The sequence below is a fragment of the Comamonas koreensis genome, assembly GCF_021026195.1.
Lineage (GTDB): Bacteria > Pseudomonadota > Gammaproteobacteria > Burkholderiales > Burkholderiaceae_C > Comamonas > Comamonas koreensis.
The window spans coordinates 190326-247353 of record NZ_JAJNCT010000025.1; the positions used below are offsets into that span (position 1 = coordinate 190326).

At 62.7% G+C, this 57028-nt stretch carries 52 protein-coding genes (1 of these 52 running past the window's edge); 42 read left to right on the top strand and 10 right to left on the bottom strand.

Translation table 11 applies throughout. From position 1 onward, the window contains the following. The coding region (locus LPW39_RS18810) for a Wzt carbohydrate-binding domain-containing protein (RefSeq protein WP_230778644.1) at positions 1-367 on the top strand (367 nt) is incomplete at its 5' end. Beyond that, positions 364-3210 (top strand): class I SAM-dependent methyltransferase, encoded by a 2847-nt coding sequence (locus LPW39_RS18815; protein ID WP_230778645.1) that lies wholly within the window; start codon positions 364-366, stop codon positions 3208-3210. The genes LPW39_RS18810 and LPW39_RS18815, both read left to right, overlap by 4 nt. Positions 3211-3286: 76 nt before the next feature. Here the strand turns inward: LPW39_RS18815 and lysM are convergent, their stop codons facing one another. Next, the gene (lysM, locus tag LPW39_RS18820) at positions 3287-3757 is read right to left on the bottom strand and encodes a peptidoglycan-binding protein LysM (RefSeq protein ID WP_230778646.1); all 471 of its coding nucleotides are present in this window, start codon (positions 3755-3757) and stop codon (positions 3287-3289) included. Between the two features lie 176 nt (positions 3758-3933). Here lysM and LPW39_RS18825 point away from each other — a divergent pair, with 176 nt between their 5' ends. The 23 genes from LPW39_RS18825 to LPW39_RS18935 all read left to right on the top strand — a co-directional run bounded on the left by LPW39_RS18825 (position 3934) and on the right by LPW39_RS18935 (position 26716). After that, positions 3934-4707 carry a type III pantothenate kinase gene (locus LPW39_RS18825; RefSeq protein WP_230778761.1) on the top strand — a complete coding sequence of 258 codons (774 nt, stop codon included), beginning with the start codon at positions 3934-3936 and terminating at the stop codon, positions 4705-4707. A gap of 113 nt (positions 4708-4820) precedes the next feature. After that, positions 4821-5876, top strand: a complete 1056-nt coding sequence (gene rfbB, locus LPW39_RS18830) for a dTDP-glucose 4,6-dehydratase (RefSeq protein WP_230778647.1) — start codon at positions 4821-4823, stop codon at positions 5874-5876. Between the two features lie 57 nt (positions 5877-5933). Beyond that, on the top strand, positions 5934-6827 hold the full coding sequence (rfbD, locus tag LPW39_RS18835) for a dTDP-4-dehydrorhamnose reductase (protein WP_230778649.1): 894 nt from the start codon (positions 5934-5936) through the stop codon (positions 6825-6827). A 2-nt stretch (positions 6828-6829) separates the two neighbouring features. Beyond that, a complete protein-coding gene (gene rfbA / locus LPW39_RS18840) occupies positions 6830-7720 on the top strand; it encodes a glucose-1-phosphate thymidylyltransferase RfbA (RefSeq protein WP_230778651.1) in 891 nt (296 codons plus the stop codon). A gap of 4 nt (positions 7721-7724) precedes the next feature. Beyond that, positions 7725-8273, top strand: coding sequence for a dTDP-4-dehydrorhamnose 3,5-epimerase (gene rfbC, locus LPW39_RS18845; RefSeq protein WP_230778655.1), 549 nt, complete (start codon positions 7725-7727; stop codon positions 8271-8273). Between the two features lie 109 nt (positions 8274-8382). After that, positions 8383-10119 carry a type II secretion system ATPase GspE gene (gene gspE / locus LPW39_RS18850; protein ID WP_230778656.1) on the top strand — a complete coding sequence of 579 codons (1737 nt, stop codon included), beginning with the start codon at positions 8383-8385 and terminating at the stop codon, positions 10117-10119. Beyond that, the gene (locus LPW39_RS18855) at positions 10112-11386 is read left to right on the top strand and encodes a type II secretion system F family protein (protein WP_230778658.1); all 1275 of its coding nucleotides are present in this window, start codon (positions 10112-10114) and stop codon (positions 11384-11386) included. Before gspE ends, LPW39_RS18855 begins: the two co-directional genes overlap by 8 nt. Positions 11387-11413: 27 nt before the next feature. Next, on the top strand, positions 11414-11845 hold the full coding sequence (gspG, locus tag LPW39_RS18860; protein WP_230778660.1) for a type II secretion system major pseudopilin GspG: 432 nt from the start codon (positions 11414-11416) through the stop codon (positions 11843-11845). Between the two features lie 40 nt (positions 11846-11885). Beyond that, positions 11886-12383: a GspH/FimT family pseudopilin gene (locus LPW39_RS18865; RefSeq protein WP_230778661.1), complete on the top strand. Its 498-nt coding sequence runs from the start codon at positions 11886-11888 to the stop codon at positions 12381-12383. After that, positions 12380-12820, top strand: coding sequence for a type IV pilus modification PilV family protein (locus LPW39_RS18870; RefSeq protein ID WP_269075880.1), 441 nt, complete (start codon positions 12380-12382; stop codon positions 12818-12820). Before LPW39_RS18865 ends, LPW39_RS18870 begins: the two co-directional genes overlap by 4 nt. Then, positions 12817-13533, top strand: a complete 717-nt coding sequence (locus LPW39_RS18875) for a prepilin-type N-terminal cleavage/methylation domain-containing protein (protein WP_230778663.1) — start codon at positions 12817-12819, stop codon at positions 13531-13533. Before LPW39_RS18870 ends, LPW39_RS18875 begins: the two co-directional genes overlap by 4 nt. A 50-nt stretch (positions 13534-13583) precedes the next feature. Continuing rightward, complete coding sequence (locus LPW39_RS18880) at positions 13584-14396, top strand: type II secretion system minor pseudopilin (RefSeq protein WP_230778664.1); 813 nt, start codon at positions 13584-13586, stop codon at positions 14394-14396. Positions 14397-14414: 18 nt separating this feature from the next. Then, the gene (locus LPW39_RS18885) at positions 14415-15752 is read left to right on the top strand and encodes a PilN domain-containing protein (protein ID WP_230778665.1); all 1338 of its coding nucleotides are present in this window, start codon (positions 14415-14417) and stop codon (positions 15750-15752) included. Then, the gene (gene gspM / locus LPW39_RS18890) at positions 15749-16315 is read left to right on the top strand and encodes a type II secretion system protein GspM (RefSeq protein WP_230778666.1); all 567 of its coding nucleotides are present in this window, start codon (positions 15749-15751) and stop codon (positions 16313-16315) included. Before LPW39_RS18885 ends, gspM begins: the two co-directional genes overlap by 4 nt. Next, positions 16312-16950: a hypothetical protein gene (locus LPW39_RS18895; protein ID WP_230778668.1), complete on the top strand. Its 639-nt coding sequence runs from the start codon at positions 16312-16314 to the stop codon at positions 16948-16950. Before gspM ends, LPW39_RS18895 begins: the two co-directional genes overlap by 4 nt. Positions 16951-16993: 43 nt before the next feature. After that, positions 16994-19432, top strand: a complete 2439-nt coding sequence (gene gspD / locus LPW39_RS18900; RefSeq protein ID WP_230778669.1) for a type II secretion system secretin GspD — start codon at positions 16994-16996, stop codon at positions 19430-19432. A gap of 29 nt (positions 19433-19461) precedes the next feature. Further along, positions 19462-19878, top strand: a complete 417-nt coding sequence (locus tag LPW39_RS18905) for a hypothetical protein (protein WP_230778673.1) — start codon at positions 19462-19464, stop codon at positions 19876-19878. 178 nt (positions 19879-20056) lie between these two features. Next, positions 20057-21580, top strand: a complete 1524-nt coding sequence (locus LPW39_RS18910; protein WP_230778675.1) for a cell surface protein — start codon at positions 20057-20059, stop codon at positions 21578-21580. A 166-nt stretch (positions 21581-21746) separates the two neighbouring features. Beyond that, complete coding sequence (locus LPW39_RS18915; protein ID WP_230778676.1) at positions 21747-22643, top strand: peptidylprolyl isomerase; 897 nt, start codon at positions 21747-21749, stop codon at positions 22641-22643. 89 nt (positions 22644-22732) lie between these two features. Further along, positions 22733-23533, top strand: a complete 801-nt coding sequence (locus LPW39_RS18920; protein ID WP_407928875.1) for an ABC transporter permease — start codon at positions 22733-22735, stop codon at positions 23531-23533. A gap of 11 nt (positions 23534-23544) precedes the next feature. Further along, positions 23545-24852 (top strand): ABC transporter ATP-binding protein, encoded by a 1308-nt coding sequence (locus LPW39_RS18925; RefSeq protein WP_230778678.1) that lies wholly within the window; start codon positions 23545-23547, stop codon positions 24850-24852. Between the two features lie 86 nt (positions 24853-24938). Then, the gene (locus LPW39_RS18930; protein ID WP_230778679.1) at positions 24939-25835 is read left to right on the top strand and encodes a class I SAM-dependent methyltransferase; all 897 of its coding nucleotides are present in this window, start codon (positions 24939-24941) and stop codon (positions 25833-25835) included. Next, positions 25832-26716, top strand: a complete 885-nt coding sequence (locus LPW39_RS18935) for a class I SAM-dependent methyltransferase (protein WP_407928876.1) — start codon at positions 25832-25834, stop codon at positions 26714-26716. Before LPW39_RS18930 ends, LPW39_RS18935 begins: the two co-directional genes overlap by 4 nt. A gap of 42 nt (positions 26717-26758) precedes the next feature. Here the strand turns inward: LPW39_RS18935 and LPW39_RS18940 are convergent, their stop codons facing one another. Continuing rightward, complete coding sequence (locus LPW39_RS18940) at positions 26759-28798, bottom strand: glycosyltransferase family 2 protein (protein ID WP_230778680.1); 2040 nt, start codon at positions 28796-28798, stop codon at positions 26759-26761. Positions 28799-28860: 62 nt separating this feature from the next. Continuing rightward, positions 28861-32559, bottom strand: a complete 3699-nt coding sequence (locus tag LPW39_RS18945; protein ID WP_230778681.1) for a methyltransferase domain-containing protein — start codon at positions 32557-32559, stop codon at positions 28861-28863. 93 nt (positions 32560-32652) lie between these two features. On the opposite strand from LPW39_RS18945, the gene LPW39_RS18950 reads away from it, so the two are divergent. From LPW39_RS18950 to LPW39_RS19010, 13 genes are all read left to right on the top strand, one after another. Beyond that, on the top strand, positions 32653-33546 hold the full coding sequence (locus tag LPW39_RS18950; protein ID WP_230778684.1) for a glycosyltransferase family 2 protein: 894 nt from the start codon (positions 32653-32655) through the stop codon (positions 33544-33546). A gap of 62 nt (positions 33547-33608) precedes the next feature. Then, complete coding sequence (locus LPW39_RS18955) at positions 33609-34400, top strand: glycosyltransferase family protein (protein ID WP_230778686.1); 792 nt, start codon at positions 33609-33611, stop codon at positions 34398-34400. Next, positions 34400-35500, top strand: a complete 1101-nt coding sequence (locus LPW39_RS18960) for a glycosyltransferase family 4 protein (protein WP_230778688.1) — start codon at positions 34400-34402, stop codon at positions 35498-35500. The genes LPW39_RS18955 and LPW39_RS18960 overlap by 1 nt, the downstream gene beginning before the upstream one ends. Before the next feature lie 73 nt (positions 35501-35573). Next, a complete protein-coding gene (gene argB / locus LPW39_RS18965; protein WP_116926370.1) occupies positions 35574-36467 on the top strand; it encodes an acetylglutamate kinase in 894 nt (297 codons plus the stop codon). A 200-nt stretch (positions 36468-36667) separates the two neighbouring features. After that, positions 36668-37348, top strand: a complete 681-nt coding sequence (gene slmA / locus LPW39_RS18970; RefSeq protein WP_230778691.1) for a nucleoid occlusion factor SlmA — start codon at positions 36668-36670, stop codon at positions 37346-37348. 172 nt (positions 37349-37520) lie between these two features. Beyond that, complete coding sequence (locus tag LPW39_RS18975) at positions 37521-38261, top strand: TetR/AcrR family transcriptional regulator (protein ID WP_230778694.1); 741 nt, start codon at positions 37521-37523, stop codon at positions 38259-38261. A 27-nt stretch (positions 38262-38288) separates the two neighbouring features. Next, the gene (locus LPW39_RS18980) at positions 38289-40091 is read left to right on the top strand and encodes an acyl-CoA dehydrogenase C-terminal domain-containing protein (protein ID WP_230778695.1); all 1803 of its coding nucleotides are present in this window, start codon (positions 38289-38291) and stop codon (positions 40089-40091) included. 39 nt (positions 40092-40130) lie between these two features. After that, a complete protein-coding gene (locus LPW39_RS18985; RefSeq protein WP_394680553.1) occupies positions 40131-40580 on the top strand; it encodes a DUF2147 domain-containing protein in 450 nt (149 codons plus the stop codon). Positions 40581-40648: 68 nt separating this feature from the next. Continuing rightward, positions 40649-43057, top strand: a complete 2409-nt coding sequence (locus tag LPW39_RS18990) for a 3-hydroxyacyl-CoA dehydrogenase/enoyl-CoA hydratase family protein (protein WP_230778696.1) — start codon at positions 40649-40651, stop codon at positions 43055-43057. Between the two features lie 8 nt (positions 43058-43065). Continuing rightward, complete coding sequence (locus LPW39_RS18995) at positions 43066-43512, top strand: endonuclease domain-containing protein (protein ID WP_230778697.1); 447 nt, start codon at positions 43066-43068, stop codon at positions 43510-43512. A gap of 5 nt (positions 43513-43517) precedes the next feature. Then, a complete protein-coding gene (locus tag LPW39_RS19000; RefSeq protein WP_133855760.1) occupies positions 43518-44717 on the top strand; it encodes an acetyl-CoA C-acyltransferase in 1200 nt (399 codons plus the stop codon). Between the two features lie 164 nt (positions 44718-44881). Next, entirely contained in the window at positions 44882-45724 is an 843-nt protein-coding gene (locus tag LPW39_RS19005; RefSeq protein WP_230778698.1) for a thioesterase family protein, read from the top strand. Between the two features lie 93 nt (positions 45725-45817). After that, on the top strand, positions 45818-46600 hold the full coding sequence (locus tag LPW39_RS19010) for an enoyl-CoA hydratase (RefSeq protein ID WP_230778699.1): 783 nt from the start codon (positions 45818-45820) through the stop codon (positions 46598-46600). Positions 46601-46607: 7 nt separating this feature from the next. Here the strand turns inward: LPW39_RS19010 and LPW39_RS19015 are convergent, their stop codons facing one another. The 3 genes from LPW39_RS19015 to LPW39_RS19025 are packed head-to-tail and all read right to left on the bottom strand — an operon-like array spanning position 46608 to position 48915. After that, a complete protein-coding gene (locus LPW39_RS19015; protein WP_230778701.1) occupies positions 46608-47420 on the bottom strand; it encodes a ChbG/HpnK family deacetylase in 813 nt (270 codons plus the stop codon). Between the two features lie 5 nt (positions 47421-47425). After that, positions 47426-47842, bottom strand: coding sequence for a GtrA family protein (locus LPW39_RS19020; protein ID WP_230778770.1), 417 nt, complete (start codon positions 47840-47842; stop codon positions 47426-47428). A 5-nt stretch (positions 47843-47847) separates the two neighbouring features. Then, positions 47848-48915 (bottom strand): glycosyltransferase family 2 protein, encoded by a 1068-nt coding sequence (locus LPW39_RS19025; protein WP_230778703.1) that lies wholly within the window; start codon positions 48913-48915, stop codon positions 47848-47850. A 153-nt stretch (positions 48916-49068) separates the two neighbouring features. Between LPW39_RS19025 and LPW39_RS19030 the strand changes: the two genes are divergently transcribed. Then, positions 49069-49530 (top strand): thioesterase family protein, encoded by a 462-nt coding sequence (locus LPW39_RS19030; protein WP_230778773.1) that lies wholly within the window; start codon positions 49069-49071, stop codon positions 49528-49530. A 171-nt stretch (positions 49531-49701) separates the two neighbouring features. Further along, a complete protein-coding gene (locus LPW39_RS19035; RefSeq protein WP_230778706.1) occupies positions 49702-50322 on the top strand; it encodes a bactofilin family protein in 621 nt (206 codons plus the stop codon). Positions 50323-50421: 99 nt separating this feature from the next. Here the strand turns inward: LPW39_RS19035 and LPW39_RS19040 are convergent, their stop codons facing one another. Next, positions 50422-50835, bottom strand: coding sequence for an acyl-CoA thioesterase (locus LPW39_RS19040; protein ID WP_133855753.1), 414 nt, complete (start codon positions 50833-50835; stop codon positions 50422-50424). A 41-nt stretch (positions 50836-50876) separates the two neighbouring features. Here LPW39_RS19040 and LPW39_RS19045 point away from each other — a divergent pair, with 41 nt between their 5' ends. Next, the gene (locus LPW39_RS19045; RefSeq protein ID WP_230778708.1) at positions 50877-52703 is read left to right on the top strand and encodes an ABCB family ABC transporter ATP-binding protein/permease; all 1827 of its coding nucleotides are present in this window, start codon (positions 50877-50879) and stop codon (positions 52701-52703) included. Positions 52704-52716: 13 nt separating this feature from the next. On the opposite strand, the gene LPW39_RS19050 is transcribed toward LPW39_RS19045, so the two are convergent. The 3 genes from LPW39_RS19050 to exaC form a co-directional block, all read right to left on the bottom strand. Then, complete coding sequence (locus LPW39_RS19050) at positions 52717-53154, bottom strand: polyhydroxyalkanoate granule-associated phasin (RefSeq protein WP_230778709.1); 438 nt, start codon at positions 53152-53154, stop codon at positions 52717-52719. Between the two features lie 171 nt (positions 53155-53325). Then, positions 53326-53727 carry a DUF779 domain-containing protein gene (locus tag LPW39_RS19055; protein ID WP_230778710.1) on the bottom strand — a complete coding sequence of 134 codons (402 nt, stop codon included), beginning with the start codon at positions 53725-53727 and terminating at the stop codon, positions 53326-53328. A 136-nt stretch (positions 53728-53863) separates the two neighbouring features. Beyond that, positions 53864-55384 carry an acetaldehyde dehydrogenase ExaC gene (exaC, locus tag LPW39_RS19060; protein ID WP_230778711.1) on the bottom strand — a complete coding sequence of 507 codons (1521 nt, stop codon included), beginning with the start codon at positions 55382-55384 and terminating at the stop codon, positions 53864-53866. A 296-nt stretch (positions 55385-55680) separates the two neighbouring features. Here exaC and LPW39_RS19065 point away from each other — a divergent pair, with 296 nt between their 5' ends. Next, positions 55681-57028, top strand: the 5' portion of a protein-coding gene (locus tag LPW39_RS19065; RefSeq protein WP_230778712.1) for a sigma-54-dependent Fis family transcriptional regulator. 635 nt of this gene lie beyond the right edge of the window; the window shows 1348 of its 1983 coding nt (coding positions 1-1348); it begins with the start codon at positions 55681-55683; its stop codon lies off the right edge, out of view.

Consider the following 57028-nt stretch of genomic DNA (forward strand, 5'->3'; position numbering starts at 1 on the left):
GGCGCAGTGCCACCAGCCGCTGCAGTCCCCCATCGTCGGCTTTGTGGTCAAGGACCGCACCGGCCAGGCCGTGTTTGGTGACAACAGCTATTTGAGCTATCTGGGCCAGCCCGTGGCCTGTGCCAGCGGCCAGGTCCTGCAGGCCGAGTTCAGTTTTGACATGCCCCGCATGCCGGTGGGCCATTACGCGATCGACGTCGCGCTGGCCGATGGCTCGCAGCACGACCATGTGCAGCAGCACTGGATCCAGGATGCGCTGCACTTCAAGTCCGAGTCCACGAACATGGCCACCGGTCTGCTTGGCATTCCGATGCGGTCCATCGTGCTGCAGGCCGGACAGGCGCAACAGGAAATCTCTTCCCCATGAACCGTATGACAGACCTCCAAGGGCAGGCACGCGCCGACTATGACTGGCTGCACCCCGCCGCCTTGATGGAACCCTACCATCTGACCCACCCTGCGCCCTGGGCGGGGCATATCCCGTTTGCCGCCTGGCTGATGGCGGTGGCGCAGCCGCACAGCTTGGTAGAGCTTGGGGCTTATTCGGGCATCTCCTACCTGGCTTTTTGCCAGGCGATTGTCCAGCAAGGCTTGTTGACGCGCACCTATGCGGTCGACACCTGGGAGGGTGATGCGCATGCCGGCGCCTACGGCGAGGGCATTTATGCCAGCCTGCGCCAGGCCCATGACCCGCACTACACCCAGTTCTCGACCTTGATGCGCATGCGTTTTGACGAAGCCTTGCCCAGCTTTGCCGATGGCAGTGTCGATGTGCTGCATATTGATGGCCTGCATACCTACGAGGCGGTGCGCCATGATTTCGAGACCTGGCTGCCCAAGCTGAGCGAGCGCGGTGTGGTGTTGTTCCACGACAGCAATGTGCACCGTGATGACTTTGGCGTGCACCAGCTCTGGGCGGAGCTAGAGGGGCGTTACCCGAGCCTGCACTTTCCGCACAGCAATGGCCTGGGCGTACTGCTGGTGGGCGCGCAGCAGCCTGCGTTGCTGCGCCGGCTGTGTGACCGCAGTGATGCGGCCTTCCAACGTGATGTCTGCCGGGTGTTTGCCGCGCTGGGAGCACGGCTGGAGGCCAAGGCCGAGATGATGGCGCTGCAGCATGCGCTGGGTAACCAGCAGCAGCAGATACAGTCGCTGGAGGCGGCGGGCCAGCAGCGCCACAGCTGGATTGAAAAGCTCGATGGCGATATCCGCAGCCTGGAGCTGGAGCGCGAGCAGCTGCGTGCGCATTTGGAGGGCTCCCAGGCCCAGGCCCAGCACAGCCAGAATGCGCTGGAGCAAGCCCAGGCGCAGGCCCAGTGGCTGACGGCGCGCCAGCAGCAGCAAGACATCAAGCTGCTGGCCCTGCAGCAGGATGTGGCCCAAAAACAGTGGCAGATCGAGCAGCAGACCCAGCAGATGCAGGCGCTGGCACGCCAGTTGTCGCCGCTGTGGCGCATCACTGATTTGCTGCGCAAAGGCAAGAGGGCGGTTTTCAGGATCAAGCAAAAGCTGGCGCCTTATGAACCAGCCGGTGTACGCAAGGTGCGCCACGCGCTGCGCCGCAGGATGCGGCAGGCAAGTGGCACGCCAATGCCGGCGGTAGCGTTGCTGCCCGGCAGCAACCGCCATTACGGCATTTTGGCAACGGCCCACACGCAGTTTGTCGCGCATGCGCTGGCCCAGGCGCTGCGCAAGGCGGGCTTCGAGGTGAGCCTGTTCCAGGATGTGCCGCCCGAAGGCTTTGGGCTCGACATGTACATCGTGGTCTGCCCACAGATGTTCAAGCAACTGCCGCCGGGCGAAAAGCGCATCGTGTTCCAGATGGAGCAAAGCGTCAGCCCGCGCTGGTTCACCGACGACTACCTGGCCATCTTGGAGAATTCGCTGTCCGCCTGGGACTATGCGCCGGCCAACCTGGCCTTTTTGGAGACCAAGGGCATTCGTTACCCGCATACCTTTCTGGTGCCGATTGGCGGGGTGGCGGGTTACTCGCAGCTGTTGCAGGAATGCGGTGAGCCGGCATTGCCGGCGCTGGAACCCAGCTGCGATGTGCTGTTCTACGGCGATGTGAATGCGCCGCGCCGGCAGGAGATGCTGCAGGCTTTGCAGCGCCAGTTCTCGGTGCGCATCGAAGGCAATCTGTTTGGCGATGCCTTGCGACAGGCCGTGCGCCAGGCGCGTGTGGTCGTCAATATCCACTACTACGAAGGCGCCTTGCTGGAAACCACCCGGGTGTACGAATGCCTGAGCCTGGGTACACCGGTGGTCACTGAAAGCAGTGCCGATATCCACCAGCACAGCGCCTTGCTGAACAACCCTGCACTGAGGGTGACGCCAGTGGGCGATGCCCAGGCCATGGTGCAGGCGGTGCAGGAGATGCTGCAGCAGCAAGCGCAGGCGCCTGCGCAGGTGCAACAAGGGCTGGCAGACGAGATCGCCCGCAGCGGCCAGCAGTTTGAGTTCATGGTGCTGCGCGCGCTGTATGCGCTGGGCCGCATAGATACAGCACAGTGGGAGGCCCTGACAGTGGCGCAACCACTGCCAGGCAGCTGCATGGTGTTGAGCATGCCCGAGACGGTGCGCCGCCGTGCGCATTTCGTCGAGCAGACCTTGCCGGGTCTGCAGAGGGAGGTGAGCGTGTTTGATGGCGTGCGCTACAGCCCGGGCTGGCTGGGCTGTGCGATGAGCTACCAGTACCTGGCGCGCAAGGCCTTACAGACCGGTGCGACGCAGCTGGAGATCATGGAAGACGATGTCGAGATGCCACCCGACTATGCCCAGCGCCGCGCTCGGGTGGATGGCTGGCTGGCCGCACATGAGGGCGAGTGGGACATCTTTGCCGGCCTGATTGCCAAGATCCACCCAGGCACCCAGGTGCTGGAGGTGCTGGAGCAGAACGGCGAAACCTTTGTGGTGCTGGACCGCATGACCAGCATGGTGCACAACATCTACGCCCAGCCCGCGCTGGAGGCGTTGTCGCAGTGGGATTCCTCCATCCGCGACCCGCACACCAACACCATCGACAGCTACCTGCAGGGCCGCGCGCAGATGCGGGTCGTCACCACCTTGCCTTTCCTGGTGGCCCATACCACCGATATGGATTCCTCGCTCTGGGGCATCAACAACCACGAATACCTGGCCGTCATCTACAAGGCGGAGCAGGATTTGCGGCAGCTGGTGGATCGTTTCAAGCAGGCACAAAGCCGTTAAGCCCCAAGCCCGGATGGAAAAAATCCCGCACCGGCCGAGCCGTGTGCGGGATTTTCGATGCAGGGCTGGGCCGGGATTACAGCGCAGGAATGCGCAGCTTCTGGCCGGGGTAGATCTTGTTGGGATCGCTCAGCATCGGCTTGTTGGCTTCGAAGATGGTCATGTACTTGTTGGCATCACCGTACATCTTCTTGGAGATACCCGACAGCGTGTCGCCCGAGACCACATCGTAGTACTTGGCTTCGGGCTCGGGATTGGTGACGCTCATCTGGTTATCAACGTCGCTGACGCTGGAGACATTGCCGCAGCACAGCGTGACTTTTTCCTTGGCGGCTTGGGTGGGGGCCACACCGGTGACGGTGACCTTGCCGGCATCAAAGGCCACCTTCACATCGGACACGCCCAGGTTCTGCGTGCCAATGTATTTTTCGATGGCCGCACCTGCCGCCGCGTTCAGGTCTTGTGGTGCGCTGGCGGTGGCAGCTGCCGCTTCTTTGCCGCCAAACAATTTTTCACCGGCTTCCTTGATAAAACTGAACAGTCCCATGGTGACTCCTAGAGGGTTGGTTACAGGAACTGCCCAATATATAGGGGTTTGGGAACGCGATGAAGTCAGACGATGTCGCTTGAAAATAATTCACAGTGGCGCCGGGATGACTCTTGAACCTCAGGTTGTTGCACCTGCAACAAGGCGGGCGGACAAAAAGGCCGATAATGCCGCCCATGCATTTTCTGGCCATCGACGTAGGGAACACGCGCCTCAAGTGGGCGATGTATGACGCAGCACAACCTGGCGCCGCTGTGCTGGCCCATGGGGTGGAGTTTTTGGACAACATCGAGCGCCTGGCTGAGGGCAGCTGGGCCGAGCTGCCGGAGCCGCAACACATGCTCGGCTGCGTGGTGGCGGGCGATGTGGTGCGCCGCCGCGTGCAGGCGCAGATGGACATCTGGGATCTGGCACCCAACTGGGTGGTGTCCTCCAACGCCGAGGCGGGCCTGACCAATGGCTACGACCACCCCAGCCGCCTGGGCACGGACCGCTGGGTGGCCATGGTGGGCGCCTGGCACCATGTGCTGGCCCAGGGGCGCCAGCGCCCGGTGGTCGTGGTCATGGTGGGCACGGCGGTCACTGTCGAAGCCATTGATGCCGATGGCAAGTTTCTGGGGGGCTTGATCCTGCCGGGCCACGGCATCATGCTCAAGGCACTGGAATCGGGCACCGCCGGTCTGCATGTGCCGACGGGAGAGGTACGGCCTTTTCCCACCAACACCAGCGATGCGCTGACCAGCGGCGGCACCTATGCGATTGCCGGTGCGGTCGAGCGCATGGTGCAGCATGTGATTGCCCACTGCGGGCAGGAGCCCGCCTGCGTCATGACAGGCGGTGCGGGCTGGAAAATGATGCCAAGCATGACGCGGCCTTTCGAGCTGGTCGAAAACCTGATCTTTGACGGCCTGCTGCATATCGCCCACAGCCGTTTTGGTTCGAAAGCCTGACACTTATCCACATGCCGTTACAGCGATAGTCCCCGGATTGGCCAAGGCCCGGCGGTGCGGCGGAAGGGCAATGCGATAATGGACGGTTATTTGTTGAACTACCTGTACTGACCATGATTCTCGTCACCGGAGGCGCCGGCTTTATCGGCTCGAATTTTGTGTTGGACTGGCTGGCGGGTTCTGATGAGCCGGTGGTCAATCTCGACAAGCTGACCTACGCGGGCAATCTGCATAACTTGGCCAGCCTGCAGGGCGACAGCCGCCACCATTTTGTCCATGGCGATATCGGTGACCGCGCACTGCTCGACCGCCTGCTGGCCGAGCACCAGCCGCGTGCCATCGTGCACTTTGCGGCCGAGAGCCATGTGGACCGCTCGATCCATGGCCCCGAGGATTTCATCCAGACCAATGTGGTGGGTACCCTGCGCCTGCTGGAGGCCGCACGTGCCTACTGGAGTGGCCTGGAAGGCGAGCGCAAGACCGGTTTCCGCTTTCTGCACGTATCGACCGATGAGGTCTACGGCAGCCTGGAGAAGGACGACCCGGCCTTCACAGAAACCCATAACTTCGAGCCCAACAGCCCCTACAGCGCCAGCAAGGCGGCTAGCGACCACCTGGTGCGTGCCTGGTTCCACACCTATGGCCTGCCGGTGCTGACCACCAACTGCTCGAACAACTACGGCCCCTACCACTTCCCCGAGAAGCTGATCCCGCTGATGATCGTCAACGCGCTGGCGGGCAAAAACCTGCCGGTGTATGGCGACGGCATGCAGATCCGTGACTGGCTTTATGTCAAGGACCACTGCAGCGCCATCCGCCGTGTGCTGGAAGCGGGCCGTCTGGGCGAGACCTACAACGTGGGCGGCTGGAACGAGATGCCCAATATCGAGATCGTCAAGCATGTCTGCAGCCTGCTCGACGCGCAACGCCCACGCGCCGATGGCCAGTCCTATGCCGAGCAGATCAGCTATGTGAAGGACCGCCCCGGCCATGACCGCCGCTATGCGATCGATGCACGCAAGCTGGAGAAGGAGCTGGGCTGGAAGCCGGCAGAAACCTTTGACAGCGGCATCCGCAAGACCGTGCAGTGGTACCTGGACCACCAGGACTGGGTGGCCCAGGTGCAGTCGGGTGACTACAAGGACTGGGTCAGCAAACAGTACGCCTGACGGCGGGACGGAGGCGTACCGGGCAACTGCGTGCCGGGCGCCTTACAGGACGATGCGATGAAAATACTGTTGTTGGGCAAGAACGGCCAGGTCGGTTGGGAACTGCAACGCAGCCTGCTGCCACTGGGCGAAGTGGTGGCGCTGGACCGCGTCAGCGATCCGCACTGCGGTGACCTGCTGCGCCCCGGGGCACTGGCCGAGACCGTGCGGGCGCTGGCGCCCGATGTGATCGTCAACGCGGCTGCCTATACCGCTGTGGACAAGGCCGAGAGCGAGTCCGAGGCCGCCCGTACCATCAATGCCGAGGCGGTGGGCGTGCTGGCGCGCGAGGCCCAGGCGCTGGGCGCCTGGCTGGTGCATTACAGCACCGACTATGTCTTCGATGGCGGTGGCGACCAGCCCTGGCAAGAGGACCAGGCCACCGGCCCGCTGTCGGTCTACGGCCAGACCAAGCTCGAAGGCGAGCAACAGATCGCCGCCAGCGGCGTGAAGCATCTGATCTTTCGCACCAGCTGGGTGTATGCAGCGCGTGGCGGCAACTTTGCCAAGACCATGCTGCGCCTGGCGCAGGAGCGCGACAAGCTGGCTGTCATCGACGACCAGTGGGGGGCGCCCACCGGTGCCGACCTGATCGCCGATGTGACCGCGCATGCGCTGCGCACCGCCCTGGCATCGGGTGACGACCTGAGCGGCATCTACCACCTGGTGGCGGGCGGTGAAACCACCTGGAACCGCTATGCCCGCTTTGTGCTGGAGACGGCGCGCAAGATCAACCCGGCGCTGAATTTGACCGCGCAGGAAGTGCAGGCGGTCGACACCTCGGCCTTCCCCACACCAGCGCGCCGCCCCCACAATTCCCGTTTGAACACCGATAAATTGCAGCAGCGCTTTGCGCTGGATTTGCCTGATTGGCAGACCGGCGTGCAACGCATGCTGCAGGAGATTCTCTGAACATGACAGTGCAAGCACGCAAAGGCATCATTTTGGCGGGCGGCTCCGGCACCCGCCTGCACCCGGCCACCCTGGCAGTCAGCAAGCAGCTGCTGCCGGTGTACGACAAGCCGATGATCTACTACCCGCTGACCACCTTGATGCTGGCGGGGATCAAGGAGATCCTGATCATCAGCACGCCGCAGGACACGCCGCGCTTCGAGCAGCTGCTGGGCGATGGCAGCCAGTGGGGCATCCACCTGGAATACGCGGTGCAGCCCAGCCCCGATGGGCTGGCGCAGGCCTTTTTGATTGGCGAGGACTTCCTGGCCGGTGCACCGAGTGCGCTGGTGCTGGGCGACAACATCTTCTATGGCCATGATTTCCACAAGCTGCTGGCCAGCGCGATGCAGCGCGATACGGGTGCCAGCGTCTTTGCCTACCATGTGACCGACCCCGAGCGCTATGGCGTGGCCGACTTTGACAAGCAGGGCAAAGTGCTGTCGCTGGAAGAAAAGCCAGCCAAGCCCAAGAGCAACTATGCAGTGACCGGCCTGTATTTCTACGACAGCCAGGTGGTGGAACTGGCCAAGAGCCTCAAGCCATCGCCGCGCGGCGAGCTGGAGATCACCGATCTGAACCGCCTGTACCTGGAAAAAGGTCAGCTGAGCGTGGAGATCATGGGCCGGGGCTATGCCTGGCTGGATACCGGCACGCATGACAGCCTGCTGGATGCGGGGCAGTTCATTGCCACCCTGGAAAGCCGCCAGGGCCTGAAGATTGCCTGCCCCGAAGAGATCGCCTGGCGCAGCGGTTATATCGGCGACGAACAACTGGCTGCATTGGCCAAGCCTTTGGCCAAGAACGGCTACGGCCAGTACCTGCAGCGCCTGCTGCAGGAACCCAAGGAGTAAGGCCATGCAAGCCATCGATACGGCCCTGCCCGGTGTCAAGATCATCGAGCCCAAGGTGTTTGGCGACGCGCGCGGCTTTTTCTACGAAAGCTTCAACCAGCGGGCTTTTGATGCCGCAGTGGGGCAGCACTATGACTTTGTGCAGGACAACCATAGCAAGAGCAGCCGGGGGGTATTGCGTGGCCTGCATTACCAGCTGGAGCAGGCGCAGGGTAAGCTGGTGCGGGTGGTGCAAGGCCGGGTGATTGATGTGGCGGTCGATATCCGCAAAAGCTCGGCGACTTTCGGCCACTGGGTGGCCGTCGAGCTGAGCGAAGACAACCAGCGCCAACTGTGGGTGCCGCCCGGTTTTGCACATGGATTTGTAGTGGTCAGTGATACCGCCGAGTTTCTATACAAAACAACAGATTACTACGCGCCGGCCCACGAACGCTGCATTATCTGGAATGATGCACAGTTGTCGATTGACTGGCAGTTGAATGGTCTGGAGCCGCAACTGTCGGCCAAGGACCAGCAGGGCAAAGCTTTTGCCGAGGCCGAGGTTTTTGCCTGAGTTTGCTTTTCCTCCCATTTGTCTCCCATGCCTGACGCCTACACTGGGTGCCCTAAAGGCTAAGGGGATGAACACTACGCCTGCCTTAGGCTTTTGAGACCATAGACGCATGAGCACCAGCACTATTGACGATTTCAGCGACGCAGCCCTGGCTATTGAGTCCGGGCGCCGCCCTTTGCTGGGTGAGATGCTGGTGCAGGGCGGCAAGCTGTCGCCGCGCGACCTGGAGCGTGCGCTGCAGGCGCAGCAGGAGATGGGCAGCCTCATCGGTCAGGTGCTGGTGCAGCTGGGTTTGGTCTCCGAGCTGGACCTGATGCACACCTTGGCCACCCAGCTGCAGATTCCTTTTACCTTGGGTACGGATTTCCCGGCTGAGGCGATCAGCGTGCCGGGCCTGATGCCCGAGTTCCAGCAGTCGCAGCATGTCTTCCCGCTGCAGCTGCAAGATGGTGTGCTGGATGTGGCGATGGCTTCGCCCCAGGATCCGTTTGTCATCAAGGCCCTGCAGATGTCGACCGGGCTGCAGATTCGCCCGCACCTGGCGCTGCAGGCCGATATTGAAAAAGCGCTGCAGGAGCCTGAGCCCGAAGCCGAAGAAGACGACGGCGATGACATGTTTGGCGATGGCTCCGATGTGGGCGATTTTGTCGAGCATCTGAAGGACCTGGCCAGCGAGGCGCCGGTGATCCGTCTGGTCAACAGCATCATTGGCAAGGTGACCGATCTGCGCGCCTCAGATATCCACCTGGAGCCTTTTGACGATGGCCTGCATGTGCGCTACCGCGTCGACGGCGTGATCCACCCCGGTGAGCTGGTGCCGCCGCGCCTGTCGGCGGCCGTGGGCTCACGCGTCAAGCTGATGGCGCATCTGGATATTGCCGAGCGCCGCCTGCCGCAGGACGGCCGCATCAAGACCCGCGTCAAGGGTCGCGAGCTCGACCTGCGTGTCTCCACCGTGCCCACCGTGCATGGCGAGAGCATCGTGATGCGTGTGCTGGATCGCGCCAGCGTGCGGCTGCAGCTCGAAACCATGGGCTTTGCCAAGGACACGCTGTCCAAGTTCAACGACCTGTTGGCCCGCCCACACGGTATTTTGCTGGTGACCGGGCCCACGGGTTCGGGCAAGACCACGACCCTGTATGCAGCGCTGTCCAAGATTGACGCGCTCGAGAACAAGATCATCACGGTGGAAGACCCGGTCGAGTACCAGCTCGAAGGGATCAACCAGATCCAGGTGCATGCCCAGATCAACCTGACCTTTGCCAACGCGCTGCGCTCCATCCTGCGCCAGGATCCGGACATCATCATGATTGGTGAAATGCGCGATGGCGAAACTGCGCAGATCGCGGTGCAGTCCGCGCTGACGGGTCACTTGGTGCTATCGACCCTGCACACCAACACCGCCGCCGGTGCCATCACCCGTATGCAGGATATGGGGGTGGAGAGCTACCTGATCACCTCCTCGGTCAACGGGGTGCTGGCCCAACGTCTGGTGCGTACCTTGTGCGGCAACTGCAAGGAGGCGTATGAGCCTGGCGAGGAGGTGCGCAAGCGCTCCGGCCTGGCACGCTTCAGCGAGGTGGGCCAGCCCATCTACCGTGCGGTGGGCTGCAACGCCTGCCGCCAGACTGGCTACAAGGGCCGTACCGGCATCCATGAGCTTTTCGTGCTCGATGAGCCGATGCGCAATGCCATCAATGCGGGCAAGGATTCGAACGAGCTGTTCAACCTGGCGGCCAAATCCGGCATGCTGAGTCTGCACGAGGATGGCCTGCGCAAGGTGGCCGCCGGCATGACCACGTTGGACGAAGTCGCCCGCGTCACCCAGGACCAGATCGATGGCTGATTTTGCCTGGCACGCGATCAACGCTGCGGGCGAGCAGGTTCGCGGCACTTTCCAAGCGCCCAATGCGGCGGCGGTGCAAAAGCACCTGCGCGCGCAAAAGCTCACGCCGGTGCGCATTGTGGATGCGGCAGATGCTGCCGCGCTGATGCCGGCCAGCGCCAAGGCTGCAGGCGCCAAGCCGGCTGCTGCCAGTGCCATTGGCAAGGCCAAGGCACCCAAGTCGCAAAAGGGCCCCGCCAAGGCAGCCGATGTGCTGGCGATGACATCGGAGCTGTCGATCATGCTCAAGGCCGGTCTGGCGCTGGACAACGCGCTGCGCGTGCTGATCGACATGGCCTTCAAGGACAGCATGCGCGAGCTGCTGACCGGCGTGCTCGAAGCCGTCAAGGGCGGGGTGCCGCTGTCCAAGGCGCTGATGGTGCACCAGGAGCTGTTTGGCGATTTCTACATCAACATGGTGCGCTCGGGCGAGGCCAGCGGCCAGATGTCAGCCGTGTTGCAGCGCTTGGTGGAGCATCTGGAGCGCCAGCGCGCGCTCAAGGAAAGCGTGGTCTCGGCCACCATCTACCCGATGATTCTGGTGGCGGTCGCGATTCTGTCGCTGATCGCGATGCTGGGCTTTGTGGTGCCGCAGTTCGAGAAACTGTTCACCGACATGGGTGATGCCCTGCCCACGCCGACCAAGATCGTGATGACCATGGGCCAGGTGTTCCGCAAGAACGGCTGGGTGGTGTTGCTCGGTGGTGCCGCCGTGGTTTATGTGATGCGCAGCTGGTTGCGTTCGCCCAAGGGCCGGTTGTGGTGGCAGGGTGTGTTGCTGCGCATGCCGATTCTGGGGCGCCTGGCGCTCAAGTACCAGCTGACCTTGTATTCGCGCTCGCTGGGCACCTTGCTGGGCAATGGTGTGCCGTTGCTGACGGCACTGCATATTGCGACCGATACGGTCAGCAACCGCCTGATCCAGGCGGAGCTGGCCAAGATTCCACCCATCGTCAAGGAAGGCGGAAAGATGGTGCAGGCGATGAACACCACGACGGTGTTCGAGCCGCTGGCGGTGAACCTGGTGCGCGTCGGTGAAGAGACCGGGCGCCTGGGATCGATGATGCTGGAGTTGTCGAATATTTTGAACCGCGAGGTGGAAACCGGCATCAAACGCGCCCTGACCATGATCGAGCCAGTGTTGATTCTGGTGCTGGGCATCATGATTGCCTCCATCATTGTTTCTATCTTGATGGGCATTCTGTCCGTCAACGATCTGGCTGCTTAATTTTTAATACTGCAAGGAGAGCCCGCCATGAAGGCCTTATTCACCCAAAAGTCGCCACGCAAGAGCCGTGGTTTTACCTTGATCGAACTGCTGGTGGTGCTGGCCATCCTGACCTTGCTGGCCGGTTTGGTCGGCCCCAAGGTGCTGAGCCAGTTGGGCGGCGCCAAGTCCAAGACCGCAGGCGTGCAGATTGCTGACCTGCAAAAGGCGCTGGATATTTTCAAGCTCGACACCGGCCGCTACCCGACCACCGAAGAAGGTCTTGAAGCACTGGCCAAGCAGCCGGGCAATGTGCGCGGCTGGAACGGCCCGTATCTGTCGGGTGGCGTGCCCAATGACCCCTGGAACAACCCTTACCGCTACAGCTACAACGGTGGCCGGGTCGATATCCTGTCTTTGGGTGCCGATGGCCAGCCTGGTGGCGAAGGCGAAGCCGCCGACGTGCGCAACGCACAGTAATCTGGCTTGCGCTGCTCTTACGATCTGAACAGGAATTCCCGTGCCGACTGCCTTGCCATGGCTGAGCCGACACCCGCGCGCCACGAAGCGCCCAGCAGCCCATCAAGGCTTTACCTTGATCGAGCTGATGGTGGTGTTTGCCATCATGGCCTTGGTGGTGGCAATGGCGCCGGTCGCCTATGACCGGCTCAAGGACGGGGTCCAGTACCGCGACACTGTGCGCACGATGATCAGCCAGCTGCGCTCCGCCCGCTACATTGCCGTGTCGCAAGGGGAGCCGGTGCGCTTTACCGTGGATCTGCAGACCCGGCACTATGGCTTCACGGGCTCCGAGAAGGACATTCCCGAGACGGTTGATCTGCGTGCCACGGTGGCGGATCGGGAGTTTGTGCCCAACAGCTCCGCCTCGATCGTGTTCCTGGCCTCCGGCGGCTCTACCGGCGGCAGTGTGGAAATTCTGCGCAAGAACGGCGCCGGCACGCGGCTGCGGGTGGACTGGCTATCGGGCCGGGTCACCCAGGAGCCCTTGTTCCAATGAGGGCGCTGTCGTCTCTGTCCCAACGCCCCCGTCGGCAGCAAGGTATGACCTTGCTGGAGATTCTGGTGGCGCTGTCCATCATGGCGATCTCGCTGGGCATGATCTACCGCGCCACCGGCAGCAACGCGCGCAGCGTCGGTGATCTGGACCGCTACCAATATGCGGTGCAGCTGGCGCAGTCCATCATGGATTCGCGCGATTCCGTCTATGAAAGCGGCTGGAACGAGTCAGGCGACAGTAATGGTTACCACTGGAGTGTGCAAAGCGCACCGTTCAAGACTGGCGTGGATGAAAGTCCGAACATCCCCGTACTGCATGAGGTGCACATCAGTGTGAACTGGGCCGAGGGCGACCGCCCTCGCGTGTTCGAGCTCACTACTTTGCGGGCACAGCGCCGCCCACCTGATCCGGCAGAGAATGTGGTGCCTGCAGGATGAGCCGCATTTCTACACTTCTCCCCCAGCGCGGCCATCCTGGCCAGCGTCTCCTGGCTTCCGGCTTCACGTTGGTGGAGATGCTGGTCGCCATGTCCTTGCTGTCGCTGATCGTACTGGGTCTGGCTGGCGCGATGGGCACCATGGGCCGCACGGAGACCAGCATCGACAGCCGGCTCGAACGCATGGACGAGTCGCGCGCCAGCACCGATTTTCTACGTGCCGTCCTGGGCCGCATTTCCGCCAAACGGGTGCAGGGCCTGCAGCAACAGGGCATGCTCAGTGCCGCGCCCTCGACATTTTTCTTTGAAGGTGCGGGCCAATCGATGACCTGGGTGGGTGTAATGCCTGCACGTTATGGCGTGGGTGGCCGTTACCATTTCCGGCTGACCATGGGCAGCTACGAGGGCGCGCCTGCCGTCATCTTGAGCTACCTGCCATGGATCGATACACAGACGCTGCCCGACTGGGGCGCGGCGCAGACCTATCCACTGCTGATGCATGCGACGGGTTTGTCTTTTCAGTACCTGGATGGTGCGATGGATCCACCTCAGTGGGGAAGCGACTGGGCTGCGGTTGACCGTTTGCCGCAGGCGGTGCAGGTGGTGATGACCACCGAGACCTCGGTGCTGGCGCCGGTGGTGGTGCAACTGCGCGTGATGCCTGCCGGCGATCCCCGAGGCGGTGGTGGTGCGAGCCTGGGAGGCGCCGGATGACGCGTGTCCACTTTTACTCCCGCGGTACTGCGCTGCAAGAGCAGCGGGGGATGGCCTTGATTGCCGTGCTGTGGCTGGTCGCTGCGCTCAGCCTGATGGTGACGGGCGTCAGCGGCGTGGTGCGCCAGGAAGCCAAGATGATTGGTGTCGCCAAGGACAAGGTGACCGCGCAGGCCGTGGGTGATGCGGCCGTCGTGATGGTGCTGCAGCAGCTGGCAGCAGACCGCACGATCCTGCAGGAGATCACTGAGACCTCGGTCAATTACCAAGGCACGCAAGTAGCGGTCAGTGTGATGCCGCTCAACGGTCTGATCAATATCAATGGCGCATCACTGCCTCTGCTCACGGCGCTGATGAGCGTCGGGGGTGGACTGCCGGAAGGCGCAGCCCAGGAGCTCGCCGTGGCGGTGCTTGATCGCCGGGAACGCGCTTCGCTGGATGGGCGCCGGCCTGAGCGCTTTGAGGCGATAGAAGACCTGATGCAGGTGCCCGGAATCGATTACGACCTCTATGCTAGACTCGCGCCCTTGATCACGGCGGCGACCTCCGGCTCGGGAGGCGCTACGGTGAATCCGTTGGCGTCGCCTCCGGATGTGCTGCGGGTGCTGGCTAACGGAGATGAGGGCATCGCAGCTCGAATCGCCGCATCGCGTGGTCAACCAGGGCTGGACACCACTGGCTTGGATGCCAACTTGGCGCGCCCTGGTGGGGCGCAGCGCCGTTACCGGATAACGGCCCAGGTCCCGATGGCGGACGGACGTATTTTTCTCGTAGATCGCAGTGTGTACTTTGGAGCCAGAACGCGGGACGGCCTGCCCTGGTACACGTTTGAAGCGCGCCAGATGCTGAAGCCAGCATCCTGATCGAAGCAAAGAACCCTTATGGCAATTTCAACTGAATCGCGCTTTTTCGGGCTGGATCTGAACCAGCTCAAGGCCGATGTTTTAAAAACCTGGCGCAGGGCGCCGCAGTGGCCGCCACTGTCTTGGCTTCGGCCCGCGCAAATGCTGCGCCTGGTGCCTGCCGAAGGCACGCCTGCCGTGGTGTGGGAAAGCGGTGAGCCCGTCGCCAAGCCCGGGCGCGAGCCTGCGTTCTGGGCGGTGGAACTGCCCGAGCACATGGTGCTGCGCAAGACGGTGGCTCTGCCCGCCCTCGATCCTCAGGATTGCGCCAGCGCTGCCGAGCTGGAAGTGCAGGCGATCAGCCCTTTTGCTGCAGACGACCTGCTCTGGGGCTATACCGAGCTGAGCCGCAGCAGCAAGGCGGTTAAATTGCTCGTGGTCCTGGCTTCCAGAGCGCAGACCGAGCCCTATCTGCAAGCGCAGGTGGCCCAGCAGCTGCATCTGCAAACACTGAAAGGCGGGTCCAAGGCGGAGTCGCTGGAGCAGCCTGAAGTCTGGGTTTTTGCGCCTGAGCGCAGGCCGGTGGTGTTCCAGGGATTTGGCGAGCAAGCCCGTTATGCGCTGGGCCGCAAGCGCCTCTGGTGGAATGTGGGTGGTGTTGCTCTCGCCGCGCTGCTGCTCGCTGCGATTGCCGCCACGCCCACGGCACAGCTGCGGTTGCGCGCCATTGAGGCAGTGCATGCCTACGAAGGAATAGCTGCCAAGACTGCCGATGTGGTGGCCAAGCGCGAAACCCTGATCCAGAGCGCCGATAAGGTCGCAGGTCTTTCAGAGCTGTTGTCAGAGCGCATTGATGGCGTTCAGGTGCTCAGCATGTTGACCAATGTGCTGCCCGATGACACGGCCTTGCAATCGGCACGTATCCAGGGCAGCAAGGTGACGATTTCCGGCTTGACAGAAAATGCTTCTGCCTTGATGCAGAAGCTGAGTAACCAAGATGGTGTCAAGGATGTGCGCGCGCCCAGCGCCGCCACCCGTATCGGCGGCGGCAATAAAGAGAATTTCACCATCGAGTTGGGTTTGGATGCCAAGGTATTTGGCCCCAAGAGTGTCATCGAGGCAGAGAGTGGCGCCAAGCCGGAGTCCGCACCGCCTGCTGTTGCGGAATCGGCTGTTCAGGGCGCAGCACCTGCAGTGCCCGCTACCACGCCTTCGGGAGCGAGCCCAGGGGCACCTTTTGCGGCGGCGCCTAAGGCGAGCGTGGGCGGCGGCAAGCCAGGCCCGTCCCTGGGCGGCACCAAGTCGGGTCCGAGCCTGGGTGGCAGCAGACCTCCATCTCCTCCTCCCTCCGCTGAATCAGGAGGGGCAAAGCCATGATCGCGAATCGTCCTAATCGTAAAGAGCTGCTGATCTTGGTGGCCACTGTCTTGCTGGTGCTGCTGCCGTTGGTGGCGCTTGGCAGCTATGTCGTTAGCAAACACCTCTGGGCGCAGGCACGCCTGTCGGAGCTTGAACCCCGCTATGCACGGCTGCGGGGGCTTGATCTGCAGCGCGAGGAGATTGACCAGTCGCTCGAGCGTGCTCTGCAGATCAGAGCTGAATATATTTACCCCAGCAGCCAGGATGTGGCCCAAACCGGAAACGCAGTGCAGCAGAAAGTGCGTAGCCTGTTGACTACCGCAGGGTTGACTGTGGTCAGCAGCCAGGTGCTGCCGGCCAAAGAGGAGAAAGGTTTTGACCGCATTCCGCTGTCCGTGCGCGCAGAAGGAGATTTGCTGGCTGTCGACAGCGCATTGGCTGTCTTGAACGAGCAGTTGCCAGTCATGTTGCTGGCCGATGTGGAAGTAAGAAACCAGGGAACCTTGCAGGTGATGAATGAGAAGGTGGCGCCTCGGTTGACACTCCAGATGACCTTGAGCGTGTTGAGGGAGCGTCCATGAAGCGCTATATAAGTGTCATTTTGGTGGCAGCCAACGTTGTGCTGGCGTTGCTGCTGGCCTGGATGTGGTTTTCACCCAGTGGTGGGCTGAAGAATGTTCATTGGACGATGCCCAGAGGGCAAAAATCCAATCTGGACAATATCGTTCCCCGTTTGGGAAAGGCTCAGGCTATGGACCACAGTCAATTTCTGGCTATGCTGGATCGGCCCCTGTTCTCGTCTACCCGGCGCCCACCACCTCCGCCCCCTGCCGCTGTTGCGGATGCACCGCCTCCGCCTCCAGATTATCTGGCCGATGCAGTACTCACTGGTGTCTACATTGGCGAGGATGGCAAGAGTGGAGGCATCATCATTCACTTCCAGGGCAAGGATAAGTCGTTGCCGCTGCGAGGCACGCTGGATGGTTGGACCTTGAGCTCAGTAGCAGATAACCGCGTGTATTTCACCCGTGACGGTCTAACCAAGGAAATTGCCTTGCAAAAGGGCAAGCTGCAACAGGGCTACACCCCCGCTGCTGAGCCCGGTGTGCCGCAAAGGGCAATGCCACCTCAAATTGGACAGCCTCCTGCGGGCTCCGATACCCCAACACCCCGTCGCCGTGCGAGCATAGGCGGCACCGCTGCCCAGCGCCCTTGAGCGTGGCAATCTCTATAAATAGATAGATCCTAGGGTTAGAACCATGAAGTCTCCCGTATTTTTCAAGACGGCGCTGGTAGTTGCATTGGGCCAGATGGGCACGCTGATGCCGCTCCATGCACAAACCGCGGCGCCGCAGCCCTCTGTCCCGGCTGTGCAAGCCAACGGCTCTGCCCCGGTCATCCAAGCGCCAAACATCCTGATCACACCCAAGGTGGGTAGTGACGAGGAAGAGGGGTCGACCGAACCGCGGGTGATTCGCGGTACGGACAAGCTGCTGAACATTGACCCGTCTGCGCCGGTCACCGGTGGCGCGCCGGTCAGCTTCCGTTTTGAGGAAGCGCCGGTCGCCGAGGTGGTCCGCACAGTGATGGGCGATATTCTGAAGATCGACTATGTGATGCACCCGCCGCTGCAGGGCACCGTCACCTTGACGACGCCCAAGCCGATTGACCCGGACAAGGCAGTCTTCCTGCTGGAAGCAGCCTTGCAGGCCAATGGCCTGGCCATGGTGCGCGATGCGCGTGGCACTTACCAGGTCGGCAAGCCCGAAGTGCTGCGCAGTCTTGTCGGCAACGTGCGCCTGGCCGGTGCCCCCGGCAGCATGGCGCCGGGCTATGGTGTGATCGTCGTGCCGCTGCAATACATTGGCGCGACCGAGATGTCCAACATCCTCAAGCCCATCATCCCGGCAGAAGCGCTGATCAAGGTGGATACCGTACGCAATGTGCTGATCATGCAAGGCACGCGCACCCAGTCCGAAGGCTGGATGGAGATGGTCAAGACCTTTGACGTGGACCTGCTCAAGGGCATGTCGGTAGGTATCTATCCACTGAAGCATGCATCCATTGAAGAAGTCAGCGCTGCATTGCAAATGGTCAATGGCGGCGGTGGCCAGGCTGCCCAAGGTCAGGGCGCGGCAGGGTCTGCTGGTATTTCGGCAGGCGGCGCGAGCGCTGCCGCGCAACGCCGGCCCGGTCAGGCAACGGGTGCTGCTGCCAGCGGTAGCGGCAACAACCAGCTCAGCGGCAACGCGGCAGCGGCGGCCGCGCTGCTGACCTCGCTGGGTGATTCCAATCCTTTGTTTGGTGCACTCCGTGTATTGCCCATCCCGCGCCTCAATGCACTGATGGTGATCACGCCCCGCGCCTCCTACCTGGATGAAGCAGAACGTTGGATTCGCCGCCTGGATGTCCCCGGCTACGGTGGCAGCGAGCCTGAACTCTATGTGTACCGCGTGCAGAACGGCAATGCCAAATACCTGGCGCAGGTGCTCAACGGCATCTTTGGTGGTCAGCAAGGGGCTGGCGGAAATATGACCTCGGGTGTGGCTCCGGGGCTGAATGGCGTCAACAACAATAACAACAACCGCTTTGGCGGTGGCTTCAACAGTTTTGGCAGCACCTCTGGTTTCTCCTCGGGGTTTGGCAACAATAACGCCAACCGTTTTGGCAATACCGGCACCGCCCAGCAGCAAGCTGGTACGCCGACCATCACCGCCACTGCGATTGGCGACATCCGTGTGGTGGCAGACGAGTTCAACAACACCATTCTGGTATGGTCCACCGGTTCGCAGTTCCGCAAGATTGAGGCATCGCTCAAGCGCCTGGATGTGGCGCCTATCCAGGTGCTGATTGAAGCCAGCATTATTGAGGTGACACTCAATGACAATCTGGAGTATGGTGTGGAATGGTTGTTCCGCAATACTGGTATCGGAGGCCGCGACTACTCGGGTACCGGTAGCCTTGGCCGCTTGGGCGCCACAGGTTCCGCCGTCCCTGCTGCCAATGCCGGTAACTTTACCTACTCGCTGTTCAGCGGCGGTGGCGATATCGCCGCCCGGTTGAGTGCCGTGGCGGGTAAGACTCAGGTGAAGATGCTGTCCAGCCCCTCGGTGATGGTGATGGACAACCACCCCGCCTCGATTTCGGTGGGTGAGCAAATTCCGGTAAAGGTCAGCAGTACCATAACATCGACCAGCTTTTTGTCAGACAACTACCAGCTCAAAGACACGGGTGTGATCCTGAATGTCACACCTTCCGTGAACTCTGGAAATATGGTCAGTCTCCAGATTGACCAGTCGGTGATCGACAGCGCTGGCCTAGATACTGCGTCGCAACAGACCAAGTTCTCCAACCGTCAACTGACCAGCAAGCTGGCGGTACGGTCAGGTGAATCAATTGTTATGGGTGGTTTGATCAGGGATCGGAATGAAGATACTGATTCGGGCATTCCTTTATTGAAAGATATCCCGATCATCGGCAAGGCCTTCAGCACCACGACAAGAGATTCGAGGCGTACGGAACTTCTGCTGGTCATGACACCTCGTGTCGTACGCACCGATGTGGATGTGCGCGAAGTCAGTGAAGAGCTGCGTGACCGTCTGCGCGGCTTGAACGATGACGATCTGCTGATGCGCGCCAACAATGCGCCGGCCCCCGTGTCCCGTGTCGCACCTGTGCAGCCGGTGCAGGCCCAGTAAAGAACCAATCTGTTGTAAAGATATTGAAAATGACCTCTCACTTGCTCGTTAAACCTTCGAAAGCTTTGTTTGCAATCGCAGTTGCCATCTCAATGGTCGCCTGCGCCAGCATCCAGCCTGCGACCCCTGAAGAGACCGTTGCCAAGAATGCGCTGGACTTCAACAACGCGCGTATCAAGGGCGATCACGCCGCCGCCTATGCCCTGACCAATGCCGCGTATCAGAAGGCACGCACGCTGGAGCAATACCAAAAGGCCTTCCCAGGCACCTTTGCGCAATCAGCAGCGATCCATGATGTCAAGTGCGATGCGGAAAAGTGTGAGGTCGGTGTCGATTTGAAGGTCAAACCGCCGCTGATAGGCAAAAATCTGGGTACCATTGATATGTATTCGAAGCAAACTTGGTTGCTCGAAGACGGTCAGTGGCGACTCTATCTGGAGCCCTGAGCCCATCGCCAAGAAAGGTGGGCGGTGTGAAATGCAGATGGTTGTTGTAAATTCTCAACAGCTGCTGCAAAAAACAGGGCGCTTGCTTTGCAAACCGCGAAGGCGCTATGCTATTATTTCTTAGCGTAAACAATCGTGGTAGTTGCGCTGACTAACTTTTTTTAACTGGAGTGTGTTTATGAAGAAAAATGTTCTGGCTCTGAGCATTGCTGCCATGATTGGCGGTTTTGCTGGTGCTGCTTCCGCTCAAATGACTGCTGCTTCGGCAACCAAGTTCGAGCAAGCCGAAGGCGGCGTGGGTCACATTTTGGTGGTTCCTTACTTCACCACGCAAAATGACAACATGTCCGTGTTCCACGTTGTGAACACCGACACTGTGAACGGCAAGGCTCTGAAGGTTCGTTTCCGTGGCGCTGCCAACTCTGACGATATCTTGGACTTTACCGTGTTCCTGTCGCCTTACGACGTGTGGACCGGTTCGGTGCAAGCTGACGCCAATGGTTCGTACTTCCTGACGGCTGACAACAGCTGCACGTACCCCAACATCCACGGCCAAAAGATTAGCTTCGTGCAAGACCGTCTGGCTGATGGCTGGACCGCCGAAAAGCGTGTGAACAACACGAAGGAAGGCTACGTCGAAATCCTGAACATGGCTGACGTGAAGCCAGGTTCCGATCTGTTCAAGACCATCAAGCACGCTGCTAACGGCGCTCCTGCTTGCGCTGACTCCGTGCTGGAGCAGACCCTGTCGATCAACCCAACCACTGTGGCAGCTGCTGCAACCCTGGGTTACGACACGCCTACCGGCCAACTGACCGGCGACTGGTACATCCTGAACGTGGCCCAAACCACCACGTTCTCCGGTGCTGCTACCGCCATCAAGGCTGTGGACGCTGCTGGTGCAAACGCTCGCGGCAAGTTCGTGGCATTCCCACAGGACAACGCAGCAACTGGCGTTGCGATCGGCGACTACACTGCTGATCCACTGTTCAAGACCGGCGCTAACATCGTTTACGGTGATGGTACCCTGGTTGCTGCACCTCTGGTTGCTGCCGTGAACTACGACTTCCCAGATCTGTCGACCCCTTACCTGACCACCACCACCACGCCTGAACAGCAAGCTTCGCTGCTGACCCAAGCTGTGGCCAACACCGGTGTGTCTAACCAGTTCGCTACCGATACCCTGATCGATGCGAAGACCGACTGGGTTCTGTCGATGCCTACCCGTCGTTACAGCGTTGGCGCTAACTACGCTGAAGCTACCAACTCGGGCAAGTACCGCGTGTTCAACGCTGGTGTGGTCGCTGCTGACAACGCTACCCGTTACTTCGAAGCTGGCACCACCTCGGTGGACGCTGATGGCAACATCTGCGTGAACACCACCAGCAACGTGTTCTACGACCGTGAAGAATCTTCCGTTCGTAACGGCGCTGTGATCTCCCCCGGCACTGCCAAGGTGATCCGTCTGTGCGGTGAAGTGAACGTGCTGGCATTCAAGGACACTGGTAACTCCGTGTTGGGCGCTTCGGTGGCTCGTCAGACCGCTGCTGTGACCTACGAAAACGGTTGGGGCCAAGTGAACTACACCCGCGCTCTGCCAGTGGTGGGTTCCTCGTTCATCAAGCTGACCAACGCCGGCGGCGCAGCTAACGGCTTCAGCGGTACCTACGGTATCACCTGGCCACACCGCTTCTCCAAGTAATTCACGCTCAGGCCGCAAGGCCTTAGTTTGAAATACTGAGAGAATCAGCCAAAGGGCAGAGAGCAATCTCTGCCCTTTTTACATTTTTGGAATATTTGTCCAATCCTGAGCACGGCGAGATCCAGCTTGATTTGTTATGCTGCTTCTTTTGCCAGTAGGATCATGAATGCGTAACCGTATGTTTTTTGCCCCTGTGGGCATCGTTTTGAGTGTGTTGTCCCTGGCGGTCTCGGCTGCGACTACCAATGAGAGCCCTATTCTGGTATCGGGTGTCCCTGGTGCTGAGGTCCGGGTCGTCGACATCCAGGCGGAAGCACAGCGCTTGCCTGTTGAAATGCGTGATTCATTCTTGGCCAATAAAGATGGCGTGCAGCAGATGGTGCATGCTTTGTTCGTGCGCCGCGCCATGGCTGCCTACGCGCGTTCTGTGGGGGTGGAAGATGACCCCCAAGTAGCTGCCGCCGCACGTATCGCTGCGGACAAGGTGATCTCCGATGCCTATCTGGCTCAGTTCAATGCCAAGCACGCCCCTGATCCGAAGTTGATCGAGGCGCAGATAAAGGCCCACTATGCTGCTAACAAGGACAGCATGGCGACGCCTGAGGAGGTGCATCTGGCGCACATCCTGGTCAAGGGCAAGACCGATGCAGCCAAGCAAAAGGCAGAAAAGCTGCTGGCCGAAGCAAAGGCAGGTGCAGATTTTGCGCAGCTTGCCAAGGACAACTCAGAAGACCCTGGCAGCGCTGCACGTGGTGGCGATCTTGGATTCATTGCTCGTGGTCGTATGGTTCCAGAGTTTGAGAAGGCCGGCTTTGCATTGACCAAGCCTGGTGAATTCGCGCCCGTGGTGGAGAGCCAATTTGGCTACCATGTGATCAAGTTCATCGAGCGGAAACCGGCCGTCCAGAAGACGTTTGAAGAAGCGCGTCCTGAGCTGGAAAAACAATTCACGCAAAAGGCTTTGCAAGCCGCCCGTGAAGCTGAGGTGGAAAAGGTCACCAGCAAGGCCAAGTTTGACGAAAAAGCCTTGGAAGCCTTTTTGGCGCAATATAAGGCAAAATAACCTGTAGTCACTGCCTATGGGGCAAGGAGGAGGCTGAAACAGCCTTCTCCTTTTTTCATGGGCGCTTTGTCTTTCGATATTGAATTGCGATGCGCACCTTTTTGCACAGTATTCACGAGGCTTGGAACGCTCGCGCGCTGATTGGCGTGATGACACGCCGAGAGGTGGCCGCGCGCCACGCCGGCACGGCACTGGGCGTCATCTGGCCCTATCTGCAGCCTCTGCTATCCGTCGCAGCCTACTACCTGGTGTTCGACATTGTGTTTGCGATGCGCCTGGGAGAGGGCGCATCCAGCCATGCAGTGGGCACCTTTCTGATAGTGGGCGCGCTGCCCTGGATGGCATTTTGCGACGCGGTCTCGCGTGGCATGGCCAGCCTGCTAGAGGCGGGTTCCATCTTGCAGAAGAACCCGCTGCCACCGGTGCTGTTTCCGGTTCGATCGGTATTGGCAAGCTCTTGGATTTTTGGCCCTTTGATGCTGCTGCTGGCACTGTGCTACATCCCCGTGCACCATATGCAATGGGGGGTACTGGCCTTGCTGCCGCTGATGGCCATGCAGCTGCTGATGACCTTGCTGCTGTCGTACGCGCTGGCGATCTTTGCGGCGGCCTTGCGCGATACCGTGCAACTGGTGGGCTTTATGCTGTCGGTGGGTATCTACCTGACGCCGATCCTGTTTCCTATCACGATGTTTCCGCAGGGCTGGCGCTGGCTGCTGTGGCTCAACCCGATGGCTTCCTATGTTATGGGCTACCAGTCTGCACTGCTGCAGGGCCAGTGGCCGGAGCTGCAAGTCTGGGTGGTGAGCGCCGTGTGGATTGCAGTGCTTGCCGTGGTGGTGAATGTGCTGGTGCGGCGCAGCCGCGACCAGTTGGTGGACTGGCTATGACGGGCGTGCAGATGGCGAAAACGCAAGAGACTGCCGCCGTGCTGGTGGTCAAGAACCTGGGCAAGGAATACAAGCTGTATGACTCCCCGCGCCAGCGTGTGAAGGCGCTGCTGACGGGGCGGGCCATGCACCGCAGCCACTGGGCGCTGCGCGATGTCAGCTTCAGCCTGGCGCGCGGCCAGTGCATCGGTGTGGTGGGTGACAACGGTGCCGGCAAGAGCTCGTTGCTCAAATTGCTGGCAGGCACGATGCAACCCTCGGCCGGCTCGATTGAGCGCTCCGGCCGCATCACCGCCATTTTGGAGCTGGGAGCGGGTTTTCATCCTGATTTCAGCGGCCGCGACAACCTGTATTTTGCCGGCAGCCTGATCGGCATCAGCCATGAGGAAATGCGCAAGCTGGAGCCGGAGATCATCGCATTCTCGGAACTGCAGGACGCGATCGACCGCCCGGTCAAAACCTATTCCTCGGGCATGAACGTGCGCCTGGCCTTTGCGCTGGTCACCGCCGTGCAGCCCGATGTGCTGATCGTAGACGAAGCACTGGCCGTCGGCGACCAGAGCTTTCAGAAGAAGTGCATCGAGCGGATTCTGGACTTTCGCCAAAAGGGCTGCACCATCCTCTTCTGTTCGCACAGTCCCTACCATATCCGCCACCTCTGCGATGCCGCGTTGTGGCTGGAGCAGGGCCAGGTGCAGATGTTTGGCGAGACCGAGGCGGTGCTGGCCGCCTACGATGTGCGCACGCGCCAAAAGCAGGATGAGAAGGACCGGCAGCAGTGGGGTGATGATGCAGCAAGTGCAGCGCCATCTGTGTTGGCCGATGTGGCTGCAGCAGCGATGGCTACAGAACCGGTCGATCCACTGGCTACACCCTACGCCGTGGAGCCGCCCAACCTGCCCCCAGCCGAAGAGCCTGGCAACGCCTGTATCCTTTCGGTGGATATAGCCAACCTGAGCCCGGGCGACCCGCCGGTGCTGCAAGGCCAGGACCTGGTCGTCACCATCAAGGCACGCGGCAATGGCGCCGAGCGGCCCAATATCGGCTTCATGATTGAGCAGAACAGGGGCGTAGGCATTGCCTGTCTGGCTACGCACGAAGAGGGTGCAGTGCCCCTGCAATTGCCCGATGGCAGTTGGCAGTCGGTACTGAGCTTTCCGGACCTGCCTTTGCACAGCGGTGACTATGTGGTTAGCGCCTTTTTGTTCGATGGCTCGGGGCTGGCGGTCTACGACCAATGGTTCCAGTACACCGTCTTCCGCTTTATCTACCCCAAGCCGCTGCCTGGACTGGTACGATTGCCCCACCATTGGAGCTGAGGCTGCGCGCAAGCGCGTGCACCGCTTGAACCCCAGGACACGAGCGCGCCAACGTCTGCGCTGGCGCGCTCATCGCCCCCAGATTTATGACCACGAATTCTCCCTCTGCGACAAGCCAGGGCCAGCAGCTGTTGGCCGAAGCCCAGCTGATGCTGGCCAATGGCAATTTTGAAGCGGCCTCGGGCCTGCTGCTGCGTGCCCGTGCCGAAAAAGATGTGATGCTGGAAGCGCATGCGCTGATCGAGCAGCATGGGCTGACCGGCTCGTTCCGCAACATCATGGGCCTGGACTGCACGATTTCCACAGCCGATGATATTTTTGGCTTCTTTGCCAGCCACCCCAGCAGCAACAACCCGCTGCGCGACTACCTGGCTGATGGCTGGCGCACCCTGGCCGAGCTGATGACGGTGATGGAGCGTGTTGGCCAGCCGCTGGTGCAGAGCCAGCATTTTCTGGAGTTTGCCAGCGGCCATGGCCGCTTTACCCGCCACCTGGCCCATCTGCTGGGCCCCGGCAAGGTGACGGTATCGGATGTGGTGCCCGATGCGGTGGACTTCGCGCAGCGTACCTTTGGCGTGCAGGGCTTTGTCTCTGCCAGCGTGCCTGAGCAGCTCGTGGCTCCACGCCAGTACGACACGGTCTTTGTGCTGTCGCTGTTCAGCCATCTGCCGCGCAGCACCTGGGGCCGCTGGCTGCAGGTGTTGTACAGCCTGGTGTCTCCGGGTGGCATTCTGGTGTTCAGCACGCACGGCATGAAGGCGGCACGGTTTGACAGCGTGCCGCTCGACGACGAGGGCTTTTTCTTTGCGCCGTCCAGCGAATCGAACGCCATCGATCCGAACGAGTACGGCACGGCCTTTACGACCGAAGCCTTTGTGCGCGCGCGCATTGCCGAGACCGTCGGCGCCGACAAGCTCGAATATTTCTCCCCCGTGCAGTTCTGGAACCACCAGGACGTGTACGTGCTGCGAAAGCCATCATGAATCGCGGAAGCCGTATGCGCCGCCTGGCGCAATTGCGTGAAAAGCTGCTCGGCCTGCCCGCGTTTGACGACAGCCGGATCACTGACGAGTGGTTCCGCTCCCACTTCCACTACGCATCCGATGTGGTGGCGCAGTGGCTCAGCCCGGTGATGGATGTGAGCACCGCCCGCCTGCTGCAGTTTGGCTGCGGCGATGGCATCACCGATCTGGCCCTGGTGCTGCGCCATGGCGCTGCGGCCATCCACGGCGTTGATGTGCGCCAGGAATACGCCAAGCTGCCGCGCATTGCGCAGGAGCAGTTGGGTCTGCAGCGCATTCCGGCCGCGCTGAGTTTTCAGACGATCACGCCCAGCGCGCCGCTGGCGGGCCAGGCGCCTCTCTACGACGGCATCATGAGCTGGTCCACCTTTGAGCATGTGCAGCGCGACCAGTTGCTGCCCATCCTGAAAGACCTGCTGGCCTGCCTGAAGCCGGGCGGCCATTTCTTCTTGCAGATCGAGCCACTGTTCTACTCTGCCTTTGGCTCGCATCTGCGCCGTTATGACGATGTCGCCTGGCACCATCTGCTGGTGGACGAGGATGCGCTCTGGAAGGTGATTGAAGGCTATGACGGCGAACTCAGCCCCGATGAGGTGGACTTTGGCTTTGCCGATTTTGGGCCGGAGGGCTACAAGCGCTTTGTGTTCAAGGAATACCAGGAACTCAACCGCCTGACCGCCGACGAGCTGGTGGCGCTGGCCAAGGAAGCGGGCTTTACGGTGGCGCGCGAAGAGCGCCGCCACTATGAGCCCGAGCCCGTGCCCGAGGCCTTGTTGGCGCAGTACCCGCGCGAGGTACTGACCAACAACGAGATCTTTTTGCTGCTGCAGCGTCCCGTTTGATCGCTGGCCGGCAGCCCGCTCAGGGCACCGGCCAGTGTGCCCTCAGGCGGCGCGCTGGGTATCTGCCGCAGCCGCTGCCTGCTGCAGCGGTTCAGAAACGCTGGCGCTGTAGCTCAAACGCTGCATGCGCTGGCCCAGGCCGCTGCGGCTGAAGAGGCGGCGGTTGATCGAGGGCTGGCAGTGCAAAGGGGTGCGCACCAGCCAGCAGGTGTGGCGCACTTCAAAAGCGGGGTGAAAGTAGGGGTCGCCCTGGTCCAGGAAATCACGCCAGCGGCTGGCGAACAATGCCGAATCCTCTGGGTGCGGGTCATAGCCTTCGGCCTTGCCCCGGGTGATGGATTCATGGTGGATCAAGGTGGCTTGCGGGCAGTACAGCACCCGCCAGCCCAGCTGCAAGGTGCGCAGGCACAGGTCCACATCACCAAAGCCCACGGCCAGCTTCTCGTCGTAGCCGTCGATGGCATCAAACGCATCCTTGCGCATCAGCAGGCAGGCGGCGGTCACGGCCGATACCTCATGCGTGCTCACCAGGCGGCCCATGAAGGCGATGTCGACGCGGTCGGGTGGCAGCTTCAAGAACTTGCCATAGTGCTCGGCAATGCCAAAGGCGCCCACGCAGACGCCGGCGTGCTGGATCGACGTGCGGTCGGGGTAGAGCAGTTGCGCGCCCACCATGCCGACGCTCGGGTCCTGGCACTGTGACAGCATGTGCTCCAGCCAGCCGCTCTCCAGCGCCTCGATGTCGTTGTTGCAGAACAGGTAGTGGCTGTAGGGGCGGGTCAGCTGGCGCACGGCCCAGTTGTTGATGGCCGAGAAGTTGAAGGGCCCCTGGTAGCGCAGCACGGTGGCGGTGCCTTCTTGCTGCAGCTGGGCAAAGTAGTCCAGGCTGGCCTGCTCGGTCGAGTCATGGTCGATCACGATCAGGTCATAGGCGGCATGTTGCACGGTGGCGCGGATGCTGTCCACGCACTGGCGCACCAGGCTGCCGTAGTTCTTGGTCGGGATGATGATGGCCACACGCTGGCCATCGGCGATCTGGTGCTGCGTCTCAAAGAAATTGAAGGACACGCCGGCGGCCGAGCGCGCCGCAACGCCGCTGCGGTCCAGATGGCGCTGCAGCACGGCGGTCGAGGTGGCCATCACCTGGGCCATCTTGTCGTGGCCGGCCGAGCCGGTGTGGGTGCGCCATTGGTAGAGGAGTTCAGGCAGGTGCACGATGCGGCTGGCCACCTCGCTGACTCTCAGAATCAGATCGTAGTCCTGCGAAATGCCCAGGGCCTCATCAAAGCCGCCCAGGCTGCGCAGCAACGCCGTGCGAAAGCCCACCATGTGCACGATATAGGGGTGGCTGCGCAGGTATTCGGGCGAGAAGGCCGGGCGGTGGAAGTACTGCAGCACCTGCTTGCCATCGGGGCTGACCAGCACTTCGTCCGAGTACAGCATGTCCGGGTCATCGGCCATGACGCTTTGGGCGACGCGGTAGATGGCCTGGGGCTGGAGCAGATCGTCATGGTCCAGCAGCACCACAAACGGGGAGGTGGCCAGCGCCAGCGCCCGGTTGCTGGCATGCGATACGCCATGGTTGCTCTCGCCCAGGTGCAGCTTGATGCGCGGCTCCTGCGCAGCCAGTTCTTGCAGCATGCTGCGAACATGGGGCTGGGTGGAGGCATCGTCGGCGATGCACAGCTCCCAGTGCGGGTAGATCTGGGCGCGCACCGAATCGACCATGGCGGTGAGCATGGCCGGGTCGGTGTTGTAGGTGGGTACCAGGATCGAGATGCTGACCGGCTGCGTCAATGCTGCAATCTCGGCGCGCAGCACCGGCAGCACCTCGCTGGCCAAGCGCTGCTGGTAGTCCTGCCAGGCATCGGTGGGGGCGACCGGTACGGTCGGTGCATCGGGGTGGCCCAAGGACAGCAGCTGGTGCTTGAGCATCTGGGTGCCGCCGGTGCGCCAGGCGCGCCAGAGCCGGCGGCTGTTGCTGCCCAACTGGCGTGGATCGGCGGCCAGCAGGTACATGCTGCGGCCCAGCTGGCGCAGCTTGTGAGGCAGCTTGCGCAAGGTAGAGAGAGTGGATGACAAGGAGTGGCTCTTTGTTTTTGTAGCAGGGGTGCTTGGTTTGCAAGCACTATCGGCCATTTTATTTAATGGGGGGACGGGCGCAGGCCCGTCAGGTAATCGTGTCCGTAGCTCCAGGGCTGCAGGTACTGGGCCTTGAGGTCGACCGCAGCCGCCGGTGCCGGCAGCGGTGGCTGGCCTTCGACGTACTGGCGCTGGCGAATGTCCTGCATCAGCGCCAGCCATTCATCGGCCGAGGTGCTCCAGGGCCGCAGCCAGGTCCAGGGGCGGCCCGCCAGGCGCTCGGGGAAGGCGCCGATATCGGGCGCGATCACCGGCACGCCGGCCTGCAGACAGGCACTCAAGGTGTAGCTATAGGTCTCGGGCCACAGCGCCGGGAACCAGACCACATCGGGCTGCAGGCGCGCCATCAGCGCGGGCAGGTCGGCATCGTCGTAGGGGCCATGGATGGTCAGGCTGGCATGGGGCTGGGTGCGCATGCGGCGGTGCGGGTAGCCCAGCAGGTGCAGCTCGACGGGCGCCTGGCTTTGGGCGGCTGCCAGTGCCACCGCTTCCATCACATCGCCCCCCTTGGCCAGGCTGACGCCGCCGAGGATGAAGACGCGCAGATGCGCATGGTGCGCCAGCGGCTGGCCCTTGGGCACAGGCAGCAAGGCAGCATCGGGGATGTCGTGGTGGGTGACGTAGCGCACCGCTGCCTCAGGGAAGTATTGGTGCATGCGCAGTGCGGCATCCTTGCTCGGGGCCAGCACATAGCGCGCCTGGTTCAGGAACAGGCGGTGGCGCATGCGCCAGGCATCGATGTACTCGCCAGTTGGCGCCGGCTCGGCCCCCGAGCACTGCGGGCATTGCGGCACACCCAAGGCCGCATAGCGCGGGTTGTGGGTGGGCTCCATCAGGTTGATCTGCGGGCAGATGGCGTAATAGTCGTGTGCGGTGAAGTCATAGCGCACGCCCAGCAGTTCGGGCAGGCGCATCACTTCCAGGTTCAGGCCCATCAGGTGGTGGAAGTGGATATGGCTTACGCCCAGCTCGCGCAGCAGCGCCACCAGCGCTTCCGATTGCGTGGGCCAGTGGAACACCTCGTCATAGCCCTCGGCTGCATCCAGCCACTGCAGGCGGATGTAGTTGTCTTCCAGCGGGGTCAGGGCCAGCGATACCGCGCGGTCGCGCAGGCTGTGGGCCAGCTCCTTGACATGGCGCAGGGTGCCGCCGCCGGCGTTGTGCAACACCATCAGAATGCGCGGCAGCGGGTGCTGGCGCAGGCGGGCCTTGTCGATGGCATTGCGCGCGGCCTGGGCTGGGTTGGCTTTCAGGTGGGCTTGCACCAGGCTGTCGTAAGCGGGGTGCAGCTGCAGCAGGGTCTGGTAGGCAGCCTGCTCGCGCGGCGTCTTGCTGTCGCCAAAGCTGACGCCGCCGGTGTGCAGCACCACGCTGTCCAGCGCCAGCAGGTGGCGCCAGCCCAGGTCATGGGCGCGCATGCAGAAGTCGTTTTCTTCGCCGTAGCCCTTGCCGAAATGCTCCACATCAAACAGGCCGGTCTGCGCCAGGCAGTCGCGGCGGATGTACATGCAAAAGCCCACGCCGGTGGGCACTTCGACCGTCTGCCCGGCATTGGCGCTGGCGGCCAGATGGTTCAGGCGCAGCAGGTCGGCATCTGCGGGCAGCGCATTCTTTTCGCAAAAGCGTGGGTAGCTGCAGATCGTCGCGTTGTTGGACAGCGGCGTGACGCTGCCCACATCTGTTGCGCTGTAGGCCGCGCGGTGCAGGCGGTCCAGCCATTCGTGGGACACCTCCGTGTCGCTGTTGAGCAGCAGCACATCGTGGCTGGGGTTCAATGCCATGCCGCGATTCACGGTCGCCACAAAGCCCAGGTTACTGTCGTTTTCCAGCAGGTGCACGCGGCTGTCCTGCTGCGCCAGCTCGCGCAGCCAGGCGGTCAGTTCGGGCTCGGGGCTGGCGTCATTGATCACCACCAACTGGCTGTTGGTTTGCGTCGCCGCCTGCAGCACCGACTGCAGACAGCGCTGCGTATCGCCCAGGCCCCGGTACACCGGAACGATGATGTCGACCATGGTCGCGGGCTGGGCTGCTGCCAGTGGGCGCACGGGTTCGGCGAGCGTTTCAGAGCGACTTGCTTCCTCGACCACGACGGCGGGCACCGCCTCATCCTGCGCCTCCGCGATCACTTCCGCTGCATCGATGGCCTCCGCCGCCGCCTGCACAGGCTTAGGCTCGGGCACATGCACAACGGCCGGGGCGGGCGCGGGCCGGCCGCGCAGCCGGGCCTTGGCGCTGGCCAGCTTCTGGCCGACGCGGTAGGCCTCCGAGGCCTCGATATTGCTCAGATGGGTTTGCAGATTGTGGATATGCGTCTGCTGGCCCTGGATGTGCTCCTGCTGCTGGGCAATGGCTTCTTCCAGATTGTCCTTCTGGTCCTGCATATGGGCTTGCAGCAGGCGCAGCTGGGTGTGGGCATCGGCCTGGGCCTGCTGCGCGCGCAGCACCTCGGTGTCGGCATGGCGGATGCGGGCCTGCAGCTCCTGGGCGCTATCGGCCAGCGCTGCGTAGTCGGCCGACATGGGCCAGCCCAGGCTCACTTCCAGCACCGCACCTTCCGTCTGCAAGCAGTCCTGCAGCAGCGCTGGCGCAATCGGCAGGTGCAGGTGCGGGTCGTCGCCGGTCAGCAACAGCAGGGTGCTGCCTGGTGCGGTAGCGGGGGCCGGCTGCCAGCTGATCTGGCTGTGCGGCACCTGGGCCAGGGCTTCGGGCTGGTCCGCCTCCCAGCGCCAGCGCAGCGCGCCGCTGGCGTCATACAGGCGCATCGCATGCAGGTGCAAAAAGCCAGGGCGGTCGGCCGGATCCCAGCGCAAGCACGGCTGGGCGCCGTCAAAGCGGGGCAGGGCAAACCGAATGCTCTGCTGCAGGGCGCCAATCTGGCCCTTGGCAATCAGCTTGTGCGATTCGCTGAACTGGCCTGCATCGGCCCAGTACAGGTTGGTGGTGAAGCTGGCATGCGCCGTGTTGGCCTCGCTCTCGATCGCCAGCAGTGCATGGGCCTGGGCGGCAGCGGCATCGCTGCTGGGGCGGATGCTGCAGATGAACTGGTAGGCCAGCGCATCGGGCTGGGCTAGCAGGTAGCGCATCACTGCGGGCGGCAGGCTGTCGGCGGTGGTGCGGGCAAATTCGGATTCGTCGAGCGGCCGGTCAATGGTCTCCAGCGACTGCACACTCCACTGGCCCGCCTGCATCAGCCGCAGCAGCGATTGGCGCGTGAAAAAGCGCAGGTGGGTGCTGTCGAGCAGGCCTTCTTCGCGGTAGCGCAGCTCGCCCTGCATCAGCTCCATCACCAGGCCGCAGTAGCCGGCGTTGGGGATGGAGACCAGGATTTCACCGTTCTCGGCCAGCAGATCGCGGCAGTCGGCCAGCAATTGCTCAGGGTGGCGCAGATGTTCCAGGACATCGGCGCAAACGATATAGTCATACTGACGCCGCGTAAAAGCCTCGGCCAGGTTGATCTGTTCCAGATCCGCCACAGCGAGATCGCGATAATACGGCCTGGCGAGCGCGGCCTCCTCGGCACTGAACGTCACACCATCCAGGGTGCAGGCCTTGTGCTGTTGCAGGTACTGGCCCAGCACGCCTGGGCCGCAGCCCAGATCGAGCACACGGGAGCCCGGCTGTATCTTGTTCGCCAGCACGGACAGCGAGCTGCGCTGCTGGAGATCAATGTGGCGGGTGTAGACGTGGTGTTCGCGGGTCATGGATATGGGAATGGGTAGGAATTCTGCCGAGATAGGCCTGCACAGGCAGGTGAACAATGAATGACTGACAAGCAAAATCGTGTGGCAATTCTATTGTCTACATTCAATGGCGAGCGGTTTCTGCCTGCGCAGCTCGATTCCCTGTTGGCGCAAAGCCATGCGGATTGCGATATCTGGGTGCGCGATGACGGCTCCAGCGACCAGAGTCTGGCCATTGTCCGGCGCTATGCCAGCACCCATCCGAACATCCACATCCAGGCCGGCAAGAACCTGGGTTTTGTAGCTAGTTTTTACGAATTGTTGCAGAGCGCGGGTGCTGGCTATGGCTTCTATTTCTTCTGCGACCAGGATGATGTCTGGCTACCCAGCAAGGTCGGCCGTGCGCTGGCTCTGCTGGACACCGAGCAGGGCGCTGCGCTTTACTGCTCGCGCACCCAATATGTGGACCGCGACCTGCAGCCCATCGGCCCGTCACCCGATTACGACCATCGCTGCATCGGCTGGGGCAATGCGCTGGTGCAGAACATTGCAACCGGATGCACGATCGCCCTCAACAGCGCGGCGCGTGAGCGCCTGCTGTCCCAGCGCCCGGGCTTTTGTCTGGCGCATGACTGGTGGGCCTACCTGGTGGTGTCGGCCTTTGGCCAAGTGGTGTTCGACAGCGAGAGCCACATCCTCTACCGCCAGCATGGCAGCAACACCATCGGCATGCAAAAGCAGGGTCTGGCCGGGCAGTGGGCGCGCGTGCAGCGCTTTTGGCGCCGGCTGCGCCAGGCGGGCCCGGGCTGGATCGACCAATTGAGCGAGTTTGAGCGGCTGCATGGCACCAGCCTGCCAGATGCCCAACGCCACCAGCTGCGCATGCTGATCCGCTCGCGCAGCAGCTGGATCACCGCGCTGCGCGCCTCGGCCCAGCACTATTACTGGCGCATGAGCAAGGTCGATACCTTGATCTTGCGCGTGCTGCTGGCACTGCGCCTGTACTGAGGCGCTGTTACAACGGGCTCGGCGGGATTTCAGCGCGGGCCGCTGATGGATAATGCCCGCTGATGTCCGCCAGCCCCACCTCACCACTCCCGCCCATCGCCTTGTCCGTGGTCAGCCATGGCCATGGCGCGATGGTGCAGCTGCTGCTCAATGCCTTGGCCGCGCATGGCGCCGGCGGCGGCGGTGTCAGCCGTGTGGTGCTGACCTTGAACCTGCCCGAGCCCGCGCCCATGGCTCCCGCCGGCGGCTGGCCCTTTGTGCTGGAACTGCGCCACAACACCGTGCCGCAAGGCTTTTCTGCCAACCACAATGCCGCCTTGGCGGGCGCGACCGAGCCACTGGTCTGCGTGCTGAACCCGGATGTGGACCTGCGCGGCGGCAATCCCTTCCCCGCCCTGGTGCGCGCGCTGCAGCGCCAAGGCGTAGGCCTGGCCTACCCAATGCAGGTGGATGAAAACGGCCATCTGCAGGACAGCGAGCGGGAGCTGCCCACCCCCTGGTCCTTGCTGCGCCGCTACGCGGTCAAGCGCCGGGAGACCCGGGCCGAATGGGTCAACGGCGCCATGTGGTTGCTGCCCACCCCTGTTTGGCAAGGCATTGGCGGCCTCAATACCGCTTACTTCATGTACTGCGAGGATGTGGAGCTCTGCCTGCGCTTGCGCCTGGCGGGTTGGACCTTGGCGCGTGCTGATTGCGTGATAGGCCATGCCGGCCAGCGCGCCAGCCACCGCCGGGCCCGCCATGCTTTGTGGCATATTCGCAGCTTGCTGCGGCTATGGGCCTCGGCAGTTTTCTGGCGCGCCCGGGCCTTGCTCCGGCGCACCCCCACGGCAGCACTCACGATGACTGAATAATGATTTTCCTGGCAGTGGTCGCTTTTCTCTGTACGCTGATTGGCGCGGGTTTCATCGTGCGCCGCATGCGCGGCCACGCCAAACGCTATGGCAAGGATTTGCCCCAGCGCTTCCACGTCGGCCACATTCCGCGTCTGGGCGGCCTGGCCATGTTCAGCAGCCTGGTGCTGACGGTCGTCGTCGCCGGTCTGCAGAACTGGTGGGGCTACTACGGCAACGCACTGCACTGGAACCAGTGGGTGCTCTACTTCTTCATAGCCATGCTGCCCGCAGTGGCTGGCGGTATTGCCGAGGACATGACCCAGCGCATGACCGTGCGCTACCGCCTGATCTTGACCCTGCTGACCGGCCTGCTGGCCGTCTACCTGCTGGGCATGACAGTGCCGCGCATGGGTCTGGTCTGGCTCGATGCGGCGCTGAGCGCCGCTCCCTGGCTGGGCATGGCGCTGGCCGTGCTGGCCATTGCGGGCCTGCCGCATGCCTTCAACATCATCGATGGGTACAACGGGCTGGCCGGCATGGTGGCGGTCATCATCTGCGCGGCGCTCACCCATGTGGCGCTGCAGCTGGGCGACCGGGAGCTGGCGGCGATCTTGGTGATCACCGCAGCCGCCACCCTGGGCTTTATGTTCTGGAATTACCCCATGGGCCAGCTGTTTGCCGGCGACGGCGGCGCCTATGTCTGGGGCATCGTGATCGCCTTTTGCAGCATCACCCTGGTGCAGCGCCACCCCATCGTCTCACCCTGGTTCCCGATGCTGCTGCTCATCTATCCGGTCTGGGAGACGATGTTCTCCATCTACCGCAAACTGGCACGGGGCGACTCGCCCGGCATGGCCGATGCGCTGCACCTGCACCAGCTGATCTACCGCCGTATCGTGCGCAGCGTGCTCGATGAAAATGCTGCGCGCCGCATGCTGCGGCGCAACAACCGGACCGCTCCGTATTTGTGGGCGTTCACTTTGCTCACCGTGGTACCAGCGGTCCTGTTCTGGCGCAACACCTATATCCTGATTGGTTTCTGCGCGCTGTTCTGTGTCTCCTATGTCGCTGCCTATCTGGTGATCGTGCGCTTCAAGCTGCCAGGCTGGATTCGCTGATCAGCAGGCAGGTGGCACTTTGGGGCACAATGCGCGTTTTGCATCTTCTCCGCTGCTGTAAAGGCCTGCAACCATGACGACTCCTTCTCTCTCCATTGCCCCGCGCGACAAGGCTGAAATTCTGGCGCAGGCGCTGCCCTACATCCGCAAGTTCCATGGCAAGACCATGGTCATCAAATACGGTGGCAATGCGATGACCGACCCGGAACTGCAGGCTGACTTTGCCGAAGACGTGGTGCTGCTCAAGCTGGTGGGCATCAACCCTGTGGTGGTGCACGGCGGCGGCCCGCAGATCGAGAACGCTTTGAAGCGACTGGGCAAGGAAGGCAAGTTCGTGCAGGGCATGCGCGTGACCGACTCCGAAACCATGGAAGTGGTGGAATGGGTGCTGGCCGGTGAAGTGCAGCAAGACATCGTCGGCCTGATCAACCAGGCCGGCGGCAAGGCCGTGGGCCTGACTGGCCGTGACGGTGGGCTGATCCGCGCCCAGAAGCTCAAGCTCAAGGACAACAAGGACCCATCGGTCGAGCACGATGTGGGCCAGGTCGGCGACATCCTGTCCATCGACCCCAGCGTGGTCAAGGCTCTGCAGGATGACGCCTTCATCCCCGTGGTGAGCCCGATTGGCTTTGGTGAAAACAACGAGAGCTACAACATCAATGCCGACGTGGTGGCCAGCAAGCTGGCTACCGTGCTGCAGGCAGAAAAGCTGATGCTGTTAACCAATATCCCCGGGGTGCTGGACAAGCAAGGCCAGCTGCTGACCGAATTGACCTCACGCCAGATCGATGAACTGATTGAGGATGGCACGATCTCGGGTGGTATGCTGCCTAAATTGGCTGGCGCCATCGATGCCGCCAAGAGCGGTGTCAATGCCGTGCACATTGTCGATGGCCGCGTGCCTCACGCGATGCTGCTCGAAATTCTGACCGACACGGCCTACGGAACAATGATTCGTAGTTATTGATACATTTGATTGCGTAATTGATTTGTGCATCTAGCAATGCACATGATTTTTATCATTTTTCTGCCGTTCTTTTGCAGTAAGATGTTACAGAGGGCCCAAGGTTGCGCTGGCAACCTGTGAGGCGAGTGCCGTACTTTTATCAATAAAAAATACCTGGCGGTGTTGGGAGACTGCGTCGGGTGCTGCCTCATATTCAACGCATGTCTGATCAAGAATCTTCTTTCGCCGCCGACCTCGTCGATGCGCCGCTAGAAGCCGCTAACCCGGCACCTACCCGTAAACGTCCAAAACCCGGAGAGCGTCGAATCCAGATTCTGCAGACGCTGGCAGCCATGCTGGAGCAGCCAGGCGCAGACCGTATCACCACGGCTGCACTGGCCGCGCAAATGTCGATCAGCGAGGCGGCCCTGTACCGCCACTTTGCCAGCAAGGCCCAGATGTACGAAGGGCTGATCGAGTTCATCGAGCAGTCCGTCTACAGCTTGGCTGTGCAGATCACCGGCCGCGATGTGCCCGACCCCGCCAAGACCGTGGAGCAGGGCATTGCCCAGGCCCACCGTGTGGTGGCGATGGTGCTGCAGTTTGGTGAGCGCAACCCCGGCATGGTGCGCGTGATGCTGGGCGACGCCCTGCAATCCGAAAACCCCCGCCTGCAGCAGCGCATGCAGCAGTTCTTCGAGCGCATCGAAACCACCTTGCGCCAATGCCTGCGCGTGGTACCCGGCGCTGACGCCTCGGCCACGCCGACGGTGGATGCCAATGTGCGCTCCAGCGTGCTGATGTCCTTCCTGATTGGCCGCCTGCAGCGCTTTGCGCGCTCTGATTTCCGCCGCCTGCCGACAGAGCAGCTCGACAGCTGCCTGTCCTTGATGGCACACTGACGCCATCCAGCCCCCATCGCAAAAGCTGCTGTGCCTGCCCAGGCCAGCAGCTTTTTTCATGGCTGGAATGGCGGCGTGCAGTGGTTTACCCTTGCTTTGCACTGCAGCCGTTGGCAGCACACTGGGTTTGTGCAAGAATCAAAAAAAGAACGACCGTGCTATTTTTTGATTTATGACCAAATCCCTTGCCTCCACCCCGGGCCCTGCCGAGATCGCCAAGCTGGCCAAAGGCGCCCAAACGCGTGCTGCGATTGTGGACGCCGCCTTGTCGCTGGCTGCGCAAGAGGGGCTCGACGGCCTGTCGCTGGGCATGGTGGCGCTGGCCATGGGCATGAGCAAGTCTGGCGTGTTTGCCCATTTTGGCTCACGCGAGGAGCTGCAGTGCTCGGTGGTGCGCGAATACCACGAGCGCTTTGAACGCGAAATCTTTGTGCCCGCGCTGCAGGTGTCGCGCGGGCTGGCCCGCTTGCTGCACATGGCCACGGGCTGGATGGGCAGCACCGCCCAGCCCAATGACGCCAGCCGCCTCTACGGCAGCCTCTACATCAGCGGCGCGGTAGAGTTTGACGACCGGCCTGGCGATGTGCGCGATGCGCTGTCCGAGTCGGTGCGCATCTGGATGGATGCGATGCGCCGGGCGATTGTGCAGTCGCAGACCGAAGGCCAGCTGCGCAGCGATGTGGCGCCCGACCAGGTGCTGTTCGAGCTGCACGGCGTCATCTTGTCGCTGCACTACGAAACCCGTTTTCTACACGGCCCGCTGGCGCTAAAGCATGCCGCCACCGCGTTGCGTAGCGTATTGCTGCGCTATGCCGTCCACCCCGAGCGCGAGGCTGCCTTGATCGACGCCGCGCTCGCCCCCTGCCTGGCGGCGCAGCCCGATGCGGCTGCGCCCGCTTCCGTTTCTGTTTGACCTCGTCATTTTTCCAAAGGACTTTCCATGCCTCAGTACACCCCACCGCTGCGCGACATGCAGTTCCTCATGCAAGAAGTGCTGGGCCTGCCCGCCCGTTTTGCGCAGCTGCCCGCCTATGCCGACGTCGACACCGGCACCATGGATGCGATCTTGGAAGAGGCTGGCAAGTTCGCGGTCGAAGTGGTGCAGCCGCTCAACCTGTCGGGTGATGCCGAAGGCTGCACGCGCAACCCGGCTGATTCGAGCGTGACGACGCCCAAGGGTTTCAAAGAGGCCTATGCCAAGTATGTGGAAGGCGGATGGGCGGCCTTGTCCTGCGACAGCGCCTATGGCGGCCAGGGCCTGCCCTTTGTGCTGAACCAGTGCCTGTATGAAATGCTCAACAGCGCCAACCAGGCCTGGGCCATGTACCCCGGTCTGTCGCACGGCGCCTATGAGGCGCTCCATGTGTATGGCTCGGACGAGCAGAAAAAGCTCTACCTGCCCAAGCTCACCAGCGGCGAGTGGACCGGCACCATGTGCCTGACCGAGCCCCATTGCGGCACCGACCTGGGTCTGCTGCGCACCAAGGCCGAGCCGCAGGCCGATGGCAGCTACAAGATCACCGGCAACAAGATCTTCATCAGCGCCGGTGAGCACGACATGACCGACAACATCGTGCACCTGGTGCTGGCCCGCCTGCCCGATGCGCCCAAGGGCAGCAAGGGCATCAGCCTGTTCCTGGTACCCAAGTTCCTGGTCAATGCCGATGGCTCACTGGGTGCGCGCAACCCCATCAGCTGCTCGGGCCTGGAGCACAAGATGGGCATCCATGGCAATGCCACTGCGCAGATCGCCATCGATGGCGCCGTGGGTAGCTTGGTCGGACAGCCCAACAAGGGCTTGCAGGCCATGTTTGTGATGATGAATGCCGCCCGCCTGGGCGTTGCCAACCAGTCGCTGGGCCTGATGGCCGTGGCCTACGAGAACGCGCTGGCCTATGCCAAGGACCGGCTGCAGATGCGCAGCCTCTCGGGCACCAAGGCCAAGGACCTGCCGGCCGACCCCATCATCGTGCACCCGGATGTGCGCCGCATGCTGCTGACCGCCAAGGCCTACAGCGAAGGCGGCCGCGCGATGATGATCGCCACCTCGGCGCTGGTCGACGAAGAGCTGAACCACCCTGATGAAGCGGTACGCAAGGCCCATGCCGCGCAGGTGGCCTTGCTCACCCCCATCCTCAAGGCCTTTCTGACCGACAAGGGTTTTGAGGTGACCGTGCTGTGCCAGCAGGTGTTTGGCGGCCATGGCTACATCCACGAAACCGGCATGGAGCAGTTGGTGCGCGATGCGCGCATCAACATGATCTACGAAGGCACCAATGGCATCCAGGCGCTGGACCTGCTGGGCCGCAAGGTGCTGGGCGACCAGGGCGCGGCGCTCAAGGCGCTGGGCAAACTGGTGCAGGGCCTGGTGGAGGAAGAGGGCGTCAATGAGCGCATGGCCGATTTCATCAATCCGCTGGCGCAACTGGCGGGCCAGATGACCGGCATCACCACCGAACTGGGCCTCAAGGCACTGCAGAACCCCGACGAAGTGGGCGCTGCGGCCACCGACTACCTCTGCGTGATGGGCCACCTGGTGATGGGCTACTGGTGGGCGCGCATGGCCCAGACCGCGCTGCGCGCACTGGCCGAAGGCGATGTGGCCGACAAGACCTTCTACGAAGGCAAGCTGCAGACGGCGCGCTTTTACTTTGCGCGCCTGTTCCCCGAGGCGGGCCTGCGTGTGCGCACCATGCGCACCGGCAGCAAGCTCCTGATGAACACCGACGCTGCGCTGGCTTGACAGCTGCAGTACTGCCGAAAAACACCGAAGGAGACCCTGATGCAAACCTTGCTGAAACCTGTGCTGATGGTGGCTGGCAGCTTGGCGGTGGCGCTGCCAGCGCTGGCTGCGGACATGTCGCCGGTGGGCCTGTGGCGCACCTTTGACGAGAAAAGCGGTGAGCCCAAGTCCGAGGTGCGCATCAGCGACAGCGGCGGGGTGCTCAGCGGCAAGGTGGAAAAGCTGCTGCGCAAGGGCGCGGATCCGCAGGCCGTCTGCGACCGCTGCACCGATGACCGCAAGGGCCAGCCGCTGGTCGGGCTGGAGATCATCCGGGGTGCCAAGCAGGCACAAGGCAAGGCGGTTTGGGAAGACGGCAAGATCCTCGACCCCGAAAACGGCAGCACCTACAGCCTGAAGCTCACGCCTGCCGACAACGGCAACAAGTTGGATGTGCGCGGATCGATCGGCCCCTTTGGCCGCACGCAGACCTGGTCGCGCGTCGAATAGGTTTTGACTGAAACTGGCTGCCAGCCTGCAATTGACAAGCGCTGGCGGCTCTCAAAAGTGGAGTAACCATGTCCCGATTTGTGGTGAAAAAAGTGGCGGTGCTCGGCGCCGGGGTGATGGGGGCGCAGATTGCGGCCCACCTCGTCAATGTGCGCGTGCCCGTGGTGCTGTTTGACCTGCCGGCCAAGGAAGGCCCCAAAAGCGCGATTGCCCAGAAGGCGATTGCCAATCTGAAAAAGCTCAAGCCCTCGCCGCTCGGTGTGGCGGCAGAAGCCGATCTGATCACGCCCGCCAACTACGAAGAACACCTGGCGCAGCTCAAGGACTGCGACCTGGTGATCGAGGCGATTGCCGAGCGCATGGACTGGAAGCGCGACCTCTACCACCAGATCGCGCCCTTTGTCGCGCCCCATGCGATCCTGGCCTCCAACACCTCGGGCCTGTCGATCACGGCGCTGTCCGAGGCGCTGCCCGAACAGCTGCGCCACCGCTTCTGCGGCATCCACTTCTTCAACCCCCCGCGCTATATGCAGCTGGTGGAGCTGATCCCGACCGCAGTGACCGAGCCCCAGGTGCTCGACCAGCTCGAGAGCTTTGCCACCAGCCAGCTGGGCAAGGGCGTGGTGCGCGCCAAGGACACGCCCAACTTCGTCGCCAACCGTGTCGGCGTGGCGGGCATGCTGTCCACCATGGCCGAGGCCGAGCGCTTTGGCCTGAGCTACGACGTGGTGGACGACCTGACCGGCAAGAAGCTCGGCCGCGCCAGTTCGGGCACCTTCCGCACTGCCGATGTGGTGGGCCTGGATACTTTGGCCCATGTCATCGCGACCATGCAGACCCAGCTGACGGCGCAGAGCGACTCGTTCTATGGCAGCTACACCACGCCAGCAGTGCTGACCAAGCTGATCGCCGATGGCGCGCTGGGCCAGAAGACCAAGGCGGGTTTTTACCGCAAGACCAAGCTGGGCATCGAGCGCTTTGACCCTGAGCACCAGGCCTATGTGCCCTCGGGTGAAAAGGGCAATGACGTCTACACCCGCATGCTGAAAAAGCCCGCCGGCGAGCGCCTGCAGCTGCTGCGCAACAGCGAGGGTGCGCAAGGCCAGTTCCTCTGGGCCATCTTGCGCAACAGCTTCCACTACGCCGCCGTGCACCTGAAAGACATTGCCGACAATGCCCGCGATGTGGATCTGGCCATGCGCTGGGGCTTTGGCATGCAGCAAGGCCCGTTCGAGCTGTGGCAAGAAGCCGGCTGGCTGCAGGTGGCCAAGATGGTGCAGGAAGACATTGACGCCGGCAAGGCGCTCAGCACCGAGCCGCTGCCGCAATGGGTGTTTGAAGGCCCGGTCGCAGAGGCGGGCGGTGTGCACACCGCGCAGGGCTCCTGGAGCGCGGCCGAGAACCGATTTGTGCCGCGCCGCGATCTGCCGGTGTATGCGCGCCAGCTCTTCCCCGAGCGCGTGCTGGGTGAGGCCAGCGAACCCGCGCAGGACTGGCGCACGGCAGGCCGCACCTTGGCCGAGAGCAAGGCCTCGCGCAGCTGGACCCTGGATGACCAGGTGCTGGTCTTCAGCATCAAGACCAAGATGCATGCCATCAGCCCCGATGTGATGGAAGACCTGCAGGCCGCGCTGGCGTTGGCCGAGAAGGATTTTGACGCGATGGTCGTCTGGTCGGGCGATGCACCGTTCAGCGTGGGTGCCGACCTGCAGGCGATGATGCCGGCCTTTGCGCTGCAAGGCCCGATGGCCATCGACCAGATCGAGCAGGTGATGCAGCAGCTCTTCCTGTCGGTGCGCTATGCGCAGATCCCCGTGGTGGGCGCTGTGCATGGCATGGCGCTGGGCGGCGGCTGCGAGCTGCTGCTGCACTGCGCACGCCGCGTGGCGCATATGGAAAGCTATATTGGCCTGGTCGAAATGGGCGTGGGCCTGGTGCCCGGCGCCGGCGGGCTCACCAATGTGGCCTACCAGGCGGCGCGCCATGCGCAGTATTCCACCGGCACGGATCTGCTGCCCTTCCTGGCCAACGGCTTTACCGCTGCAGCCAAGGCCACCGTCGGCACCAGCGCGCTGGAGTCGCAGGCGATTGGCTACTTGCAGGCCGATGATGTCATCGTGCCGCACCGCGACGAGCTGCTGTTTGTGGCGCTGACGCAGGCCAAGGCCATGGCGCAGTCGGGCTGGCGCCCACCGCAGCGCAAGCCTTTTCCGGTGGCGGGCCGCAGTGGCGCAGCCACCTTGCGCAGCACCCTGGTCAACATGCGCGAAGGCGGCTTCATCAGCGAGCACGACATGCTGATTGCCAGCCACATGGCCGATGTGGTTTGCGGCGGCGATGTGGATGCCGGCACCCTCGTGAACGAGGAATACCTGATGGCGCTGGAGCGCAAGGCCTTTACCGACCTGATCGTGAAGGAAAAAACCCAGGAGCGCATTCTGGGCATGCTGAACACCGGCAAGCCGGTTCGCAACTGAGGCCCAGCATGCAAGACAACGCCCTGCGCTCCAACCCCCTCTCCCGCAAGCGGGAGAGGGCAGGGGTGAGGGCGGATGTCAAAGTGCAGCAAGCCCGCGCCCTGCGCCAATCCCCCACCACCGCAGAACAACTGCTATGGCGCCACCTGCGCAACCGCCAACTGGCGGGCGCCAAGTTTCGCAGGCAGCATCCGCTGGGCCCGTACAACCTGGATTTTGTCTGCCTGGAGCATGGGCTGGAGGTGGAGGTGGATGGCGGGCAGCATGCGGATCTGCAGGCACAAGCCTATGACCAGCAGCGCAGTGCCTGGTTGCAGCAGCAAGGCTTGCGGGTGCTGCGGTTTTGGAACCACGAGGTTGTACAACAAACGAACGAGGTGCTTGCACATGTGCTGCAGGCCCTCACCCCGGCCCTCTCCCGCTTGCGGGAGAGGGAGGTGAATACAAAGGACTAGTGACCATGAGTAAACAAGTTCAAGACGCCTACATCGTTGCGGCGACGCGCACGCCGATTGGCAAGTCGCACAAAGGCTATTTGCGCAATATGCGGCCCGATGATCTGCTGGCCACCACGATGAAGGCCGTGCTGGCGCAGGCGCCGGGGTTGGACCCGCAGGCGATCGAGGATGTGGTCTGCGGCTGCGCGATTCCCGAAGCCCAGCAGGGCCTGAATGTGGCGCGCATCAGCGCGGTGCTGGCAGGGCTGCCGGTGGGGGTGGGCGGGGTGACGGTCAACCGCTTTTGCGCATCGGGCCTGACCGCTTTGCAGATGGCGGCCGACCGCATCCGGGTGGGCGAGGCCGATGTGATGATCGCTGCTGGTGTGGAGAGCATGAGCATGGTGCCCATGATGGGCAACTCTCCTTCGCTGTCGCCATCCATCTTTGAGCGCGAAGGCGATGTAGGCATTGCCTACGGCATGGGCCTGACGGCAGAAAAAGTCGCGCAGCGCTGGAAGGTGAGCCGCGATGCCCAGGATGCCTTTGCACTGCAGTCGCACCAGCGCGCGCTGGCAGCGCAGCAGGCGGGCGATTTTGCCGCCGAGATCACGCCGATCACCGTGACCGACCGGGGTGTGGACATCGCCAAGGGGGAGGCGGTGAGCCGTTCGCGCACCATCAGCCTGGATGAAGGGCCGCGTCCCGACACCTCGATCGAAGGCCTCGCCAAGCTGCGCACCGTGTTTGCGGCGCGCGGCTCGGTCACTGCCGGCAACAGCTCGCAGACCAGCGACGGCGCCGGCGCGCTGCTGGTGGTGAGCGAGGCGGCCCTCAAGCGCTTCAACCTGACGCCGCTGGCGCGCTTTGTCAGCTATGCCAGCAAGGGCGTGCCGCCCGAGATCATGGGCATCGGCCCGATTGAGGCGATCCCGGTCGCGCTGCGCCATGCCGGCCTGTCCTTGCAGGACATGGACTGGATCGAGCTGAACGAGGCCTTTGCCGCGCAGTCGCTGGCCGTCATGCAGCAGCTGGGCATGGACCCGGCCAAGGTCAACCCCATGGGCGGCGCGATTGCGCTGGGCCACCCGCTGGGTGCCACGGGCGCCATCCGTGCCGCCACCGTCGTGCATGCGCTGCAGCGCAACAAGCTCAAGTACGGCATGGTGACCATGTGCGTGGGCATGGGGCAGGGCGCGGCGGGCATTCTGGAGCGCGTCTAAACCTGCGCAGGCCAGGGCATCTGTCGCCCACTAGGCTGCAACAGATGCCGTTGGCTGCTAATGTCGGATGGCAGAAAATGCAACTGCAAGACCGGTCTTGAAAGGCTTGGTGCGGGCACATGGCGTTTTCAGCGGAGTCAAAAATTTCTGCGAAAGATGTCCGAATGAGTGAACTCTCCACCAACAGCGAACGCCATGCCTTTGACCGTGCCATGGCGATGGAAGCAACCGGCCAGAACCAGTACGCGGCGCAGGCCAGCAAGGACTACTGGAATATGGTCGGGCCCTATGGCGGCATCACAGCAGCCCAAGTGGCCCAGGCGGTGTTGCAGCACCCGCAGCGCCTGGGGAATCTGGTGGCGATCACGGTGAACTACGCTGGTGCGGTGGGCGAGCGGCCGTATGTGATCGAAGCCATCCCCGCCCGCACCAACCGCAGCACCCAGCACTGGATCATCACCCTGCGCGAGGAGGATGCGCAGGGCCAGTGGTCCACCACGACCACGGCGACGGCGATGACGGCGCTGGCGCGCGAAACCTGGTCGGACGACGAATACGCGATGCCCGAAGTGCCGCCTGCCAGCGCGGTGGAGCGCTACACCACCGATTTCCGCGTGGAATGGCTGAACCGCTACAACATCCGCCCGCTGCTGGGCGGCTACCCGACGGAATGGGACGGCGCGAGCAGCCCGAGTCTCACCCGCATGTGGGTGAGCGACGAGCCTCCGCGCCCGCTGGATGTGCCGGCGCTGACCTCGCTGTGCGATGTGTTCTTTCCCCGCATCTGGCTGCGCCGCGCCAAGCGCGTGCCGGTGGGCACCGTGTCTTTGACGGTCTATGTGCATGCCAGTGCCGAGCAATTGGCTGCAGTCGGTACCCAGCCGGTGCTGGCCCAGGCCCAGGGCCAGGGCTTTCGCGATGGTTTTTTTGACCAGACCGCGCAGATCTGGTCGCCCCAAGGCGTTTTGCTGGCCACCAGCCACCAGCTGGTCTACTACAAGGAATAAAGCGTGCCAAATCCGGTTAGCATGCCAGCGTCTTGGGTGTGCGCCCTGGCAGTGGCCCAGGCCCGGCACCGACCCCTTTTTTGAGAGACTGTTATGACGATCCAATCCTCCTGCGACGACATCCGGGTGCTGGCCGAAGCGGGCATCTGCACCATCACCTTCAACCGGGTGGCCAAGAAGAACTCGCTGACCGGCGCCATGTACCTGGCGCTGGCGGACATCCTGCAGCAGGCCGCCAGCAGCACCGATGTGCGTGTGGTGCTGTTCCAGGGCGATGCCTCGGTGTTCACCGCTGGCAACGATCTGGGCGACTTCCTCCACGGCCCCAAGCCCGATGACAACGCGCCGCCATTCCAGTTCCTGCAGGCGCTGGCCGCCTTCCCCAAGCCCATCGTCGCAGCCGTCTGCGGCCCGGCCGTGGGCATTGGCACGACGATGCTGCTGCACTGCGACCTGGTCTATGCCGGTGACAACGCGATGTTCTCGCTGCCCTTCGTCAACCTGGGCTTCTGCCCCGAAGGCGCATCCAGCCTGCTGCTGCCGCAGCTGATGGGCCACCAGCGCGCCTGCGAGGCCTTGCTGCTGGGCGACCCCTTCATGGCTGAGGCGGCACTGGAGGTGGGCCTGGTCAACCGCGTGGTGCCACCGACCGAATGCAACACCATCGCCCAGGCGCAAGCCGCCAAGCTGGCCGCCAAGCCGCTGGCCTCGCTGATGGCCAGCAAGCGCCTGCTCAAGAGCGGCCAGATGGCAGCCGTTCAATCCCGCATCGCCGAAGAAGGCCGTGTGTTTGCCGATCTGCTGCAGCAGCCCGCTGCCAAGGAGGCAATGCAGGCCTTTATGGAAAAGCGCAAGCCCAACTTCAGCGGTCTGTAATCGCTGCTCAGGCTGCCTTGGCAGGCGCCAGCTTGCCAATGCGGCAGCCCTGCGCTGCCAGCAGCGCACCAAACTCTGGCGAGCGCAAATAGGCCCATTCCACCGGCCGCTGCTGGCCAATGGCGTCCTCCGGCATCGGCGTTTGTGCCGGGTGGCACATCAACAGGCTGCCGTCCTGGCATTCAGCCAGCCATTGCGCCATCAGGTTGCCATAGGCGGCTTCCGTCGGCGCATCAAAACCATAGACCCCCGCAAAGCCTTGGTTGGTGGCCCAGTGCTGGCGCTGCAGCTGGTGGCTGAGGCGGTAGCCGCCCAGGAGCGCAATCGTGGCCGATTTGGCCTGCCAGCGCAAAGCGCCTGCGGGGGCTGTGGAGCGGATCCAGATCTGCCGGGCCGATGCGCCATAGCGGGCGCTGAGTTCGGCCAGCATCGCTTTGCGCACGCCGGGCAGCTGGTGCACATGCTGGTGGCCATCCACATAGACGGGCGGCATGCCCAGCGCATCCTCAAAGGCATCGAGCTGGCGGCGCCAGGCATCGCGCAGCGCAGCGGCAGACAGCCGGGCGGTGTAGGCCTGGCTGAGAATGCGCGTGATGGGGGTATCGGGCGCCACGCCATGGCCTTCGGTCAGGTTGAAATGCATGCCCAGGTCCAATTGGTCGCGCACCGCAGGCAAGGCCCGCGCCGCGTTGCGCCAGCCCGGGGCCGTGGTCATGCAGCTGGTGGCAGACAGGCGGCCCAGCGCCGCCAGCTCCAGCACGGCGGCATCAACGGCCGGGTGCAGCGCAAAATCATCGGCGCAGAGGGTGATGTTCTTCATGGTGCTCAGTGCGGCGCAGCATGGGCAAAGGCCCAGCACTTGGCTGCGACAAAGGTGAATACCGCTACGACCACCAGCACCGCGACCAGGCTCCAGGCATAGTGCCAGTGCAGCTGGTGCAGGGCCAGGTAGTACAGCAGTTCATTGAGGGCGAAGGAGCTGCAGGCGACCAGAAAGAAGCGCGGCAGCGCCTGGGCATGCGGCGCCTTTTTATCGGCAAAGGTCAGCCAGGCGTGGCCGCTGTAGCTGACCACGAAGGCGACCAGAAAGGCCAGCACATTGGCCAGCAGCGGCGCCATGCCCGCACCGCCTACCAGGAGCAGCACCACCAGCAGATGCGTGGCTGCCGCCGAGCCACCCACGGCAATGAACTGCAGGCCTTGCGGCAGTCTGCGCAGGCGCTCGGCCAAGGCAGCGATCAGCAAGTTCAGGACTCCGGCGGCATCGGCGCGACCGGTGCCGGCGCCGTGGCGGATGCGGGCACCAGTGGGGGCGCAGCGGGCTCGCTGCTCACGGGGCTGCGGTCGTCGTTGTTCGCCACGATGTACAAAGGCCGGCGCTTGACCTCGTCATAAATGCGGCCGATGTACTCGCCCAGCATGCCGATGGACATCAGCTGCACGCCGGAGAACAGCATCAGGCCGGCGGCCAGGGTCGGCCAGCCGTCGATGGGGTTGTCCAGCACGATGGTTTCGATGGTGATGTAGATGCCATAGATGATGGCCATCACCGAGATGCAAAAGCCCACCAGGCTCCAGATGCGCAGCGGCAAGGTGGTGAACGAGGTCAGCCCCTGGAAGGCCAGCGCAAACAGCCGGTGAAAATTGAAGCTGGACTGGCCGCTGCGCCGGCTATCGGGCACAAAGGGCAGGGCCACGCTCTTGAAGCCGACCCAGGCGTACAGGCCCTTCATGAAGCGGTTGCGTTCGGGCAGCTGGCGCAGCGCATCGACCACCTTGCGGTCCATCAGCCGGAAATCGCCTGCGTTCTCGGGGATATGCACAGCGTTGTCGCGGTTCATCAGGTAGTAGAACAGCCAGGTGCCCCAGCGCTTGGCCTTGGCCTCGCCAGCGCGGTCGGCAATCACGCCGTAGACCATGTCATAGCCGCTCTGCCAGAGCTGCACCATCTCGGCAATCAGGGGCAGGGGGTGCTGAAAATCCGCATCGATCAACAGCACGGCATTGCCGCGCGCATAGTCGAGTCCGGCGGTCATCGCCGCTTCCTTGCCAAAATTGCGCGCCAGCTGGATGTAGTGCAGCGGCAGCTGCTGGCCCAGGCGCTGGGCCACCTCGTCGGTCGCATCCTTGCTGCCGTCGTTGACCAGCACGATCTCGCAATCGACCGAGAGCGCGCGCACCGTCTCGTACAAGGCGGGCAGAAAGGCTTCCAGGTTGCTGGCTTCGTTATAGGCGGGCACCACGCAGCTCAGGCGCAAGGGCGGCCGAGGCGCCGTGCGGGCGGTGGGCGGAGCGGGGGGCAGGGTGTCAGGCATAGATGTGCTGTATTTGCGCGCAGTCTAGCGCATGGCGCAGCGGCATCCCAGCAGAATCTGCGATTGCCGTGCCGGGCGCTTGACTGCATACTGCGATGGATGAGCACCGCCACCTTGCCTACGCCGCACCTTGAAGCACCAGCCTATGTCTCTATGCAGGGTCTGGATAACGCCTATGTTGAAGGCCTGCGCGATATCTTTGAGGAGCGCATCGTCTTCAACAAGCTGCTGGGGCTCAAGCTCCAGGCGGTGCAGGATGACGCGGTCTGGGCCAGCCTGGAGATGCGCAACGAGCTGATCGGCCACTTTGGCCTGCAGCGCGTGCATGGCGGCGTCATCAGTGCCAGTCTGGATGCGCTGGGCGGCATCGCGGTGATGGCGGCCTCTGGCGCCAAACATGTGGGCGAGCCGGTGATGCAGCGCCTGATGCGTTTTGCCAAACTGGGCACCATTGATTTGCGGGTGGACTACCTGCGTCCCGGCACGCATGGCCCCTTTGCACTGCAGGCCCGGGTGCTGCGGCTGGGCTCGCGGGTGGCCACCACGCGCTCGGATTTTTGCGACAGCAGCGGCCAGGTGCTGGCCACCGCCACGGCGGCCTACATCGTGTCCTGATGCGGGCTGGGGGACAGGTCGGATGTTGGGAAATGTGAGATTTGTCCGACGTATGAAAGTATTGATAGGAAAGGCCGCCATAGTTGCCTGTTGTTACGACTAGTGTCAAATTTTGTGAACACCCTAGCTATAAATTGAATAGCATGTAGAAGCTTTTCACAAGGAGAACCGATGGCTGTACAAAACCCTTTTTTCGGCGGACGCCGTGACAATGACGCTTCCGCTTCCAAGTTCATGGGAGGCAATGCCTCCAGTTCATCGGGCAGCACCTTGCCCAGCACCGCTGCCGGCTCTGCGAGCTCCGTGCTCGGCGGCAACCTGAGCGGCCACAAGGCCGACGAGTCCAGCAACCCTTCTCCTACCTCTTCCTATACCAGCACCGTGACCCCTGAAACCACTCCCGGCACCGGCAGCAAACTGACGGTCGGCCCCAATATCAAGCTCAAGGGCGTCGAGATCACCGATTGCGACACCTTGGTGGTGGAAGGCACGGTCGAGGCCACGATGGATTCGCGCGTGATCCAGATCGCCGCCGAAGGCGCGTTCCGTGGCTCGGCCGAGATCGACATCGCCGAGATCCATGGCGAATTCGAAGGCAACCTGACCGTGCGCGACAAGCTGGTGATTTTTGGCAGCGGCCGTGTACACGGCAAGATCCGCTACGGCAAGGTCATCATCGAAGAAGGCGGCCAACTGACCGGCGAGATCGAGTGCTCCAACAGCACGCGCAAGCCCCTGGCCACCAGCACCACGGCCACCAAGACGGAAAAGCCGGCCGAGAGCCTGGCCTGATCGCTGAGGCCCCCGGCCTCCCGCTTGTGAAAAAGCCGCTGCAGCGCAGGTTTGCGTTGCAGCGGCTTTGGTGTTTCTGGGCCGGTGGTTTGTGGCCGATCAGACCGGCAGCGGCGGCACCGTGCGGGGATGGCCTTCCTCGTCGATGGCGACATAGGTCAAGGTCGCCTCGGTCACCTTGAAGAACTGGCCTTGCTTGGACAGGCGCTCGGCAAATACCTCGACCTGGACCGTCATCGACGTGGTGCCCACGCGCACCAGCTTGGCGTAGAACGACAGGATGTCGCCGACACGCACTGGCTGCTTGAAGATGAATTCATTGACCGCCACGGTGACAGTGCGGCCGCGCGAGTGGCGCAGCGGCAGCACCGAGCCGCCTAGATCCACCTGCGACATCACCCAGCCGCCAAAGATATCGCCGTTGGCATTGCAGTCAGCAGGCATGGGAACAACGCGCAAAACCAGCTCTTTGTCCTGGGGTAGCTCGTTGGATGCGGTGCGTGGGGTATTCATGGTCACAATGGAGGTCTATAACAAACCCACCATTGTCTCCGATGCGACGTTATGCCGAGGCGCCTGCCGCCACAAGCCCTACCCCTAGTGATGGGAAAACTCTGACCGCTGGCGACGGCCGTACCTTGAAGCGCCTGCTGCCCTATCTCTGGACCTACAAGTGGCGCGTGCTGGCTGCCCTGGTGCTGATGGTGGGGGCCAAGGTCGCCAATGTCGGGGTGCCGGTGCTGCTCAAGCATGTAGTCGATGCGCTCGACATCCGCCCTGGCAACCCGCAGGCCTTGCTGGTGGTGCCGATGGGCCTGCTGCTGGCCTATGGCGGGCTGCGGCTGCTGACCTCGGTGTTTGGCGAGCTGCGCGAGCTGGTGTTCTCCAAGGCCACACAGGGCGCCGCACGTGCGATTGCGCTGCAGACCTTTGAGCATCTGCATGCGATGAGCCTGCGCTTTCATCTGGAACGCCAGACCGGCGGCATGACCCGCGATATCGAGCGCGGCGTCAAAGGCGTTGAGTCGCTCATCTCGTACTCGCTCTACAGCATCGTGCCCACCTTGATCGAGCTGGCGCTGGTGCTGGGCATCCTGGCCGTGCAGTTCGATATCTGGTTCGCCATCATCACCATCGTGGCGCTCACGGTCTACATCACCTTCACCGTCGTGGTCACCCAGTGGCGCACGCACTTTCGGCGGGAGGCCAACCTGATCGACTCCGCGGCGCACAGCAAGGCCATCGACTCGCTGCTGAACTACGAGACGGTGAAGTACTTCAACAACGAGGCCTTTGAGGCCCAGCGCTATGACGGCGATCTGGAAAAGCTGCGCCTCTCACGCCTCAAGAGCCAAAGCAGCCTGAGCCTGCTCAACAGCGGACAGCAGCTAATCATTGCGGTGGCCTTGGTGGCCATGCTTTGGCGCGCCACCCAGGGTGTTGTCGATGGCCGGCTGAGCCTGGGCGATCTGGTGATGATCAACGCCTTCATGATCCAGCTCTACATTCCGCTCAATTTTCTGGGCACCCTGTACCGCGAGATCAAGCAAAGCCTGACCGACCTGGACCGCATGTTTGTGCTGATGGATCAGCAGCGCGAAGTGGCCGATGCCCCGAGCGCCCAACCACTGGCGCTGCAGGCCGAGCCCGAGCTGCGTTTTGACGACGTGCATTTTGCCTACCACCCAGGCCGTCCCATTCTGCAGGGCCTGAGCTTTGTCGTGCCTGCGGGCAAGACCGTTGCCGTGGTGGGCCCCTCGGGCGCCGGCAAATCTACGCTGGCGCGGCTGATCTTCCGCTTCTACGATGTGCAGTCGGGCGCCATCCGCATTGCCGGCCAGGACATCCGCGACCTGACCCAGGACAGCCTGCGCCGCGCCATCGGTATCGTGCCGCAGGACACCGTGCTGTTCAACGACACCGTCGCCTACAACATCGCTTATGGCCGCCCGGGTGCCTCACAAGACGAGATCGTGCAGGCCGCGCAGGCGGCGCGCATCCACGCGATGATTGCCGCCTCGCCCGAAGGCTATGCCACCCGTGTGGGCGAGCGTGGGCTCAAACTGTCAGGCGGTGAAAAGCAGCGCGTGGCCATCGCCCGCACCTTGTTGAAAAACCCGCCCATCCTCATCTTTGACGAGGCGACCTCGGCGCTGGACTCGGCCAACGAACGCGCCATTCAGCAGGAACTGCAAAAGGCCGCGCAGGGCAAGACCACCTTGGTGATCGCCCACCGCCTGTCCACCGTGGTGGATGCGCATGAAATCCTGGTGATGGATGCGGGCCGCATTGTGGAGCGCGGCACCCATGCGCAGCTGCTGGCGCTGGGCGCGCGCTATGCGAGCATGTGGTCACTGCAGCGCAACCAGGCGCAGGATTAAAGCTGGCGCGGGCTTAGCGCTTGGTGCGCGACAGCCGCTTGGCATTGCGCACGGCCTTGGCATGGACGGGTGTCAGGCCGGCATTGAGCACATCGGTCACTGCCTGCACCTGCTGCGTCACCATGCGCGAGGTGGCCTTGCCCACGCCAAAGGCGGCCAGCGGGTTGCTGCTGCTGGCGCTCAGCATCGGGGTGGTGTACATGCTGGCAGCGGTCTGCCAGTAGGAGGTACAGGCTTGCGCCCACATGCCCATCCAGGACTCGTAGAAGGCCGCTACCTTTTCACTGCCCATGCGGTAGAACTCCTGCTGGTCTCGGGCCGATGGACGGGAGCCGGCGAGCATCATCCGGCCCACGCGCTGCGCAACCACCTGAGGGGCAGCCAGGCTGAGCTCCAGGCTTTTATGGGCCAGATTCTGGACCTTGGCTTGGGTTTTGTGTTGGGCGTTCATGGCATCCACAGCGGAGTTGGTACTGGGGAAATTGTAGAAAGGAATGAAGAATGCTGCATTGCAGCAATTTCACCTAGCTGGGCCCATGGTCTTTGTTTAAGTTTTTGATTTATTAAAATAATTTTAACTTTTGCACCAAGATTGTGCGGTAGGTGCGGGGCTTGTCAGGGGCTAGGACGGCGCATTGTTTGCAATGCCCTGCGCATCCTGTTGCGCCAGCGCCGCCAGCTCGGCGTTGCTGAACACCCGCGAGCGGGTATGGAAGGCCTTGCCCTCTGGGCCTTCGAGTGAGAAGGTGCCGCCGCCGTGGGTATCGATCACATCGATGATGAGCTGGGTGTGCTTCCAGTACGCATACTGGGAGGTGCTCATGTAAAACGGGCAGCCGCCGATGTCGCCCAGGTAGACATCGCCCTGGCCAATGGTCAACTCACCCAGCAGGTAGCAGTTGGCTGCACTGTTGTCGCAGCAGCCGCCCGATTGGTGAAACATCAGGCCAGGGCCATGCTTGTCTTTGAGCAGGGCAATCAGCGCTTGCGCGGCCGGGGTGGCCACCACTTTTTCCACAGTCATCGTGCTGTCTCCGGTGATGGCAGGCGAGGCCTTGCCATGCCTGTCGTGATGGGGTGTTGCACAGGCGGCGTGCGTGGCCCCGGCCCCTGCTGCGGCTGCAGTGGGGGCCGGGCACACCGCCCAGCACACGGCTCTATTAGAAGAAGCCCAGCTTGTTTTCGGAGTAGGACACCAACAGATTCTTGGTCTGCTGGTAGTGGTCCAGCATCATCTTGTGGTTCTCACGGCCGATGCCCGATTCCTTGTAACCGCCAAAGGCGGCGTGGGCGGGGTAGTGGTGGTAGCAGTTGGTCCACACGCGGCCCGCCTTGATGGCGCGGCCCATGCGGTAGGCCAGGTTGCCGTTGCGCGTCCAGACGCCAGCGCCCAGGCCGTACAAGGTGTCGTTGGCCAGCTCCAGCGCTTCTTCTTCGGTCTTGAAGGTGGTCACGGCCAGCACCGGGCCGAAGATTTCTTCCTGGAAGATGCGCATCTTGTTGTGGCCCTTGAACACGGTGGGCTGCACGTAGTAGCCGCCGTCCAGATCGCCGCCGAGCTTGGCTTCGGCGCCGCCAATCAGCACCTCGGCGCCTTCCTGGCGGCCCAGGTCCAGGTAGCTGCTGATCTTGATCAGCTGTTCCTTGCTGGCCTGTGCACCCATCATGCTGTCGGTGTCCAGCGGGTTGCCGTGCTTGATGGCGGCAATGCGCTTGAGCACTTTTTCCATGAAGCGGTCATAGATGGATTCATGGATCAGCGCGCGGCTGGGGCAGGTGCAGACCTCGCCCTGGTTGAAGGCGAACAGCACCAAGCCTTCGATGGCCTTGTCGAGGAAGGCATCGTCATGGTCCATCACATCGGCAAAGAACACATTGGGCGACTTGCCACCCAGCTCCAGAGTGGCGGGGATCAGGTTGTTGGCGGCAGCCTGGGCGATGACGCGGCCGGTGCTGGTCGAGCCGGTAAAGGCAATCTTGGCGATGCGCTTGCTGTTGGCCAGCGGCATGCCGGCCTCACGTCCATAGCCGTTGACCACGTTGAGCACGCCAGCGGGCAGCAGGTCTTCGATCAGCTCGATGAGGATCAGCAAGCCGATGGGCGTGGATTCGGCGGGCTTGAGCACCACGCAGTTACCAGCGGCAATGGCGGGGGCCAGCTTCCAGGCGGCCATCAGAATCGGGAAGTTCCAGGGAATGATCTGGCCCACGACGCCCAGAGGCTCATGGTAGTGGTAGGCGACTGTCGTGCTGTCGATCTCGCTGATGCCGCCTTCCTGCGCCCGCAGCGCGCCGGCAAAGTAGCGGAAGTGGTCGGCCGACAGCGGAATGTCGGCATTGAGCGTCTCGCGGATCGCCTTGCCGTTGTCCACGGTTTCGGCATAGGCCAGCAGCTCGGTATTGGCGTCGATGCGGTCGGCAATCTGCAGCAGCACATTCGAGCGCTCGGCGGCTGATTTTTTGCCCCAGGCATCTGCCGCAGCATGGGCGGCATCCAGTGCCAGCTCCACGTCTTCGGCGGTGGAGCGTGCGGCCTGCGTATAGACCTGGCCGTTGATCGGCGAGACCACATCAAAGTACTGGCCCTTGACGGGCGCCTTCCACTGGCCGCCGATGAAGTTGTTGTACTGCTTCTTGTAGCTGATCTTGGCGCCCGATTGGCCGGGAAATACGTATTGCATGGTTTGTCTCCTTGGAAATGGATGTCTCAAGCTGATTCGCGCTGCTGGCAAAGCCGCTGAAGGCACGAGTCACCATGGACATATCAAGATGCATGCCAGCGTGAAAAGCGCGGCAAGCGCTTGATTTGTCTCAGTCTGATAGCGCGCAATGGCAGCCGCTGGAACAGCGCTGGACAGTGCAGGTGTTCCAATCTGGAACAGTCGGACAGCGTCATGGCTATTCGCGGCAACCCAGCACGGCCGCTTTCCTATACTGTCCCCATGGGCCTGCGCAGACAGGCTTGCAAGGAGACAACATGGATCCCCAGATCACCTCCCAGGTGCTGCGTCAGGCACGGGTGCATTTGTTGGCACATGGTGAATGCCCGCCCGGGGCCGTGCAGGCGCGCATTGCCAGCTCCTGGCAGCGCAGCCTGCGCGCAGGGGTGCAACCGGTGGGCCGTGTCTCTGGCGGCGATCCGCTGACGGGGACCGAAATGCGCCAGGTGCTCACCCGCAGTGAAGACCTGCTCGCCATTGCCCGGCCGGTGATGGACTATGTGTTCGAGCAGATCCAGGACAGCCACAGCATGGTCATCCTGGCCAATGCCCAGAGCACCTTGCTGCACACCTTGGGCGATGCACCGTTTCTGAACAAGGCCGAGCGGGTGGCGCTGCGCAGTGGCGCGATCTGGACCGAAGAGGCGCGCGGCACCAATGCGATTGGCACGGCGCTGGTAGAGGCCACGCCGCTGCGCGTGGAGGGCGCCGAGCACTTTCTGGAGGCCAACAGTTTTTTGAGCTGCGCGGCCTCGCCCATCTTCAGCGCCCAGGGCCAACTGCTGGGCGTGCTCGATATCTCCGGTGACCAACGCCTGGCCCAGGCCCATACCCTGGGGCTGGCCACCACTGCTGCCCGCATGATTGAAAACCGCTGGCTGCTGGCGCGCCACCAGCGGGACTGGCGCATGCATTTCCACACCCAGGCCGAAGGGGTGGGCACCGCCGCCGAAGGCATTCTGGCGCTGGCGCCGGATGGCTTGCTGTTGGGCGGCAACCGCGCGGCCATGCAAAGCCTCAAGATCGCCCTCGCCGACTGGGGCCATCTGCACTGGGATGACATCAGCGCCATGCCGTTGCGCGACTGGCTGGCCCGGGGCCACAGCCACACCGAACGCCTGCACTTGGCGGCCCTGCACACCGGCCGCAGCGTGTTTGCGCGCCTGGTGCTGCCCCTGCAAGCCACAGCGGCAGCCGCTACGCCAGCTGTGCTGAGCAGCGATCGCGCTGTCCGTGCGCCGCTGGCGGCGGCGCCTCTGCGGCCTGCGCCCGATGCGCTGGCCCAGCTGGACACGGGCGACCCGACCTGGCGCGCTGCCGCAGAGCGTGGCCGGCGCACCCTGGGCAAGGGCATTGCCTTGCTGGTGCAGGGCGAATCGGGCGTGGGCAAGGAGCTGTTTGCCCGCGCGCTGCACGACAGCAGCGCGCGCCATGCCGGGCCCTTTGTGGCCATCAACTGTGCGGCGATTCCAGAGCATTTGATCGAGGCCGAGCTGTTTGGCTACGAGTCAGGAGCTTTTACCGGTGCCCGACGCGATGGCCAGCTTGGCCGTCTGCGCGAGGCCCAGGGCGGCACCTTGTTCCTCGACGAAATTGGCGATATGC

What these genes read in the sequence shown, in the direction of transcription:
- LPW39_RS19055 (WP_230778710.1), bottom strand. Translation starts at nt 53,727, where the DNA reads ATGACTGTGGAAAAAGTGGTGGCCACCCCGGCCGCGCAAGCGCTGATT.
- LPW39_RS18880 (WP_230778664.1), top strand. Translation starts at nt 13,584, where the DNA reads ATGGCCTTGATTGCCGTGCTGTGGCTGGTCGCTGCGCTCAGCCTGATG.
- LPW39_RS18910 (WP_230778675.1), top strand. Translation starts at nt 20,057, where the DNA reads ATGAAGAAAAATGTTCTGGCTCTGAGCATTGCTGCCATGATTGGCGGT.
- LPW39_RS19000 (WP_133855760.1), top strand. Translation starts at nt 43,518, where the DNA reads ATGAGTAAACAAGTTCAAGACGCCTACATCGTTGCGGCGACGCGCACG.
- LPW39_RS18955 (WP_230778686.1), top strand. Translation starts at nt 33,609, where the DNA reads ATGTCCGCCAGCCCCACCTCACCACTCCCGCCCATCGCCTTGTCCGTG.
- LPW39_RS18815 (WP_230778645.1), top strand. Translation starts at nt 364, where the DNA reads ATGAACCGTATGACAGACCTCCAAGGGCAGGCACGCGCCGACTATGAC.
- argB (WP_116926370.1), top strand. Translation starts at nt 35,574, where the DNA reads ATGACGACTCCTTCTCTCTCCATTGCCCCGCGCGACAAGGCTGAAATT.
- rfbC (WP_230778655.1), top strand. Translation starts at nt 7,725, where the DNA reads ATGCAAGCCATCGATACGGCCCTGCCCGGTGTCAAGATCATCGAGCCC.
- LPW39_RS18905 (WP_230778673.1), top strand. Translation starts at nt 19,462, where the DNA reads ATGACCTCTCACTTGCTCGTTAAACCTTCGAAAGCTTTGTTTGCAATC.
- LPW39_RS18885 (WP_230778665.1), top strand. Translation starts at nt 14,415, where the DNA reads ATGGCAATTTCAACTGAATCGCGCTTTTTCGGGCTGGATCTGAACCAG.
- LPW39_RS18825 (WP_230778761.1), top strand. Translation starts at nt 3,934, where the DNA reads ATGCATTTTCTGGCCATCGACGTAGGGAACACGCGCCTCAAGTGGGCG.
- rfbB (WP_230778647.1), top strand. Translation starts at nt 4,821, where the DNA reads ATGATTCTCGTCACCGGAGGCGCCGGCTTTATCGGCTCGAATTTTGTG.
- LPW39_RS18980 (WP_230778695.1), top strand. Translation starts at nt 38,289, where the DNA reads ATGCCTCAGTACACCCCACCGCTGCGCGACATGCAGTTCCTCATGCAA.
- gspG (WP_230778660.1), top strand. Translation starts at nt 11,414, where the DNA reads ATGAAGGCCTTATTCACCCAAAAGTCGCCACGCAAGAGCCGTGGTTTT.
- rfbD (WP_230778649.1), top strand. Translation starts at nt 5,934, where the DNA reads ATGAAAATACTGTTGTTGGGCAAGAACGGCCAGGTCGGTTGGGAACTG.
- LPW39_RS18920 (WP_407928875.1), top strand. Translation starts at nt 22,733, where the DNA reads ATGCGCACCTTTTTGCACAGTATTCACGAGGCTTGGAACGCTCGCGCG.
- LPW39_RS18935 (WP_407928876.1), top strand. Translation starts at nt 25,832, where the DNA reads ATGAATCGCGGAAGCCGTATGCGCCGCCTGGCGCAATTGCGTGAAAAG.
- LPW39_RS19045 (WP_230778708.1), top strand. Translation starts at nt 50,877, where the DNA reads ATGCGACGTTATGCCGAGGCGCCTGCCGCCACAAGCCCTACCCCTAGT.
- LPW39_RS18925 (WP_230778678.1), top strand. Translation starts at nt 23,545, where the DNA reads ATGGCGAAAACGCAAGAGACTGCCGCCGTGCTGGTGGTCAAGAACCTG.
- slmA (WP_230778691.1), top strand. Translation starts at nt 36,668, where the DNA reads ATGTCTGATCAAGAATCTTCTTTCGCCGCCGACCTCGTCGATGCGCCG.
- LPW39_RS19010 (WP_230778699.1), top strand. Translation starts at nt 45,818, where the DNA reads ATGACGATCCAATCCTCCTGCGACGACATCCGGGTGCTGGCCGAAGCG.
- LPW39_RS18895 (WP_230778668.1), top strand. Translation starts at nt 16,312, where the DNA reads ATGAAGCGCTATATAAGTGTCATTTTGGTGGCAGCCAACGTTGTGCTG.
- LPW39_RS18990 (WP_230778696.1), top strand. Translation starts at nt 40,649, where the DNA reads ATGTCCCGATTTGTGGTGAAAAAAGTGGCGGTGCTCGGCGCCGGGGTG.
- gspM (WP_230778666.1), top strand. Translation starts at nt 15,749, where the DNA reads ATGATCGCGAATCGTCCTAATCGTAAAGAGCTGCTGATCTTGGTGGCC.
- LPW39_RS18930 (WP_230778679.1), top strand. Translation starts at nt 24,939, where the DNA reads ATGACCACGAATTCTCCCTCTGCGACAAGCCAGGGCCAGCAGCTGTTG.
- LPW39_RS18975 (WP_230778694.1), top strand. Translation starts at nt 37,521, where the DNA reads ATGACCAAATCCCTTGCCTCCACCCCGGGCCCTGCCGAGATCGCCAAG.
- gspE (WP_230778656.1), top strand. Translation starts at nt 8,383, where the DNA reads ATGAGCACCAGCACTATTGACGATTTCAGCGACGCAGCCCTGGCTATT.
- LPW39_RS19030 (WP_230778773.1), top strand. Translation starts at nt 49,069, where the DNA reads ATGCAGGGTCTGGATAACGCCTATGTTGAAGGCCTGCGCGATATCTTT.
- LPW39_RS18855 (WP_230778658.1), top strand. Translation starts at nt 10,112, where the DNA reads ATGGCTGATTTTGCCTGGCACGCGATCAACGCTGCGGGCGAGCAGGTT.
- exaC (WP_230778711.1), bottom strand. Translation starts at nt 55,384, where the DNA reads ATGCAATACGTATTTCCCGGCCAATCGGGCGCCAAGATCAGCTACAAG.
- rfbA (WP_230778651.1), top strand. Translation starts at nt 6,830, where the DNA reads ATGACAGTGCAAGCACGCAAAGGCATCATTTTGGCGGGCGGCTCCGGC.
- LPW39_RS19005 (WP_230778698.1), top strand. Translation starts at nt 44,882, where the DNA reads ATGAGTGAACTCTCCACCAACAGCGAACGCCATGCCTTTGACCGTGCC.
- LPW39_RS19040 (WP_133855753.1), bottom strand. Translation starts at nt 50,835, where the DNA reads ATGAATACCCCACGCACCGCATCCAACGAGCTACCCCAGGACAAAGAG.
- LPW39_RS18870 (WP_269075880.1), top strand. Translation starts at nt 12,380, where the DNA reads ATGAGGGCGCTGTCGTCTCTGTCCCAACGCCCCCGTCGGCAGCAAGGT.
- LPW39_RS18995 (WP_230778697.1), top strand. Translation starts at nt 43,066, where the DNA reads ATGCAAGACAACGCCCTGCGCTCCAACCCCCTCTCCCGCAAGCGGGAG.
- LPW39_RS18915 (WP_230778676.1), top strand. Translation starts at nt 21,747, where the DNA reads ATGCGTAACCGTATGTTTTTTGCCCCTGTGGGCATCGTTTTGAGTGTG.
- LPW39_RS18960 (WP_230778688.1), top strand. Translation starts at nt 34,400, where the DNA reads ATGATTTTCCTGGCAGTGGTCGCTTTTCTCTGTACGCTGATTGGCGCG.
- LPW39_RS19035 (WP_230778706.1), top strand. Translation starts at nt 49,702, where the DNA reads ATGGCTGTACAAAACCCTTTTTTCGGCGGACGCCGTGACAATGACGCT.
- LPW39_RS19015 (WP_230778701.1), bottom strand. Translation starts at nt 47,420, where the DNA reads ATGAAGAACATCACCCTCTGCGCCGATGATTTTGCGCTGCACCCGGCC.
- LPW39_RS18945 (WP_230778681.1), bottom strand. Translation starts at nt 32,559, where the DNA reads ATGACCCGCGAACACCACGTCTACACCCGCCACATTGATCTCCAGCAG.
- LPW39_RS18875 (WP_230778663.1), top strand. Translation starts at nt 12,817, where the DNA reads ATGAGCCGCATTTCTACACTTCTCCCCCAGCGCGGCCATCCTGGCCAG.
- LPW39_RS19050 (WP_230778709.1), bottom strand. Translation starts at nt 53,154, where the DNA reads ATGAACGCCCAACACAAAACCCAAGCCAAGGTCCAGAATCTGGCCCAT.
- LPW39_RS19025 (WP_230778703.1), bottom strand. Translation starts at nt 48,915, where the DNA reads ATGCCTGACACCCTGCCCCCCGCTCCGCCCACCGCCCGCACGGCGCCT.
- lysM (WP_230778646.1), bottom strand. Translation starts at nt 3,757, where the DNA reads ATGGGACTGTTCAGTTTTATCAAGGAAGCCGGTGAAAAATTGTTTGGC.
- LPW39_RS18985 (WP_394680553.1), top strand. Translation starts at nt 40,131, where the DNA reads ATGCAAACCTTGCTGAAACCTGTGCTGATGGTGGCTGGCAGCTTGGCG.
- gspD (WP_230778669.1), top strand. Translation starts at nt 16,994, where the DNA reads ATGAAGTCTCCCGTATTTTTCAAGACGGCGCTGGTAGTTGCATTGGGC.